Origin of the sequence: Haladaptatus sp. R4 (assembly GCF_001625445.1) — an archaeon.
Taxonomy (GTDB): Archaea; Halobacteriota; Halobacteria; order Halobacteriales; family Haladaptataceae; genus Haladaptatus.
The window spans coordinates 445328-499140 of record NZ_LWHG01000021.1 but is presented as its reverse complement, the minus strand read 5'-3'; the positions used below and the strand labels follow the sequence as shown (position 1 = coordinate 499140).

At 61.6% G+C, this 53813-nt stretch carries 63 protein-coding genes and 1 pseudogene (2 of these 64 running past the window's edge); 33 read left to right on the top strand and 31 right to left on the bottom strand.

Annotated features, from left to right (window positions below):
• Positions 1-1849, top strand: a pseudogene (locus A4G99_RS29835) (glycoside hydrolase family 15 protein) (it extends 22 nt beyond the left edge of the window).
• A 188-nt stretch (positions 1850-2037) separates the two neighbouring features.
• The gene (locus A4G99_RS12090) at positions 2038-2568 is read left to right on the top strand and encodes a 2'-5' RNA ligase family protein (protein ID WP_190303750.1); all 531 of its coding nucleotides are present in this window, start codon (positions 2038-2040) and stop codon (positions 2566-2568) included.
• Positions 2569-2593: 25 nt separating this feature from the next.
• Here the strand turns inward: A4G99_RS12090 and A4G99_RS12085 are convergent, their stop codons facing one another.
• Together A4G99_RS12085 and A4G99_RS12080 are read right to left on the bottom strand one after the other, a co-directional pair.
• Entirely contained in the window at positions 2594-3313 is a 720-nt protein-coding gene (locus A4G99_RS12085) for a hypothetical protein (RefSeq protein WP_066143843.1), read from the bottom strand.
• A 64-nt stretch (positions 3314-3377) separates the two neighbouring features.
• On the bottom strand, positions 3378-4013 hold the full coding sequence (locus tag A4G99_RS12080) for a DsbA family protein (RefSeq protein ID WP_066143840.1): 636 nt from the start codon (positions 4011-4013) through the stop codon (positions 3378-3380).
• Positions 4014-4122: 109 nt separating this feature from the next.
• Here A4G99_RS12080 and A4G99_RS12075 point away from each other — a divergent pair, with 109 nt between their 5' ends.
• From A4G99_RS12075 to A4G99_RS27220, 3 genes are read left to right on the top strand one after another with little or no spacing between them, the layout of a single operon-like run.
• Entirely contained in the window at positions 4123-4455 is a 333-nt protein-coding gene (locus A4G99_RS12075) for a hypothetical protein (protein WP_066143838.1), read from the top strand.
• Positions 4448-4960: a transcriptional regulator gene (locus A4G99_RS12070; protein WP_066143836.1), complete on the top strand. Its 513-nt coding sequence runs from the start codon at positions 4448-4450 to the stop codon at positions 4958-4960. Before A4G99_RS12075 ends, A4G99_RS12070 begins: the two co-directional genes overlap by 8 nt.
• Before the next feature lie 33 nt (positions 4961-4993).
• Positions 4994-5341, top strand: coding sequence for an NAD-binding protein (locus tag A4G99_RS27220; protein WP_223301847.1), 348 nt, complete (start codon positions 4994-4996; stop codon positions 5339-5341).
• An 83-nt stretch (positions 5342-5424) separates the two neighbouring features.
• Here A4G99_RS27220 and A4G99_RS27215 read toward each other — a convergent pair whose 3' ends face one another.
• Positions 5425-5652, bottom strand: coding sequence for a hypothetical protein (locus tag A4G99_RS27215; RefSeq protein ID WP_223301846.1), 228 nt, complete (start codon positions 5650-5652; stop codon positions 5425-5427).
• 110 nt (positions 5653-5762) lie between these two features.
• On the opposite strand from A4G99_RS27215, the gene A4G99_RS27210 reads away from it, so the two are divergent.
• Positions 5763-6188 (top strand): NAD(P)/FAD-dependent oxidoreductase, encoded by a 426-nt coding sequence (locus A4G99_RS27210; RefSeq protein WP_223301845.1) that lies wholly within the window; start codon positions 5763-5765, stop codon positions 6186-6188.
• Here A4G99_RS27210 and A4G99_RS12060 read toward each other — a convergent pair.
• The 4 genes from A4G99_RS12060 to A4G99_RS12045 all read right to left on the bottom strand — a co-directional run bounded on the left by A4G99_RS12060 (position 6163) and on the right by A4G99_RS12045 (position 9148).
• Positions 6163-7326, bottom strand: a complete 1164-nt coding sequence (locus A4G99_RS12060) for a VIT1/CCC1 family protein (RefSeq protein ID WP_066143833.1) — start codon at positions 7324-7326, stop codon at positions 6163-6165. The genes A4G99_RS27210 and A4G99_RS12060 overlap by 26 nt on opposite strands.
• A gap of 75 nt (positions 7327-7401) precedes the next feature.
• A complete protein-coding gene (locus A4G99_RS12055) occupies positions 7402-7584 on the bottom strand; it encodes a hypothetical protein (RefSeq protein ID WP_066143830.1) in 183 nt (60 codons plus the stop codon).
• A 67-nt stretch (positions 7585-7651) separates the two neighbouring features.
• On the bottom strand, positions 7652-8221 hold the full coding sequence (locus A4G99_RS12050) for a DoxX family protein (RefSeq protein WP_066143828.1): 570 nt from the start codon (positions 8219-8221) through the stop codon (positions 7652-7654).
• Between the two features lie 108 nt (positions 8222-8329).
• Complete coding sequence (locus A4G99_RS12045; protein WP_066145186.1) at positions 8330-9148, bottom strand: molybdopterin-synthase adenylyltransferase MoeB; 819 nt, start codon at positions 9146-9148, stop codon at positions 8330-8332.
• Between the two features lie 168 nt (positions 9149-9316).
• On the opposite strand from A4G99_RS12045, the gene A4G99_RS12040 reads away from it, so the two are divergent.
• Together A4G99_RS12040 and A4G99_RS12035 are read left to right on the top strand one after the other, a co-directional pair.
• Positions 9317-10126: a CPBP family intramembrane glutamic endopeptidase gene (locus A4G99_RS12040; RefSeq protein WP_066143825.1), complete on the top strand. Its 810-nt coding sequence runs from the start codon at positions 9317-9319 to the stop codon at positions 10124-10126.
• 151 nt (positions 10127-10277) lie between these two features.
• Complete coding sequence (locus A4G99_RS12035) at positions 10278-11294, top strand: NADP-dependent oxidoreductase (RefSeq protein ID WP_066143822.1); 1017 nt, start codon at positions 10278-10280, stop codon at positions 11292-11294.
• A 40-nt stretch (positions 11295-11334) separates the two neighbouring features.
• Here A4G99_RS12035 and A4G99_RS12030 read toward each other — a convergent pair whose 3' ends face one another.
• On the bottom strand, positions 11335-12366 hold the full coding sequence (locus tag A4G99_RS12030; RefSeq protein WP_066143820.1) for a hypothetical protein: 1032 nt from the start codon (positions 12364-12366) through the stop codon (positions 11335-11337).
• Between the two features lie 94 nt (positions 12367-12460).
• The gene (locus tag A4G99_RS12025; RefSeq protein ID WP_190303749.1) at positions 12461-13090 is read right to left on the bottom strand and encodes a helix-turn-helix domain-containing protein; all 630 of its coding nucleotides are present in this window, start codon (positions 13088-13090) and stop codon (positions 12461-12463) included.
• 172 nt (positions 13091-13262) lie between these two features.
• Here A4G99_RS12025 and A4G99_RS12020 point away from each other — a divergent pair, with 172 nt between their 5' ends.
• Both A4G99_RS12020 and A4G99_RS12015 read left to right on the top strand, forming a co-directional pair.
• Positions 13263-14123, top strand: a complete 861-nt coding sequence (locus A4G99_RS12020) for a hypothetical protein (RefSeq protein ID WP_066143815.1) — start codon at positions 13263-13265, stop codon at positions 14121-14123.
• On the top strand, positions 14123-15019 hold the full coding sequence (locus A4G99_RS12015) for an ABC transporter ATP-binding protein (protein ID WP_066143812.1): 897 nt from the start codon (positions 14123-14125) through the stop codon (positions 15017-15019). The genes A4G99_RS12020 and A4G99_RS12015 overlap by 1 nt, the downstream gene beginning before the upstream one ends.
• 34 nt (positions 15020-15053) lie before the next feature.
• Here the strand turns inward: A4G99_RS12015 and A4G99_RS12010 are convergent, their stop codons facing one another.
• The 4 genes from A4G99_RS12010 to A4G99_RS11995 form a co-directional block, all read right to left on the bottom strand.
• Entirely contained in the window at positions 15054-16268 is a 1215-nt protein-coding gene (locus A4G99_RS12010) for a S9 family peptidase (RefSeq protein ID WP_066143809.1), read from the bottom strand.
• Positions 16269-16392: 124 nt separating this feature from the next.
• On the bottom strand, positions 16393-17286 hold the full coding sequence (locus tag A4G99_RS12005; protein ID WP_066143805.1) for an SAM-dependent methyltransferase: 894 nt from the start codon (positions 17284-17286) through the stop codon (positions 16393-16395).
• Positions 17287-17496: 210 nt separating this feature from the next.
• Entirely contained in the window at positions 17497-18135 is a 639-nt protein-coding gene (locus A4G99_RS12000; RefSeq protein WP_082837799.1) for a TMEM175 family protein, read from the bottom strand.
• Between the two features lie 146 nt (positions 18136-18281).
• Complete coding sequence (locus A4G99_RS11995) at positions 18282-18872, bottom strand: 50S ribosomal protein L15e (protein WP_066143802.1); 591 nt, start codon at positions 18870-18872, stop codon at positions 18282-18284.
• 209 nt (positions 18873-19081) lie between these two features.
• On the opposite strand from A4G99_RS11995, the gene A4G99_RS11990 reads away from it, so the two are divergent.
• Both A4G99_RS11990 and A4G99_RS11985 read left to right on the top strand, forming a co-directional pair.
• Positions 19082-19783 (top strand): hypothetical protein, encoded by a 702-nt coding sequence (locus A4G99_RS11990; RefSeq protein WP_066143799.1) that lies wholly within the window; start codon positions 19082-19084, stop codon positions 19781-19783.
• Positions 19768-21903 carry a CHAT domain-containing protein gene (locus tag A4G99_RS11985; protein WP_223301844.1) on the top strand — a complete coding sequence of 712 codons (2136 nt, stop codon included), beginning with the start codon at positions 19768-19770 and terminating at the stop codon, positions 21901-21903. The genes A4G99_RS11990 and A4G99_RS11985 overlap by 16 nt, the downstream gene beginning before the upstream one ends.
• A 5-nt stretch (positions 21904-21908) precedes the next feature.
• On the opposite strand, the gene A4G99_RS28730 is transcribed toward A4G99_RS11985, so the two are convergent.
• Positions 21909-22043 (bottom strand): hypothetical protein, encoded by a 135-nt coding sequence (locus tag A4G99_RS28730; RefSeq protein ID WP_255359090.1) that lies wholly within the window; start codon positions 22041-22043, stop codon positions 21909-21911.
• Between the two features lie 212 nt (positions 22044-22255).
• Here A4G99_RS28730 and A4G99_RS24395 point away from each other — a divergent pair, with 212 nt between their 5' ends.
• Positions 22256-22408: a DUF1328 domain-containing protein gene (locus tag A4G99_RS24395; protein ID WP_082837798.1), complete on the top strand. Its 153-nt coding sequence runs from the start codon at positions 22256-22258 to the stop codon at positions 22406-22408.
• Here the strand turns inward: A4G99_RS24395 and A4G99_RS11980 are convergent.
• Positions 22391-23308 (bottom strand): serine/threonine-protein kinase RIO2, encoded by a 918-nt coding sequence (locus A4G99_RS11980; RefSeq protein WP_066143794.1) that lies wholly within the window; start codon positions 23306-23308, stop codon positions 22391-22393. The genes A4G99_RS24395 and A4G99_RS11980 overlap by 18 nt on opposite strands.
• A gap of 104 nt (positions 23309-23412) precedes the next feature.
• Between A4G99_RS11980 and A4G99_RS11975 the strand changes: the two genes are divergently transcribed.
• The 5 genes from A4G99_RS11975 to A4G99_RS11955 all read left to right on the top strand — a co-directional run bounded on the left by A4G99_RS11975 (position 23413) and on the right by A4G99_RS11955 (position 28610).
• A complete protein-coding gene (locus tag A4G99_RS11975) occupies positions 23413-24183 on the top strand; it encodes a methyltransferase domain-containing protein (RefSeq protein ID WP_066143791.1) in 771 nt (256 codons plus the stop codon).
• Between the two features lie 176 nt (positions 24184-24359).
• On the top strand, positions 24360-25691 hold the full coding sequence (locus tag A4G99_RS11970; RefSeq protein WP_066143789.1) for an ABC transporter substrate-binding protein: 1332 nt from the start codon (positions 24360-24362) through the stop codon (positions 25689-25691).
• 19 nt (positions 25692-25710) lie between these two features.
• A complete protein-coding gene (locus tag A4G99_RS11965) occupies positions 25711-26610 on the top strand; it encodes a carbohydrate ABC transporter permease (protein ID WP_066143786.1) in 900 nt (299 codons plus the stop codon).
• Positions 26607-27479 (top strand): carbohydrate ABC transporter permease, encoded by an 873-nt coding sequence (locus tag A4G99_RS11960; RefSeq protein ID WP_066143783.1) that lies wholly within the window; start codon positions 26607-26609, stop codon positions 27477-27479. Before A4G99_RS11965 ends, A4G99_RS11960 begins: the two co-directional genes overlap by 4 nt.
• Before the next feature lie 6 nt (positions 27480-27485).
• Positions 27486-28610 carry an ABC transporter ATP-binding protein gene (locus A4G99_RS11955; protein ID WP_066143780.1) on the top strand — a complete coding sequence of 375 codons (1125 nt, stop codon included), beginning with the start codon at positions 27486-27488 and terminating at the stop codon, positions 28608-28610.
• Between the two features lie 177 nt (positions 28611-28787).
• On the opposite strand, the gene A4G99_RS11950 is transcribed toward A4G99_RS11955, so the two are convergent.
• Entirely contained in the window at positions 28788-29201 is a 414-nt protein-coding gene (locus A4G99_RS11950; RefSeq protein WP_066143778.1) for a DUF5518 domain-containing protein, read from the bottom strand.
• A 144-nt stretch (positions 29202-29345) separates the two neighbouring features.
• Here A4G99_RS11950 and A4G99_RS25200 point away from each other — a divergent pair, with 144 nt between their 5' ends.
• Both A4G99_RS25200 and A4G99_RS24390 read left to right on the top strand, forming a co-directional pair.
• Entirely contained in the window at positions 29346-29612 is a 267-nt protein-coding gene (locus A4G99_RS25200) for a DUF202 domain-containing protein (protein WP_150123100.1), read from the top strand.
• Between the two features lie 91 nt (positions 29613-29703).
• On the top strand, positions 29704-30363 hold the full coding sequence (locus tag A4G99_RS24390) for an HdeD family acid-resistance protein (RefSeq protein ID WP_190303748.1): 660 nt from the start codon (positions 29704-29706) through the stop codon (positions 30361-30363).
• Between the two features lie 124 nt (positions 30364-30487).
• Here A4G99_RS24390 and A4G99_RS11935 read toward each other — a convergent pair whose 3' ends face one another.
• Together A4G99_RS11935 and A4G99_RS11930 are read right to left on the bottom strand one after the other, a co-directional pair.
• Complete coding sequence (locus tag A4G99_RS11935) at positions 30488-31438, bottom strand: MFS transporter (RefSeq protein WP_066143772.1); 951 nt, start codon at positions 31436-31438, stop codon at positions 30488-30490.
• Positions 31435-32148 carry an MFS transporter gene (locus tag A4G99_RS11930; RefSeq protein ID WP_150123098.1) on the bottom strand — a complete coding sequence of 238 codons (714 nt, stop codon included), beginning with the start codon at positions 32146-32148 and terminating at the stop codon, positions 31435-31437. Before A4G99_RS11930 ends, A4G99_RS11935 begins: the two co-directional genes overlap by 4 nt.
• 237 nt (positions 32149-32385) lie before the next feature.
• Between A4G99_RS11930 and A4G99_RS11925 the strand changes: the two genes are divergently transcribed.
• Positions 32386-33591 carry a cytochrome P450 gene (locus A4G99_RS11925; protein ID WP_066143764.1) on the top strand — a complete coding sequence of 402 codons (1206 nt, stop codon included), beginning with the start codon at positions 32386-32388 and terminating at the stop codon, positions 33589-33591.
• Between the two features lie 17 nt (positions 33592-33608).
• On the opposite strand, the gene A4G99_RS11920 is transcribed toward A4G99_RS11925, so the two are convergent.
• Together A4G99_RS11920 and A4G99_RS11915 are read right to left on the bottom strand one after the other, a co-directional pair.
• On the bottom strand, positions 33609-33926 hold the full coding sequence (locus A4G99_RS11920; protein ID WP_066143758.1) for a hypothetical protein: 318 nt from the start codon (positions 33924-33926) through the stop codon (positions 33609-33611).
• A gap of 1 nt (position 33927) precedes the next feature.
• A complete protein-coding gene (locus A4G99_RS11915) occupies positions 33928-35394 on the bottom strand; it encodes a sodium-dependent transporter (protein ID WP_066143755.1) in 1467 nt (488 codons plus the stop codon).
• Positions 35395-35706: 312 nt separating this feature from the next.
• Here A4G99_RS11915 and A4G99_RS11910 point away from each other — a divergent pair, with 312 nt between their 5' ends.
• Positions 35707-36507: a hypothetical protein gene (locus A4G99_RS11910; protein ID WP_066143752.1), complete on the top strand. Its 801-nt coding sequence runs from the start codon at positions 35707-35709 to the stop codon at positions 36505-36507.
• Here A4G99_RS11910 and A4G99_RS11905 read toward each other — a convergent pair whose 3' ends face one another.
• Together A4G99_RS11905 and A4G99_RS11900 are read right to left on the bottom strand one after the other, a co-directional pair.
• Positions 36508-37737: an ABC transporter substrate-binding protein gene (locus A4G99_RS11905; protein ID WP_066143749.1), complete on the bottom strand. Its 1230-nt coding sequence runs from the start codon at positions 37735-37737 to the stop codon at positions 36508-36510.
• An 89-nt stretch (positions 37738-37826) separates the two neighbouring features.
• Positions 37827-38312: a GNAT family N-acetyltransferase gene (locus A4G99_RS11900; RefSeq protein ID WP_066143747.1), complete on the bottom strand. Its 486-nt coding sequence runs from the start codon at positions 38310-38312 to the stop codon at positions 37827-37829.
• A 130-nt stretch (positions 38313-38442) separates the two neighbouring features.
• Between A4G99_RS11900 and A4G99_RS11895 the strand changes: the two genes are divergently transcribed.
• On the top strand, positions 38443-38931 hold the full coding sequence (locus A4G99_RS11895) for an Lrp/AsnC family transcriptional regulator (protein ID WP_066143744.1): 489 nt from the start codon (positions 38443-38445) through the stop codon (positions 38929-38931).
• The gene (locus A4G99_RS11890) at positions 38928-40067 is read left to right on the top strand and encodes a pyridoxal phosphate-dependent aminotransferase (protein WP_066143741.1); all 1140 of its coding nucleotides are present in this window, start codon (positions 38928-38930) and stop codon (positions 40065-40067) included. Before A4G99_RS11895 ends, A4G99_RS11890 begins: the two co-directional genes overlap by 4 nt.
• A gap of 26 nt (positions 40068-40093) precedes the next feature.
• Here the strand turns inward: A4G99_RS11890 and A4G99_RS11885 are convergent, their stop codons facing one another.
• Entirely contained in the window at positions 40094-40429 is a 336-nt protein-coding gene (locus A4G99_RS11885) for a cupin domain-containing protein (protein ID WP_066143738.1), read from the bottom strand.
• Positions 40430-40551: 122 nt separating this feature from the next.
• On the opposite strand from A4G99_RS11885, the gene A4G99_RS11880 reads away from it, so the two are divergent.
• Together A4G99_RS11880 and A4G99_RS11875 are read left to right on the top strand one after the other, a co-directional pair.
• Positions 40552-40902, top strand: coding sequence for a DsrE family protein (locus A4G99_RS11880; RefSeq protein ID WP_066145180.1), 351 nt, complete (start codon positions 40552-40554; stop codon positions 40900-40902).
• A 64-nt stretch (positions 40903-40966) separates the two neighbouring features.
• The gene (locus A4G99_RS11875) at positions 40967-41353 is read left to right on the top strand and encodes a VOC family protein (protein WP_066143735.1); all 387 of its coding nucleotides are present in this window, start codon (positions 40967-40969) and stop codon (positions 41351-41353) included.
• Here the strand turns inward: A4G99_RS11875 and A4G99_RS11870 are convergent, their stop codons facing one another.
• Entirely contained in the window at positions 41354-41767 is a 414-nt protein-coding gene (locus A4G99_RS11870; RefSeq protein WP_066143732.1) for a VOC family protein, read from the bottom strand.
• A gap of 50 nt (positions 41768-41817) precedes the next feature.
• On the bottom strand, positions 41818-43104 hold the full coding sequence (locus A4G99_RS11865; protein ID WP_066143729.1) for a TIGR00341 family protein: 1287 nt from the start codon (positions 43102-43104) through the stop codon (positions 41818-41820).
• Between the two features lie 220 nt (positions 43105-43324).
• On the opposite strand from A4G99_RS11865, the gene A4G99_RS11860 reads away from it, so the two are divergent.
• Positions 43325-43699 (top strand): hypothetical protein, encoded by a 375-nt coding sequence (locus A4G99_RS11860; protein WP_066143726.1) that lies wholly within the window; start codon positions 43325-43327, stop codon positions 43697-43699.
• Positions 43700-43763: 64 nt separating this feature from the next.
• The gene (locus tag A4G99_RS11855) at positions 43764-44573 is read left to right on the top strand and encodes a biotin/lipoate A/B protein ligase family protein (protein WP_066143721.1); all 810 of its coding nucleotides are present in this window, start codon (positions 43764-43766) and stop codon (positions 44571-44573) included.
• 94 nt (positions 44574-44667) lie between these two features.
• Here the strand turns inward: A4G99_RS11855 and A4G99_RS11850 are convergent, their stop codons facing one another.
• Both A4G99_RS11850 and A4G99_RS11845 read right to left on the bottom strand, forming a co-directional pair.
• Complete coding sequence (locus A4G99_RS11850) at positions 44668-45006, bottom strand: DUF6176 family protein (RefSeq protein WP_066143718.1); 339 nt, start codon at positions 45004-45006, stop codon at positions 44668-44670.
• Positions 45007-45160: 154 nt separating this feature from the next.
• Positions 45161-45691, bottom strand: a complete 531-nt coding sequence (locus tag A4G99_RS11845; protein ID WP_066145178.1) for a redoxin domain-containing protein — start codon at positions 45689-45691, stop codon at positions 45161-45163.
• Between the two features lie 116 nt (positions 45692-45807).
• Between A4G99_RS11845 and A4G99_RS11840 the strand changes: the two genes are divergently transcribed.
• Positions 45808-46677: a deoxyribonuclease IV gene (locus A4G99_RS11840; protein WP_066143715.1), complete on the top strand. Its 870-nt coding sequence runs from the start codon at positions 45808-45810 to the stop codon at positions 46675-46677.
• 456 nt (positions 46678-47133) lie between these two features.
• Positions 47134-47298, top strand: a complete 165-nt coding sequence (locus tag A4G99_RS25940) for a hypothetical protein (protein ID WP_190303747.1) — start codon at positions 47134-47136, stop codon at positions 47296-47298.
• Between the two features lie 228 nt (positions 47299-47526).
• On the opposite strand, the gene A4G99_RS11835 is transcribed toward A4G99_RS25940, so the two are convergent.
• Both A4G99_RS11835 and A4G99_RS11830 read right to left on the bottom strand, forming a co-directional pair.
• Positions 47527-47871, bottom strand: coding sequence for an AzlD domain-containing protein (locus A4G99_RS11835; protein WP_066143712.1), 345 nt, complete (start codon positions 47869-47871; stop codon positions 47527-47529).
• Positions 47872-48498 carry an AzlC family ABC transporter permease gene (locus A4G99_RS11830; RefSeq protein ID WP_190303771.1) on the bottom strand — a complete coding sequence of 209 codons (627 nt, stop codon included), beginning with the start codon at positions 48496-48498 and terminating at the stop codon, positions 47872-47874.
• A gap of 192 nt (positions 48499-48690) precedes the next feature.
• Here A4G99_RS11830 and A4G99_RS11825 point away from each other — a divergent pair, with 192 nt between their 5' ends.
• Positions 48691-49482, top strand: a complete 792-nt coding sequence (locus tag A4G99_RS11825; RefSeq protein WP_066143700.1) for a class I SAM-dependent methyltransferase — start codon at positions 48691-48693, stop codon at positions 49480-49482.
• 51 nt (positions 49483-49533) lie between these two features.
• Positions 49534-50625: an aminopeptidase gene (locus A4G99_RS11820; RefSeq protein WP_066143697.1), complete on the top strand. Its 1092-nt coding sequence runs from the start codon at positions 49534-49536 to the stop codon at positions 50623-50625.
• Between the two features lie 267 nt (positions 50626-50892).
• Here A4G99_RS11820 and A4G99_RS11815 read toward each other — a convergent pair whose 3' ends face one another.
• Complete coding sequence (locus A4G99_RS11815) at positions 50893-51540, bottom strand: hypothetical protein (protein ID WP_066143693.1); 648 nt, start codon at positions 51538-51540, stop codon at positions 50893-50895.
• A gap of 142 nt (positions 51541-51682) precedes the next feature.
• Between A4G99_RS11815 and A4G99_RS11810 the strand changes: the two genes are divergently transcribed.
• On the top strand, positions 51683-52828 hold the full coding sequence (locus A4G99_RS11810; RefSeq protein ID WP_066145176.1) for a rhodanese-like domain-containing protein: 1146 nt from the start codon (positions 51683-51685) through the stop codon (positions 52826-52828).
• A gap of 4 nt (positions 52829-52832) precedes the next feature.
• Here A4G99_RS11810 and A4G99_RS11805 read toward each other — a convergent pair whose 3' ends face one another.
• A protein-coding gene (locus tag A4G99_RS11805) for a PQQ-binding-like beta-propeller repeat protein (protein WP_066143688.1) crosses the window boundary here: on the bottom strand, positions 52833-53813 show its end. It continues 1122 nt past the right edge of the window; 981 of the gene's 2103 nt are visible here — the last part of the coding sequence; its start codon lies beyond the right edge, outside the window; the stop codon is at positions 52833-52835.

Genomic DNA, 53813 nt, shown 5'->3' with positions numbered 1-53813 from the left:
AGAGGTACGGAATTATCGGCAATCTGGAAACCTGCGCGCTGGTCAACGACGAAGGAGGTATCGAGTGGCTTCCCATGCCGCACGTCGAATCCCCGAGCGTGTTCGCCAGCATACTCGACGCCCAGAAAGGCGGACACTGGCGAATCCAGCCCATGCTCGCGTTCGAGTCGGAGCAGTCGTATCTCGATTCGACGAACGTGTTACGGACGACGTTCGAGACGAAATCCGGCCGGGTTCGGGTCACGGACTTCATGCCCGTCCGAAACGACGGTATGGAGCGGGCGGTGTACCGGAAAGTCGAAGGCATCGAGGGTGATGTCGAACTCGAACTGACGTTCAGCCCCCAACTCGACTACGCGCACGGCGAGACGGTGCTGACGTCCGAGGATGACGGCATACGGATCACGAGCGGGGACGACGGTGGGACCGACGACGATGGGGACGATGCGGATATTCCCGGGCACGACGACGACCACTTCGCGTTCCTCAGCGGAGAGGTCGACGTCGAACTGGATGGCGGAAGCGGTAGCGCGGTCTGGTCCGTCGGCGAGGACGAATCGACGTGGTTCGTCCTGGCGTTCAACGAGAAGAGCGTTGCGGACGCCGAGGACTGTAACGCGGAACTGAACCGCACGTCCGACTTCTGGCGCGACTGGGCACACGACTGCCCGGATGGCTGTGTGTTCGGCGAGGGCTCCCACGACCTCGCGTCCGGTCCGGATTGGTACTCAAACTGCTCACCCACCGCGAGACGGGAGCGATTTGTGCCGCGCCGACGACCTCGCTTCCCGAGAACGTCGGCGGCGTCCGAAACTGGGATTATCGCTACAACTGGATCCGCGATGCGGCGTTCACGATTCAGGCGCTGGCCAACCTCGGACACACCGACGAGGCCGAAGCGTACTTCGATTGGTTCCTCGGCCTCAGTCAGTCCGAGCATCCGACCAAAATACAACCACTGTACGGACTCCACGGCGACCCAGACCTATCGGAGAAGACGCTCGATTATCTCGCGGGGTATCGTGGTTCGACGCCGGTTCGCGTCGGTAACGGGGCCAAGGACCAGCGACAACTCGACGTCTTCGGTGAACTCCTCCTGGCGATATTCGAAACCTCAGACGGCGATGATTTCGACTCGGACGACTGGGAGGCGATTCGCCGTATCGTCGAGCACGTCTGTGACGTGTGGGACAAACCGGACGCCGGTATCTGGGAGGTTCGTGGCGGTCCGGACCAGTTCGTCCACTCCAAGGTGATGTGCTGGGTCGCGCTCGACCGCGGCCTGCGAATCGCCGACGAGTGGGGGTTCGACGCGCCCGCCGAAAAGTGGCAGGAGACGCGCGATATGATCCGTGGCGACGTGCTCGAACACGGCTACGACGACGAGGTCGGGAGCTTCACCCAAGCTTACGACACGGACGCGCTCGACGCGACGGCGTTGCTGATTCCCGTCGTCGGGTTTCTCCCGTTCGACGACGAGAAAGTACAGAACACCATCGACGCCATCCGCGACCGCCTCGAAACCGACGGCCTCGTGAAGCGCTACGATGCCGAGGACGGCCTCCCGGGTGAGGAAGGCGCGTTCGTCATCTGTTCGTTCTGGTTGGTGTCCGCGCTGGCACAGTCGGGACGCGTCGAGGAGGCCAGCGAGGTGTTCGAGTCGGTCTGCTCGTACGCGAGTCCGCTCGGCCTGCTCGCGGAGGAAATCGACCCCGAGACGGGTCGGCAGTTGGGCAACTACCCACAGGCGTTCAGCCACGTCGGACTGGTCAACTCCGCGCTGTACCTCGGCATGGCCGAGGACGAAAACGAACCCCACCCGAAGACGGTCGGAATGGAAGGCGGATAACGACGCTCAATCGAGGGTTTCCGTCGCGTTGTCCCACTATCCTATACGGCTCGGTAGGTGGAACGTTCGAGTTCGAACGGGAAACGAGGGGACGGAACCCCCCCATTGGTGCGAGCTATGATCGCTGCGTGAGTTGTCGCTCGGACTATCGTGGAAATATTCTTATAGCTATCTGAAAAGTACGAATCGTGGCTACAATAATCGGACCCACGCTCCCTGACCCGTATTTCAGCACCGTCGAATCGATTTGGGACGAGTTAGTGGCCGAATTCGGTATCGACAGGTATCCCAACCCGTTTCCGCACTTTACCTTGTACGCCCTGGGCGACGAGGTCGATATCGCGACCGTCGAGGCCGCCGTTGCGGAGGCCTCGGAGGAATATTCCCCGTTATCGGTTCACACGGACGGTATCGGCATCTTTCCCGGGAATCACGTCTGGCTCCCGGTCGCGAAATCCCCCCAGATCACGGCACTCCACGCCGACGTCGTTCGGGCGGTCGAGGATTTGGGAACCGCACCGGTGCCGTTTTACGAACCACAGAGATGGTTCCCGCACGTGGGCTTTGCACTCGGTCTCGACGACGAACGAACTCGTGACGTCGTCGGATTCCTGCTGGACTACGACTTCGAGTGGGATTTCACGGTTGACGATATCACGATTACTCGGCCACCGGCCGCGGGGGAAGAACACGAGGTAGTGGCGTCCGTCGACCTTTGAGAACCGTGGACGGCCGCCGGTAGAATCACACGTCCCGAAACGGACGGGCGTCGGCGAGGTCGAACAGGTGCAGTACGTCCTCCCGACTGTAGTGGTCCAGCAGTTCGTGGAGCGAGCGGAACGTCAGGGTCTCCGTCGCGCCGACCTCCGCGAGCGCGAGATACCGCTCGCCGAACACCGGGACGTCCTTGTTGATGACTTTCCCGAAGCCCCGGAACTTCTCGGGTCGCAGTTCGTCGAGGTCTACCCCGTGGTCGTACTCCTGCCAGTACGTGTCGTCAGGTTCCACGTCGACGTTCCGACAGGCGTCTTCGAGTCGCGTGTAGTCGCCGAAGGCGTCCCACGCCGGGCGGCGCAGGTCGACGTGCGTCAGTTCGGATTCGAGTAGGGAACGCAACCGCTCGGCCGCCCCCGTTTCTGCTCTCCCCGCGTCCGCCGATTCCGCGGCCTTCGCCCGTCCCACCAACTGCGGCACGTCGAACGTCTCCCCGCCGTAGGTGACGACTTCGGTTCCGTCCCGTCGGGCGAACCAGTCGAGCGTTCGCGCCACCAGGTCCAGTTCGCTGGCGGGCGTTTCTCCCTCCCGAAACAGCACCTCCGCTTCACGGTCGCCGTCCGGTGGTTCGTGACCGAGGGCGACCGCGAGTAGCTCGAAATATCTTGGATCGTCGAACTCCGGCGGTGTCTCGTACCATTCGAGCGTCGGACTCACCGTCTCGATGTCGAGTGCGAACCGTCCTGCCATCTACCGTTCACGAGGCCGGGCGGGACAGGTAAAACTGCTGTAATCGCGACGCGAGGAGGTTGGTTTATTCGACGCCGTCGACGAGTCGTTCGAGTTGCTCCGGCGGAACCGCGCCGCGTGCGGCGTATCCGTCGTAGACGAACGTCGGGACGCCCGTGATGCCACGCTGCTGTGCGTCCGTGAACAGTTCGTCGAGTTCCGCGCGGAGTTCGTCGTTCTCGGCCGCGTCCCGTATCTCGTCCCCGTCGAGTCCGACGTCCGATGCGAGGTCGGCGAGAATGGCAGTGTCCCCGATGTCGCGGCCGTCCTGCCAGAGCGCGGCGAAGATGGCCTCGTCGAAGTCGAGCCATCGGTCGGGGTGCTCGGTTTTGACGTAGTAGGAGGCGACCTGCGCGGGGAGCGAATCGACGTCGGTCGCGATCTCCTGTGCCATCTCGACCCCGTATTTCTCCTGCAACCGCCGCACGTTCTCCCGCGCCTGCTCGTAGTACTCGTCGCCCTTCCCGTCGTCCGCGGCCGTGTCGATGGTTCCGTCGGGGTTTCGCTTCCCGCTTCGGAGGTCGAACGGATGCCAATCGAGCGAGAGCGGTTCCTCCCGCGTCTCCCGATACCGTTCCAACGACCGCCGACCGAGATAGCAGAACGGACAGACGTAATCGGAGTAGACGACCAGTTCCTCGTTCGCGTGTGTTTCGCTCATGGCCGAACGTTGGGCGGTGAACCGCTAAAAGCGGATGGCCCCGGAAGCGGTTGCCCCTTCGTCCGTGAATCGAATCCCTCAGGTGTCTCGGGAACGAACTCGACGCCAGATGGTGCCGCTGTACCCGCTTCACGTCGTTACCCAAGGGGGGAGCGTCGCGCTCCACGTCGTGCTCGCAGTCGCGGGACTCGGGTCGGCGGCCATCTTTCTGCTGGCGCTCGCGGCATTTCGCCAACGACGTTCGCTTCCGTATCTGCTGATCGCGCTCGCGTTCGCGGCCCTCGCGGGCCGCGAACTCATCGGTGGGCTGACGATGGCGAACTACCTCACCGCGAACGCTCATCACCTGTTCGAACACGGATTGGACATCGTGATGATGCTCCTGCTCATCGGAGCGGTGTACTACGCCAGAACTGTGGAAAAAAGGAAATACGATGACTGAAACACGAACGCGGATACGCCGATGCGTCGAATCCCGTCCGGGAATTCACTTCAACGACCTCGTCCGGAAGGCCGACATCGCCCCCGGACAAGTCCAGTACCACCTTCGGGGATTGCTGACCGACGACAGACTCGTCAGCGAACAACTCTACGGGAAGACCCACTATTACGAACCGGAGTACGACGAGTGGGAGCGAGCGGCGCTCGCGCTGCTCCGCCGGGAAACGGCCCGTGACGTGCTCGTCTCGTTGCTGGAACGGGGTACTGCCCGCCCCGCGACGCTCGCCGACGACCTCGGAATCGCGCGCAGCACGCTCGAATGGCACGTCTCCCACCTCGAAGAACAGGACCTCGTCGAGAAGCGCCACGACGTGCGAAATCGCGTGACGCTCGCACCGACGCGGCCGGAGGAGACGGCCCGCCTGTTGACGGCCGTCACACCGTCGGTTCCCGAGCGGATGGTGGACCGATTCACCCGACTCGTGGACAGTTTGCTCGTCGAGTAGGTTTTTGCTCCCGGTCGTCGTATCCGCCACGGTATGCGATACCGGCGCGATATCGCCGTCGTCGGCGGTGCGGTCGGCGGCCTCGCGGCCGCCACCGCCTTCCGCCGACTCGGGCACGACGTGACCCTGTTCGAGCGCCAGCGCTACGACGAAAAGCGGGTCAACTGCGGCGAGGCGATGACCGCGGCGTCGAAAATCCCGCTGGAGAAGACGGCCGAAAACGGCTTTCTGAACCGCGTTCCCTCGTTCGAGATCTCGGTTCGTCGTGGAGCGGGAATCGTCGGCGGCGGTCGGTTTCCCGCCCGGGATGCCTACATCACGACCGAAATACGGTCGAGCGCAGGTGGGCGGAGTGGGTGGAAGACCACGGCGTCGAACTGAGAGCAAATCACGGCGTCAGCAAGGCGGAATTTCGTGAGTTGGCGGACGAGTACTACCTGGTGGTGGACGCCACGGGTCAGCCCTCACTCGCGAGCAAAGCCGACGGCACGACCGACGAGTATTCGGGACGGATGGTCGCGCTCAACGCCGACGTGACGGGCGATTTCTCGGCCGTGTATCCCCGTTCGCGCATCGTCTTCGAGGGCTACCTCGGCTACGGATGGCTGTTTCCGAAGACCGAGACGCGGGCCAACGTCGGCGTCGGGTGGCACGAACGCGACGTGCCGGACGACTACTTCGCGGCGCTTCACGACGCCTGTGACCGAAACGGCTGGCCGAAACCCACGCGAGACGAAACGAACGTCGCGATCATCCCGCGCGGCCGAGCCTCGACCCGGAACGGATTCGCCCCCGAGCGAACGTGGTCCGCGTCGGTGACGCCGCCGGAATCGCGAACCGCTTCACCGGAAAGGGAATCTCGCAGGCGATCCACTCGGCCACCCTGCTCGCGGAGTGTGTCGCGGCAGGGGAACTGGCCGAGTATCCCGACCGACTTCACCGCGGGATGCGGACCGAATACTTGCTCGCATCGCTCGCCACGACCGTGCTGGCGGAGGGACGATCCGACCTACTGGCCGACCTGCTCTCGGCCGCGTCGGGTATCGACATCGAGGACATCGACCGACACCCGTCGCGGGCGCTGGCCCGCTTGCTCTCGCATCCGTCGCTGGCGGCTCGGTTGCTGTCGATTCCCGCCGCACGGCGGTCGGTGTGGCGAGCGCTCCGCGACGAGTGGGAGTACGACGACGCGCTTCGTCAGATCACCCCGCAATCGTCACCCCGATGAGTCGCCCCACGCCGAAGGTCAGGAGGGCCGCCGCGAGTCCGATGAGCACCTGTCGCCCGCCCGAGTACCAGATACTTCGGCCGGTCAGGAGCGTGATTCCTGCCCCGATGGCGAACAGCGCAACCGCGCTGGCGAGCAGGCTGGCTCCGACTGCCGTGAGTCCGGTGAAGAGGGCGAACGGCGCGACCGGAACGATCGCACCGAGCGCGAACAGGACGAACGACGACCCCGCGGCCTCCCACGCGGACCCACCGAGTCCTTCGGGGTCGATGCCGAGTTCCTCCCGTGCCAGCGTGTCGAGCGCCGTCTCGCGGTCAGCGATGATCTGTGCGGCGAGTTCGTCCGCCTGTTCCTTCGACAACCCTTTCGCCCGATAGATCAGCGCGAGTTCGGCTTCCTCTTCCTCCGGTACTTCCGCGAGTTCGTCCGCCTCGACCGAAATCTGGCGCTGGTACAGTTCGCGCGAACTCGTCACGGAGAGCCACTCGCCCATCGCCATCGATCCGGCACCCGCCAGCAGCCCCGCGAGCCCCGTGATGAGAATCGAGTTCGCCGACAGCGCCGCTCCGGCGACGCCCATCACCAGACTCAGATTCGAGACGAGTCCGTCGTTCGCACCGAGCACGGCGGCGCGGAGGGCGTTCCCGCTGGTCGCCCGATGTCTGCCTTCGAGTCGCGCCAGCGTCCCGCCCTCCACGCCACCCGACGTATCCAGGTTCGCGAGGAGACGGGCGTGCGAGCGTTCGTCCTCCGCGAGCGATGGATCCGCGTCGGGTTGTAAGTGGTACTCCACGCCCCCGCCGATTTCGCTCCCGCGAACCGCCGGGAGGACGACGTTCGCGCCGAACCGCCGCGCCAACCACGAGAGGGTCCGTGCGCGACGACTCGGTGCGGGCAGACCGACGGGCTTGCCCGCCTCGTCTAACTTCGCCGCCCAGAAATCGGCGTGCTCCCCTTCGGTCTTCGCCAAATTCTCGTACAGTTCGGCGAGTTCGGGGTTCGATTCCCCCTCGGCCATCGCCCGGTACAGCGCCGCGCCGTCCACCTCGTCCTGCCAGTTGGCTCGCCAGCGTTCGACGTCGTCCAGGTCCACGTTGCTCGGGTCCGCGTCGTCCGAGTCTTCGTCCCCTGATTCCATAGTTGTTGTATCATCGCCATTCGGGAAAACAGTGCCGTGAAAATCGGGAAGTCGAGAACCAACAGGAGCGGGAAATCAGCCTTCGAGGACTTCCCGTTCCGAAAGCGTCGAAAGGGAGTTTCGAATATCGAGCAGGACGCTCAGAATACGAAGCAAGACTGCGGCGACGATTCCGAGGAGGAGGTTGCCGCTCACGACAACTGCCGCGAGAATTCCTACGAAGAGGACCACTTCGTACGGAGATAAGCTGTGTTCCATACGCCACCCTTGTGTCGCCTCGGTTGTATTTATTTCGTGTACGAAATCTGAGTCCCAGAAAAATAGCTCAGCCGAGGATGTACTGGAGGGCGGGGTACTTCTCGACCAGCGGTTCGCCGTCCACTTCGTAGCGTTCGATGCGCGCGTCCAGTCCGAGGATGTGGCCCGCCCCGAACGCCGCGACGGCGAGGAAGACGAGCATGTACGCGAAGTCGCCGTTGATGATTCCGTGTTCGACGGTCCAGTTGCCGAAGTAGAACATCAGCATCATGAACGCGCCGAAGAACGCCGCGAGGCGGACGAACGCGCCGACGATGAGGGCGAGACCGATGAACAGTTCACCCCACGGCACCGCGACGTTCACGAAGTCCACGAACCACGGCGTGGTGCCCATCCAGTGGAACACGCCGAGCATGGGGCTGGCCTTCGGAACCGCGTTCGTCAGGTACCCCGCCGCGCCGAACGACTCCGCCGCCGTGAGTTTCGCCCAGCCAGCGGCGAGGAACGCGGCCCCCATCATGAGACGGAGCGCCAACACGAACCAGGCACTCAGGCTGTGTGCCTGCCCGCGAACGGTCAGGCCGCCGATCTTGCTCTCGAACGTGTTTACTCCGGTGTTGAATTGCTTAGTTGCCATTGCAGTCACCTACGAATGTAGAGACGACCGCAGAGGAGATAAACTCATATTGCGGTTCTCATGGCATTAGAACGTGCTTGACGGTGTTTAGCACTCAAGGAGATGATGTCAGTTCGCCCGCACTGCACACGACGATTCGGTGTACTCGACCTCGTCGATGGAGTCGATGGGGTCGTCGCCGCAAACCGGACATTCGGGATTTCGTCGGAACTCGACCTCCTCGAAACTCATGTCCATCGCGTCGTAAAACAGCATCCGGCCGTCGAGGAGTTCGCCGGTACCCGTGATGGCTTTCACCGTCTCGGTCGCCTGAATACAGCCGACCGTTCCGGGGAGGACGCCGAGGACACCCGTCGTCGCACAGTCGGCGACCGCGTCTTCTGGGGGGGATTCCGGGAAGAGACAGCGATAACACGGCCCGTCTGTCGTGAACGTCGTCACCTGTCCCTCGAACTTGTAAATCGCGCCGTGGGAGAACGGGGTGTCCGTGAGGGTGCACACGTCGTTGACGAGGTAGCGCGTCCGAAAGTTGTCGCTGGCGTCCACGACGAAGTCGTACTCCGCGACGAGCGCGCGGGCGTTGTCGGGTTCGACGCGAACCTCGTGCGTTTCGACGGCGATGTCGGGGTTCAGACCGCGCACGAAGTCGGCCGCGCTCTCGACCTTCGGACGACCGACGTCGTCGTCCCCGTGAATCACCTGTCGCTGGAGGTTGCTCCGTTCCACGGCGTCGTCGTCCGCGATGCCGACGGTGCCGACACCGGCCGCCGCGAGGTATTCGATGGCCGGTGCGCCGAGACCGCCAGCGCCGATCACCAGAACCCGTGCGTCGAGGAGCGCCTGCTGTCCCTCCGACCCAACCTCGTCCATGATGATGTGCCGGGAGTAGCGGTCGAGTTGTGTCGCGTCAAGCGAGAGGCCGCTCATGGTTCGACGTAGTCGCATCGAGCTATAAATCCGTGGTTCGGCGAAATCACGAACCCGCGTCGGGTATTCCTTTTCGGGCACGAATGATCGATATTCGATATTTCAACCTACCGAGACCGTCCGTCGTCACTCGAATCCTTTTTCCCGCTCGGGTGCGCGGCGCCCGGTATGCAAACCCCCACAGCGAAACGGGCGCGGCAGAGTTCGTTCGTCAAAGGGGTCGTGGCGATGTTCGTACTCGGACTGCCCGGCGTCGTCGTCGTCGGCGTATCGCTGCTCGGGACGCTGCGTTCCCTCCCACAGTTCGCGGGAGCATCGACCCCCGCCCTGTTCCTCCTCATCGTCACCCAGCCCCTCCTGCTGCTCGCGCTCGCCTGCCTCGTCGGGACGGCTCTCGCACCGCGCACGAGGCTCAACTCGCACGTTCTCTATCGAATCGTCGGGAGAACTCAACCGCCGGTTCTGTTCGGCGAGGAACTCCCCGCCGCCGTCGGCGTCGGCGTCGGTGTCGCCGTCGTCGCCATCGCCCTCGACGGGCTATTCGCGGTCCTCGTACCCGGTCTCTCGCCCCTCGTCGTGAGACCGATGAGTGACCCGACCGTCTTCTCGGTCCTGGAAACCGTTTCCAATCGGTTCCTCTACGGCGGGATCACGGAGGAACTGTTCCTCCGGTACGGGTTCATGACGCTCGTCGTGTGGGGATGCTGGAAGCTCGCGGGCGGAAAACGGCCATCGTCCCGCGTCATGTGGACGGCAATCGGCATTACGGCGCTGGTGTTCGGTCTGGGCCATCTCCTCGCAATGGTCGCGTTCTCGTCGGTGGCCCCTGCCCTTCTCGTACAGATCGTTCTCGTCAATGCGGTCATCGGCGTCGGCTTGGGGTGGCTCTACTGGGGCGAGAGCCTCGAATCGGCGATGGTCGGCCACGTCTCGTTCGGCGTCGTCGTTCTTTTCGTCTCGCTCCTCCTCTCCCTGTAAAACCGTCGTTTCACACCGCTGTACGTTCGACCATCCGTGTTCAGCTACCCGTATGAAACACCGAGCCATACTTGATTTGAGCAATACCCGCATACCGGCAAGGGCGGCTTCCGCCACAGGTCCCTTATCCGTGTATCTTGTATTCTCCTGCATGGCGACGAATCGAAAATTCTTGCTGTCGCAGCGACCGACGGGAACGCCCGACGACGACACGTTCGAACTGGTCGAAGAGGACGTACCGGAACCCGGACCCGGCGAGGCGCTCGTCCGGACGCTGTATCTCTCCGTGGACCCTTACATGCGCGGACGGATGGACGCCGGGGAATCCTACGCCGAACCGTGGGATGTCGGCGAACCCTTAGAGGGCGGCGTCGTCGGCGAAGTCGTCGAATCCAACGGCACGGAGTTCGAGGAGGGTGACATCGTCACCGGAAACCTCGAATGGGCCGACTACGTCACCGCCCTCGGACCCGAACTCCAGCAGGTCAACCCCGATCTCGCACCCATCTCCACGTCGCTCGGCGTTCTCGGCATGCCCGGTCTGACGGGCTACTTCGGGACCCGCGAAGTGCTCCAACCCAGAGCGGGCGATACGGTCGTCGTGACCGGTGCGGCCGGAGCGGTCGGTTCCGTCGTCGGCCAAATCTCCAAACTCACCGGCGCGAAGGTCGTCGGTTTCGCCGGATCCGACGAGAAGGTCTCCTTCCTCGAAGACGACCTCGGCTTCGACGTGGGAATCAACTACAAGGACGTGGACGACTACGGCGAAGCGCTGGACGAGGCCGCACCCGAAGGCGTGGACCGCTACTTCGACAACGTCGGCGGCGAGATCACGGATTCCGTCTTCGCCCGACTCAACGTCGATGCGAGGGTCGCCGTCTGCGGCCAAATCGCGCTGTACAACGCCACCTCCATGCCCACCGGCCCGCGCAAACTGGGCAAACTCATCGAGACGCGTGCGACCGTCGAGGGCCTCCTCGTCGGCGACTTCGCGCCGCGCTTCGCGGAGGGCGCGAAACAACTCGGGCAGTGGATCTCCGAGGGGAAGATCGAGTACCGCGAGACGGTCACCGAGGGCTTGGAGAACGCCCCCAACGCCTTCCTCGGCCTCTTCGAGGGCGAGAACATCGGCAAGCAGTTGGTGAAGGTCGGCGAGCGAGAGGAATAAGGCACGGTCACGCCGTTTTCAACGGTCTGTTTTCGACGATCTATTTTCCCCGGTCCCACAGCGACCGCCCGGGCGTGTGCTGTGTCCACGTTTCGTCGTGGAACAGTCCCGGTTTGCGCCAGTTGAAACGGACGTTCTGGTGGACGTCGAAGGGGTACGAGAACGAATCGAGGTGGATCCGTGACCGGGTGGCGACGGTGAACGACTTCAGGGCGTCGTCGGTCCTCGGCTCGAAGCTGTGCGTTACCGACCCCCTTTTCGGTCGCTCAGTCTCGCTGATGGTGAGCGAATCGGTTTCCCCTGTGTCCGGTACCGTCGATTCGAGTTCCTCGCCGAATTCGGACACGACTTTGACTCGGTCGGCGTGGTAGCCCGCTTCGATGTCGTGTCCGGCGACTTCCCTCCCCGACTCGATGGTCGCCACGGTGTCCACGACGGCGTGCGTTGGCGAGCCATCGGGAACGGCGGTAGCACGCTTCCACCGGTCGAACGCGCCGACCTGAGTTCGTCCTCTGATCCGTGTCCTTCCCAACTCGGTTGCCGAACCGGCGCGTGAAATGCCGTTTACCGAAACGTCGGAATCGGGGGGATGGCCGGTCAGTATCTCGTTGATCGCCCACGGTACATCGTCGGGGAGTTCGATGTTCATGAACCGTTGGGTGTCGAGTCTCCCGTCCGCGGGAACGATGGCCGAGACGAGTTCGCCACTTCCCCACCCGTCACCGGGGAGTCCGTACCGCTTTCCCGTCGCTGCGCAGGTCCGCTGTGACTGCAACGGAGCGCCGTCTCCGACGAAGACGACTGGCGTCCCGATCGCCAGTGCTTGTGCAGCATCGTCTTCGCTCGCTTCTTTCGCCGGAAAGAGGACAATATCGGCGTCGGCCGGGTCGTCCTGCTCGTCCACTCCGTTGACATCCGGCAGTTCGACGCCGTCGGCGAGCGAAACGACGTGTCCGGAGAGATAGTCGGGTGGCGCGTCGGAGTCGGAACCGCTTCCTCGAAGCGCGCTACAGCCAGCGAGCGCGCTCACACCGACTGTCGCGAGGAACGTCCGACGAGAGGACGGATTCATTCGGTACTCTGTTTTTCTGATCGTTGGGTAAAACTATCTGTTTGATTGACTCATCGAATTTGCCCGACTTCGTCGATGCTATGCAAGTGGTCGTTCACGACGAATCGCGGACGAACGACGTGATGATTCGCCCCTCGGCGCGGTTCAACACGTCCCCTGCGGTCGAGCGATGCACGTCGAGCACATCCGCGAGATCCTCCAGCGTGCAGCTCCGTGGCGTCTCGTAGTAACCGTGTTCGACCGCCGTCTCGACCACGGTTTGCTGGCGCTCTGTCAGGATGGCCCCTGTCTCGTCGGACTGGGTGAGCGAGGCGACTTCGTACCGAACGTCCGCCTCCCGAAGCGCCGAGACGAACTCCTGTATGCGCTCCATCGAGGTGGTCATCTCCCCGTGTATCCAGCCGTTGCGGACGGTTAGCGCCGCGTGGGGGACGCTTCCGGACGAGATTCCTGCACGGTGGGGGGCTGGCAATGGGATTCTGATCCTGACGAAGACCGCCGTTTCGGCGTCGTGGATTATCTCGTACTCGATGACGTCGTCGTCGCCTTCGAAGTACGTGGTTACGTCCTCCCCTGGCAGGTCCGGCGCTTCGAGGAGGACGAAAACGGTCCCGTCATCGACCGGATGATTGCCCAGCATCCGAAACGTCGTGTTCGGATGGTCCCGCGACAGGCAGGCGACGGCTCCGATTTGAGGCTCCACTTTCGTGTGCACGGTCGGCATACCCGACCTCGGCATGGGACACGCATACCACTTATGAAGGTGGGGAGATATCGGAAAAAGGTATTTGCTCGTTCTCTTAGTAGCTACCCACGATGAACTCGGATTTGATTTCTCGATTCGATATCCTCCCTGCTAGTCGTTCGTTCCCGGTACGGTCAGGAGCGTGTCGCTGATGGCGTCGGTGAATTCCAGTTCCCCTGCCGTGCCACCATCGGGTGGACCGACCGCCGTTCCGTGGGGGAAGCAGACGCTCACGTTCGCCAAACTCACGATACGGGGGCAACTACAGAACCGACGGACGTTACTGTTCGCGCTCGCCTTTCCGGTGATCCTCTATCTGCTCGAATCGCGGATGTTCCTTACCGACACCGGTCCCGGATCGGTCGCCGTCGGAAAAGCCGTCATGGCCGTCGCGTTCGGGATATTCGCCGCGTTCTCAGTCGCGCTGATCGGTTTCGCACGACAGCTGAGCGAAGATATTTCGACCAAACGGTATCGCAAGCTCCGCTCGCTCCCGATTTCGCCCTCCGCGGACTTTGTCGGGCGATTTCTGGGATGTTACGTGGCTGCTGTCTTCACCGACGCGGTCGTCCTCGTCATCGCCGCACTCGACGGCGGTCGGTTCGACGCGTTCGGTCCCGTTTCGGTGCTCGTCGTCCTCGCTACGTTGTTCTCGTTCTGCTTGGTGGCAATGGCGGCCGCGACGGTCATCGCCATCCTCCTCACGGGCGATAGCGTCCCCCAGATTTCGAGTTTCCTGATGCTGATCGTGTTCTTCGTTACCGGATTCAACGGAATGAGCGTCTCGTTGCTCCCGCCGAACCTACAGGGTATCGTCAACTACGTCCCGAACTCACTCGCCGCACGCTTCCAGATGACGTACCTCGTTGGTGACGCGGCGAAGTTGTCCTCGACGCCGCTTCCAAAGGGTATCGAATACGTGGGACTGCTCGTCCTGTACACCGTTATCGGCGCGGCGGTTGCCACGGTGCTCGTTCGTCGTTTCATCTACGCCGGGGAGGTCGGTGAGTGATGACCGAAGCCGCCATTTCGGTTCGGGACCTGAAGAAGTCGTTCGACGGGGCAACCGTGCTCGACGGTATCGACCTCGATATTCCCGCCGGTGAGGTGACGCTCCTGATGGGCGAAAACGGGTCCGGAAAAACCATCCTGCTCTCGTGTCTCGCCGACGGTCTCCACCCGACGAGTGGGTCGATTTCAGTGTTCGGATCGTCCGCGGACGACGCCCGCTCGAACATGAACTTCATGCTTCAGGGTGGACTCCTGTTTTCGGAGCTCTCGGGGCGAGCGAACGGTGAGTTCTACGCGGACCTTCACCCGCACGGCACCGACGACTGGGAGAAAATCGCCGAGCGATTCGACATCGCGGACAGTCTCGATGACCCGGTCAACGACTACTCGGGCGGGATGGTTCGCAAACTCGAACTCGCCATCACGTTTGGTGTGGACGTTCCACTGTACCTCCTCGACGAACCGACGGCGGAACTCGACCTCTCAGCCATCGACCTCGTTCACGCACTCATCGAGGAACGGCGGCGCGACGGGCACACGATTGTTCTGTCGAGTCACACGCCGGCCGACATCCAAATCGCCGACCGAATCGCGTTCGTCCGGGATGGTAAAATAGCGGCGACTGGTTCCCCCGAAGACCTCCTGGAAACGGTGCCACGCGTCGCTCTCGCGCGAACGCGCACGGTGGCCGAAGCACTCCGCGAATACGTCGTCGAAGACCGGCTGTTCCAGAGCCACGAGGGGCGACGCGGCTTCATCGACGCCGAGACGGACGAAGCGACGCTGCCTGACGACGTTTCCATCGCCGAACCGTCGTGGACGGACCTGTTCAACTACTACGCACACATCGACGAATCGGCGGTTAAACATGCCAAAGCAGTCCCCCAACGCCGGTAGAAAATTTCCTCCTTCCCGATCTCACCGTTCGCAATCATCCTTTGTGTCCCACGACGCTGTCGAGCCAGTCGAACGTGCGTTGGTGATAGAGTTTGCGCCCGTGCATTTCGCAGTGGTCGCCAGCACCTTCGGCGGCCGTGAACCGTTGCAGTTCCTTCGGGCAGTCGAGGGCGTCGTACAACTCCCCGGCAGCGGCTGACAGCCGGTCGTTTTCAGCTTGGGTAACGAGCGTCGGACACCGGACTTGGCCAGCACGGTCTTCGAGCGTGTACTCCGCCGTCGCCCGAAGGTAGTCCATAACGGAATCGACACCGTGCACCCACAGACCGCGCTGCTCGATGGTCCACGTGAGTTCCGGTGACGCCTCGATGGCGTCGAACATCGGCTCCAATTCGTCCAAATCGACGTCGGGCAATCGGTCGGCCACGTCCTGCGGGACCCCGACGCCGACGGCCATCCCCTTCATCATTTCGAGCAGGTCCCATAGTCCCGGGTCGGCGATACACGCCGCCAGTCGATGCTCGCTCGCGGCCGCTCGCGGGGCGAGATACCCGCCGAAACTCCACCCGGTGAGTGCGATTCGCTCCGAATCGACCTCCGGACGGGAAACCGCGTAATCGACGACCGGCGTGACAACCTGTTCCCAATCCGGACGCATGGTGATTCCCTCCTCGATGAGCGGTCCTCCCTGTCCGGGCCCATCGAAGGTGAGACAGTTGTACCCGCGGCGGACGGCCGCGACGGCGTGGGCGAAGTGCATCTCCTGAATCGTCGAATCGTATCCGTTGGTGGCGATGACGGTCGGCCGAGGCGTGTCGGAGCCATCGACGCGGTAGAAGTAACCGGGAAGCGTCGTCCCCTCGTACGGGATTTCGACCGGTTCGACCGGCGGGTCGAACAGCGCGGCGGCGCTTCGAAACGCGTCCGTTTCCTTCTCGAACGCTTCGACGAGACGCTCGTCGGTGGGTGCGCCGTAGCGGAACGGATAGGCCGTTCGATAGTAGTTCGAAGCTCGGAGATACGCCTCCCGCGCGCTGACCGCGTGGCCACCGTCCTCACTTTCTCGGGCGATAGCGGCGACGCGGTCGGCGGTTTCGGTCCATTCGTCGTACCAACTCGTCCGGTCCCCGTCGGTGATTCGTTCGGCGGTCGTCAGACACTCGCCGAAATCAGCGCCGCCGTACACGGCGTGCAACAGCGCTCGTTCGGTCCATTCCTCGAACATGGAGTCGTCGAACTCGATCTTCATAGCTCCCCCCGAACCACTCGGTATAACAGGACGTGCGGGCGCATAACGTTGCGGGAGATACTGGGCGCGACGGGCGATACTGGGCGAGTGGATGGCCCGTAACGACCGAATAGCCCCTCTCGATTCACTCCTCGCGCGTCGCTTCGAAACAGTACTCGATGGGGTACACCGACAGGTTCGGCCGGTCGGGGAGGTACTGTGCTCGGAGGTGGCGCATCTGACTGAGCGCGGTGAGTTCGAAGCCGTGCTCGTCGAGTTCGTCCGAAAGCTTTCCCGACTCGACCACCCAGTGCCACGGTTCGCCGAGTCGGTCGAGGAACGTCGGGCTCCGGCTGGAGTTCGCGCTCCCCATCCAGTCGGGTCCGTCGGCCATCGCGTTCGGGTTGATCGCCGTCCCGACCAAGTGACTTCCCCCGCCGGTGTGCTCACGGACGGCATCGAACACCTCCCTCACTTCCGCTTCGGAGAGGTACATCAACAACCCTTCCGCGACGACCACCGTGGGCTCGTCCGGATCGTACTCCGTGTCGGCGTCGAGGGAACTCATCGGCGCTCGTTCGGTGAAATCCTCCGAGCAAAGGGTGAAGTTCGACCCCTGTTCGACGACGCGCCGCTTTACTCCCTGCGTCGCCGGGTGGTCTACCTCCCAAAATCGGACGTCCGGGTACTTCCGTCGAAGACGCGGGGCGAGCGTATCGAGCCCGGCACCGAGGACGACAATCTGAGAACAGTCGGAGAGGTTCGCCCGAACCGCGTCTTGGATCCACCGCTTTCGAAGGACCGTCTGGGCGATTACTCCCGGTGGAATCCGGGCGGCGAGTCGTCTGAGGACGAACTTCGGCAGTCGATGCAACAGCCGAGCAGCGGTCCCCGTCCACGTATCGAGGCTGCGGAAATAGCGGGACGTTTCCCTCCCGGCATCCGGCGGCAGCACTCCCTCCAACATCGGATGCACGCTGGAAAAGGCGACGTTGGCGGCGACGTACTGGGCCGTCTTGCTCGGTTGACCGTCCTTCATTTCCCGTTACAACCGAGCCGTGCACTATGAATGGTACAGATACCGGTCCAGTTGCGGGTGGACTGCGAACGAAAGCCGTTCGATCAGTCCGAACGCCGCCTACGAGTACGTTCGTGGTGATTTAATATCGCGATATCTGATTTATTCTCCCTCCCGTCGTCATCAGTGAATGCCGACTCGACCTCCGTGAGGCGCTCGAAATCCGCGTTTCTACCCGATCAATCGCTCCCGAATCGAGTCGGCGAAAAAGAGGAGGAACCACGAGTACATCGCCCACTGTGCGTTTACGAGCGCTATCAGCATCGACCCGGCGAAGACGGAGGCGGGGGTGAGGATGTCGTACGTCACCTCGCGCACCTTGTCGCTGTCGATAGTCGCGTCGAGCAGGTCCGACGTCCACGCGTATCGCCAGAGGACGGTGAGGGCGATGCTCGTCAGCGTGATGGTTCCGGCGTAAACGATGACGGGAATTCCTCCCGGAAAATCGCCGATCAACGAGGTGGAGAAGGGGATGAACGCGATGAACATGAGATAGATGATGTTCAACCAGAGGAGTTTCCTGTCGTAGCTTTCGACGTCCTCGAAGATGTCGTGATGAACGATCCAGTAGTTCCCGATGACGAGGAAGCTGATGACGTAGCTCAGGATGTCCGGCCACTCGTTCGACAGTTGACTCACCGCTACTGCTGTCGCCTCGGTCGATTTCGGTACCTCGATGTTCAGTATCAACAGCGTGATGGCGATGGCGAAGACGCCGTCGCTGAATCCCATGAGCCGAGCCATCCCTTCCGTCCGCGTTCGCAACTCGGTCTCCTCTTCCAAATCCGATTCTCCCTCCGAATCCCCCATTGCGTACGACGGACGACTGCCGACATGATAGTCCTTGAGATGGTTTCGGCGGTAAGCCGTCCCTAAGGCCGTCCATCGCGGAACCGGATGGCAGTCGCTCTTCGGCCGGTGAAAAATCGAAAAGGTGTGTGGAAACGTCGAACGCGTTACTTGCCGCGGCCTTTGCCGCTGTTGTTGCTCGGCCGGGTGTGTTCGGTACCCTTACCGCGCTGTTGGAGACCGCGGTTGCGCTGTCCTGCACTCGTGAGACCCCGGTGGGCACGGCCACGGTGGGAGTCGTCACAGATCCAGTTCAGGTCCTTGTCGTTCTGGATGGCGGGGTGCTCGGGATCCACGAGGATCACTTCGTGCCACTTCTGGCTTCCGTCCTCGCCGACCCAGTAGGAGTTGAGGACGCGGAGGTTCGGGTACTTCTTGCTGACCCGCTCCTCGGCGATGCGCTGGATGTTCTTGCGCCGACCGAGGCGGTTGACACCCTGGCGCTTGGAACGTCGTCCGGCCTTGTGGCGCTGTTTGCGCGCGCCACCCTTGCGGACACTTGCGCGTGCGACGACGATGCCTTGCTTGGCCTTGTAGCCGAGCGAGCGGGCGCGGTCGAGGCGGGTCGGGCGGTCGACTCGCTCGATGGCACCCTGTTTGCGCCAGTCCTGTTTTCGTTGCCACTGGAGTTCGGCGAGTTTGCCGTCGTCCGGGTCCTTCCACGCGTCTCGAATGTGGGAGTAGAAACTTTTTGCCATGGTCTATCACCACGGGCGTTGAGTGGTTCAGCGTGGCGACGATTCGACATCGAACCGGCCACGCCACATTCCGTCCTGCGGTCGCAGGTGCCCACTGGTGCCCGTCTTCCAGCGAGTTATCGATTGTTCCCGGTTGGCGGGTTTAAGGGCTTCGTCTCGTCGGTCGCAACCAGAGCAGTTTTATCAAATTACGTGGAAGACTATGTAAGATGAAAGGAGATCTGCCGTTATTCCGGGACAAGGAGGACGTGTATGCGTTTCGGGAACACCTCGAAGCGCTTCGGCAGAGCGGCAGTAACCTCCTCGTCACGGGTGAAGTATCTCAATGCGTGACCAACCGAGCGTCACGAACCCTCTTCGGCGACGATATGAACGACCGGAAGCGAGTCCTCGCGCTCACCGACGCGGGCATCGCGACCGCGGACGAGCATTTCCCGAAGACCGTCTCGTACGACGATCCCTCGGTGTGGCTCATCGACCGCGGCAACCGACGCCGCGCCATGCCAGAGGCCGCGTCGAGTTTCGGTGACGAACTCCCGCCGCTCGACGGCCACAACGGACTGCACGAACTCCGCGAGGAGATCGTGACCGCAATTGGGTTCTACGACGACAACGCCGGTGGTGTCTCCCCGGCGGAATTGCGGCTCTGTGTCGATTCGCTGAACTACCTCGTGGACGAGCATCGTCTCCCGGCAGTCAAGCGATTCCTGCGCTCCATCGGAGCCATCACCAAGGGCGTTCGCGGGATGGCCCACTACCACTTCCCCATGCCGGACGACGCCGACCTCGTCGCGAAGCTATCGCCGCTGTTCGACGCCCGAATCGAACTCCGCCAGAAGAACGGCGACGACCCTGACCACCGCTGGCACGTCCCGGAACTCGGCACGACGACCGCGTGGGTAGACCTCTGAGCGATATTCACTCAACAACCGTGGAACCACAGTTCACCCCATTGCTGGGAGACCCCGGCATCGAGATTTACGACCCAATCGAGAAAGTTCGGTTCGAACTACAGACGCCGCGCCCGGTCGAACCGACGCCAGCGGACGCCGACTCGTTTTACTATCCTATCGACTCGGCGGTGACCATCGAGACGGATGAAATCGTCTCGCCGGTGCTGGCGAGCGTTACTGTGTATTCTGGGGATGGTGAGTTCGTACGGAACTTCACACCGAACACTGATACTGAAACTCGCTATGATAAGGGGCGATGGTATCTACAAATAAATGGTGTCTCAATTGTCGTCTATCTCTCTGTTTCCTCTCCGGTCACCATTCGGACAGAACAGAAGTCAATCAGCTTCTCGTTCGCTGAAACATCTCATGTCCGGATTGGTGCACGATCATACCACGAATCACCGCAGGGGACGATTACCGTAAGCGGATCTGTTCAGGACACGATGCGTGCGCTCTCGACATTCGGATCCGCACTCAAAATGATGACACCCGACCGTGCCCATCCCACACTTCGAGGACATCCTCCTCTTATAGAACTCGGCGACGAATTTCACGTTCCGGATTCCATTTCGCGGCCAGATACGGACGTACGCCTTGAACTCCCATTGACGCACAGGAAGGTGTTTCCGGCGGCATCACTTGCGTACTATCTCGGCGCAGAAGTCGTTCCGACGAGTGGCACACCAAAGTTAGTTGCCGGTAATTTCGAGTATTCGTTGCTCTCCGATTGTACGTATGAGGAGACGATTCATCGCATTCTCAAGCAAATATTGTTCCTTGATTGTATTATTAATACTGATGGGATTATTCAATCGACCCTTCACGAACGGAATCAGGTAGAATCGCTACTAGATTTCGAATTTGCTGAAGTATATGAAAGCTCGCACACCGAACAGTTGGAAACGTACCTCTCGGTACCATACGATACCATCTCTGAGTACGTTCCAACGTGGCCGCTTACGACTGATTTGACGCCATTTAGCGAACATGCAGCGGTACTCCCGTTTCTTGCGTACGACCTCTCTTTGATTCGGAGCGCACCGGTCCGGTCCGTGGAACAGACGGTTTCGCAACCACAGATGCTCGACGACTTCTATCGAACAGGATTCTCACAACAAGAGCGAACTGCCGACACCGATATTTTTCGAGGGACGGGTAGTCAAGACAACACCGAGAAAATTGTCCATACCGATCCTGTAGAAACAACCGAGCATGCATGGATAGGTGACGGATTCCCATTGGGTGCCAATAAACTGACTGTTGACGCGCTGAAGCGGCGGTTTGAATATGCAGCACCAAATAAATCCAACATAAATATTCGTGTAGTATGCAACGAGAATAATATGTCCGGTGAAATAGTCGAGAAGATGTACGAGTTCCATGATCTAATTGACTGTGAAGTAAAAATATACCATAACCGAACTGTGTCTGAGATTCGTGATATTCTCGAAACGCCCGCGGATTTATTTCACTACATAGGTCATGTTGATAAGGATGGATTCCTCTGTGAAGATGGTAGTCTTGATGCATCGACACTCGATAACGTTGCAATAAAAGCTTTCTTTCTGAATGCTTGTTCCTCATACGAACAGGGAATGTCACTAATTGAGAAGGGGAGTATCGGTGGTGTAGTAACGTTGGCTGATGTTCCAAATACAACTGCTACCCGAGTCGGTCAAACATTTGCTGGACTGCTAAATGCCGGATTTTCTCTTCGAACTGCGTTATCAATTGCTCGTCGAGAAACTGTCTCTGGTTATCGGTATATTACATTAGGCAATGGGAGTAGTTCGTTAGTACAACCCGACGGGGGCGTTTCTTTATTATCATCCATCAAGACGACGGGCGAGAATTCATATAATGTAGAAATTATGACGTATCCTAATACCCTGTGTCGGCTTGGATCAACGTATGCGGTTAACGTCCTTGGAACCAGTTCTCGCACTCTCGTTTCAAATGGTGCCTCTTTCGAAAATATATCGCTTGAGAAACTAAAGAGCTACCTGAATATCGAATCAGAACCGATTATAATCGACGGTCAGATTCTCTGGCAAACTACGGAATATTTTGAATAGGTATTCTATGGTCCCTGAGATGCTCCGCCACCGCCTGCCAACACGGGCGCGGTCTGCATCATCAACAACGTCATCATGAACAAAACGCCGATCATTCGTGGGTGCTGTTCGAGGTATTTGGCGACTTCCTGTCGTGCCATATACACACAATATTTCCCACATATTATCAATTTATTCAATCTATTTTAACAAGAAAATAATTATTGGAAACCTCATCTCCTGTGATAAAATCCGGTTTCGGCCACAAATAACATCCCTACCTTGCTAATTCAGCCCAACATACCATATAATTAGCTGTCCAATGGATACCCATGTATCTTGCACACAGATACGTCAGCGGGGTGAGCCACTGATGGCGCTTCTGGCACTCGCGGTTGCGTTCGTCATTCTCGCCATCATCGCTGCCGTGCTCGGCGCGGGTGGTATCGCCGGTATGTCTATGAACATCGCCAAGTGGCTGGTAATCGTGTTCCTCGTACTGGCGGTGCTATCGTACGTCTTCTGAGTACGCGCGAACCGATTCGAACTCGTTTTTTTCGATGGCGTCCGCGACCGCCGATACGTCCACGTCGCTGACTAGCCGCGGGTACTTCCGCTCGAAGAACCCGACCACGTTCCGAACGTCGCGTTCGAGGAACTCCGCCGCGTTCTGGTGGTCGGTCGGGATGCCCTGAGGCCAGTCGAAGATGGTGATGCCCTCGCTGTTGACGAACACGTTGTACTCGCTCATGTCCGCGTGCACGTAGCCCGCTTGGTAGGCGTCGCTCACCTCGCGGAGCACGAGGTCCAGCACGGGGACGACCTGCGCGTCCTCGAACTTCGAGCGCGCGAGTTCGACGCCGTCTATCTTCTCCATGATGATCGCGTGGCGGTTGTGGTCGATGGGGCGCGGCACGCTCACGTCGGGGTACAGCGCTTCCAGGATGTCGTACTCCCGTTCGGCGGCCTTCCGGGCCGTGTAGAGCCACGAGACGTGCTCGTTGTCGGAGGTGTAATCGCGCTCCTTCATCACTTCGCGGAAGTTCGTGTACCCCTCGCGGTGGTACTTCAACGCGAGCGGCCGGAACGACTGTACCTCGTACACGTCGCTCTCCTTCCCGACGCCGAGCGGCGAGCCGACGCCCTGAATCGTCTCGCGTTCCGAAAACGTCCGGAGCGCGAGCGCGTCGTACCCCTCGAACGTCAGGGTGTAGCCCTCGTACTGAATGGTCTTGCGCTGGAGCAGTTCGCGGTCGAGACAGCGGTCGATTCGATACTCGACCTCCTCGGCAGTCAGCCGTGAAAAGTTTGGAATCTTCTCCTTTTGCACCCATTCGCTGAAGCGCATCCCCTGCTCGACGCCGGAGAGGAGATAGAAATCCTCCGGCTCCAACTCCGCCATCTCGGGTGCGACGTTCCGAACCATCGCGTTCGCCTACTCGTCCGGCGCGTAAGGGCGTTGCGCCACGGCTCGACGGGAACGGTCGATCGAAAACAACCTGTAAGTCGCCCGTACCGTTACTGACCATCATGGACGTGTACGATTCGGAGGCCGCCCGTCGTGAGGAGGCGGCCTATCGGACGCCCGGAGCCGTCGAACGTCGTCGTCGCGTGCGCGAGGTGCTCTCACCCGATACCGGCGACGTCGTTCTCTCGCTCGGGCCGGGTCCGGGGTTCGAACCCGCGGAGTTGGCGAACGACTACGATATCGAGTCCGTCATCGGCGTCGAACGGAGCCAAGCCATGCTCGCACTGGCGGCCGAGCGATGTGGGGCGGACGGCGACGTGAAACTACTGGAGGGTGAGGCGACGGAGCTTCCACTCGCCGACGAATCGGTCGATGTCGCGCTCTCCGTGCAGGTGTACGGCTACGTCGATGCCCTCGAAACGGCCCTCACGGAACTCGCTCGGGTCCTCCGTCCCGGTGGGTCGGCGGTCGTGTACGTGACTGACTGGGAGACCCTCGTCTGGCGCGTCGGCGACCCCGAACTCGCGGCGAAGGTGTCCCGAACCTGGAAGAGCCACTGCGTTCGACCGCGTCTCGGATCGGAGATGGCGACACCGCTTCGTGAAGCCGGTTTCCGCATCGAAACCGTCGAACCGTACACCATCTGCAACACGACGTTGGACGGAACGTTCGCCGGGCGATTAGTTCCGGAAGTACGCGATCACACCGCCGAACTGCTATCCCGAGACGCGGCCGACGCGTGGGAATGCTCCGTTCGAGCCCGGGAGCGCGCCGGACGGACGTTCTTCAGCCTCTCCGGGTCGTTGTATCACGTCTCGAAGAATGTCGAATGATTGATTGGACAGTCGCTGGTTCGGATGGTTCGACGCCCCGTTTTTCTCGGGATGTTCGAGAACGGAACCGTGACTATCCCATGCATCCTATCGGAATAGACGACTACGTATGATTATGTATTCTCCACATAGAGCTATTACAACGCCTTAAGTACGGTTGTTCGAATCGGCAGGTAATGACGAACGATTCCACTCGTCGAACGTTTCTCGCCACGAGCGCTGCGACCGGTGCAGTGACACTCGCCGGTTGTGCCGGTCAATTGACCGGTGGAAGCTCCACGACCACCATCAAGTTCTGGCACGCGATGGGTGGCGATACCGCGAAGCTGTTGAAACAGATGGGATCGGATTTCGAATCCGACCACGAAGATGTCTCCGTCGAGGTGACGTCGAAGGGAAGCTACCGCGAGACGTTGAATTCGACCCTCTCGGCGGTCAAAGCGAAAAAACCCCCGGCGGTCGCACAGATCTTCGACATCGGGACCGGCCTGGCACGAACCAGTGATGCGTTCGTCTCCGTCCAAGACATCATTCCGTCGGATAGTATCGACTACGACAACTTTCTGAACCCGGTTCTCAACTACTACCGTATCGGCGACACGCTCAATTCGATGCCGTTCAACTCCTCGAATCCGGTGCTGTACTACAACAAGGACGCCTTCGAGAAGGCCGGTCTCGACCCCGGGAATCCCCCGAAAACCTTCCAAGGGATCACGGATGCCTCCGCGAAGTTGATGGACTCGGGTGCGACGAAAAAGGGAATCACGTGGCCGAACCACGGCTGGTTCGTCGAGCAGTGGATGGCGGAGCAAAACCAACTGCTCGTCGACGAGAAGAACGGCCGTGCGGGTAACCCGACCGAGATCTATCTCGAAAGCGACGCGGCAAAGCGCATCTTCAACTGGTGGACCGACCTGTACGATCAGGGTGCATACCTCAATCCCGGTATCGAGGCATGGAGTGCCGCGAAACAGGCGTTCATCGCCGGAAAAGTCGGGATGCTTATCACCTCTACTTCGGGTATCTCCTCCACCACGGCGGGCGCGAAAGAAAACGGGTTCGAGATGGGAACCGGCTACTTGCCCGTCCCGGAGGGGAAGCGAGAGGGCGTCGTCATCGGCGGTGGTTCGCTCTGGGTCCCGAAGGGCCTCTCGGACGCCAAACAGAAGGCGGCGGCGGACTTCCTCGTGTGGCTCACGAAGCCCGAACAGCAAGTTCGATGGCACAAGAACACCGGTTACTTCCCGGTTCGAAAGGAAGCCGTCAGCCAGCTCCAAGACAACGGTTGGTTCGACCAAAATCCCAACTTCAAAACCGCGTTCGACCAGCTTCAGGCCACGAAGGACACGACGGCGACCCGTGGTGCACAGATGGCACCGTTCGCAAAAACCCGAACTATCGTCGAGAAGAGCTACGTGAGTATGATCCAGGGCACCGGCGTCGATAGCGCACTCGCCAGTGCGAAGAAGGACGTCGAATCGGAACTGGCCCGCTCGAACGGGAAGTAACTCTCGAACTCAGTATTTCATGTCCACCAAGGAATCCACGTATTCGAGCACCTGGCAGGCCTTCCTGTTGTTGCTGCCGACGATCGTCGTCCTCGTCGCGTTTCTGTACTACCCGTCGGTCGACACGATCCGTCTGAGTCTCTACAACACCGGTGTGCTGGGTATTCACAAGACGTTCGTCGGATTGGGTAACTTCGCCACCCTCCTCACCTCGCCCGAGTATCGACACAGCATGGAGATGACGGCTCTCTTCGCCGTCGTCGTCGTGGTCGGGACCCTCTCTATTTCGTTGTTCGTCTCGACGCTCCTCTACGAGGTGACGACCGGACAAGCGGCGTATCTCGTTGCCGCCATCTGGCCGTACGCGCTTCCGCCAGCGGTTGCAGGGACCGTTCTGCTCTTCCTGTTACACCCCTCGTTGGGCGTCATCACGTACTTCCTCGACGACCTGTTCGGCATCTCCCTCGATTGGTTCACGAACGGCTCGCTCGCGCTGATAGTCGTCGCAATCGCGGCCATCTGGAAGCAACTCGGCTACAACATCATCTTCATCCTGGCCGCGTTGAACAACGTTCCGGAGACGCTCAACGAGGCCGCGCGCCTCGACGGTGTTGGACGGTTCCAACTCGTCACCCGTGTCTACGTCCCGCTTATCTCGCCAACGCTTCTGTTCCTCGTCGTCATGGACACCATCTATGCCTTCTTCAGCACGTTCTCGCTGGTGGACCTGATGACCCACGGCGGCCCGAACGGAGCGACTAACTTCCTCATCTTCAAGCTCTACCGCGACGCCTTCGAGTTCTCGAACCCCGGACTCGCGTCCGCCGAGTCGGTCATCCTGTTCGCCATCGTCGGCGTGCTGACCTACGCCCAGTTGCGACTCTCCGATCGCTACGTCCAGTACGGAGGTAGCTCATGAGTACGGACTCGCTCGCCACGGATGGGCGAGTACGACGGCAGTCGTGGCAGGACGTGCTCCCGGACGACCTCTTCGTGCACGTCGCGCTCGTCGCCTCGACGCTCGTCATGGCGCTGCCCCTGTTGCTCGCGCTCCTGATGAGCACACAGACGACGACCCAAATATACCAGACGTCGAACCTCACTCCCGGTGGGCAGGCCGTCCACAACTACGTCGCCGCCATGACCGAGTACGGGATGGGTCGGTATCTGCTCAACTCGCTCGTCATGTCCCTCGTCATCGTCGTGGGCAAGGTGACCATCTCGCTGTTCGCGGCGCTGGCCATCGTCTACTACCGGTTCCGGTTCAAGCGGTTGGTGTTCATGTTCATCCTGTTCACGTTGATGCTCCCGGTCCCGGTGCGTATCCTCTCGCTATTCCAGTTCGTGGCGAACATCGGGTGGTCCGATTCGTTGCTCGCGTTGACCGCGCCGTACCTCGCCAGTGCGACGACCGTCTTCCTGCTTCGACAGCACTTCCGGTCCATTCCGGATTCGCTGATCGAAACCGCTCGCCTCGATGGGATCGGACCGCTCACCTTCCTGTTCCGTGTCCTCGTGCCGATGTCGAAGGGCATGATCGCCGGGGTGGCGGTCATCGAGTTTATCTACGCCTGGAATCAGTACCTCTGGCCGCTCACCATCATGAGCACGCAGCGAAAGCAGGTCGCGCAGGTTGGCGTCAAACTCCTGCAATCGGCCAGCGCCGCGGGACAGACCCAGTGGGGTCTCATCATGGCGGGTGCCGTAATCGCGCTCGTTCCTCCGCTCTTGGTCCTCCTCGTCCTGCACCGACCGCTCCTCCAAACGTTCGGTCTTCAACAAAAGTGATCAGTAATGACAACCATCTCACTAAATGATGTCGTCAAACGGTACGACGACGTAACGGCAGTCAACGGCATCGACCTCGAAGTGAACAACGGCGAGTTCCTCGTCGTCGTCGGACCGAGCGGGTGTGGAAAGTCCACGACACTCCGCATGCTCGCCGGACTCGAAACGATATCCGACGGAGCGATTCGGTTCGGCGACGCCGTGATCAACGGAATTCCCCCCAAGGATCGGAACGTGGCGATGGTGTTCCAGAACTACGCGCTCTACCCGCATATGACCGCGGAGCGTAACATGACCTTCGGGATGAATTCGTCGGGGTCGTACACGGACGACGAAATCGAGCGAGCGGTTGCCGATGCCGCCGACACCCTCGACATCGCCGACCTGCTCGACCGGAAGCCGGGCGAACTTTCCGGCGGTGAGCGACAGCGAGTCGCCATCGGTCGCACGCTCGTTCGAGACCCCGAAATCCTGCTCATGGACGAACCCCTGTCGAACCTCGACGCCAAACTTCGCGTCGAGATGCGTGCGGAACTCGCCGAGCTCCACGCCGAACTCGAACGTACCACCATCTACGTCACCCACGACCAGACGGAGGCGATGACGCTCGGCGACCGCGTCGCGGTCATGAACGACGGTCAAATCCAACAGGTCGACGAGCCACAGACGCTCTACGATTATCCCGTCAACCGGTTCGTCGCGGAGTTCGTCGGCAGTCCATCGATGAACGTCCTTCCCGCTCGCATCTCGGAGGACGACGGACGCCGGTTTGCCGAAGGCGACGGCTTCCGCATCCGGCTTCCCCGAGCGAACGGGAACATCGGCTCCGAGATAGACCACGCGCAGGTCGGTATCCGCCCCGAAGACCTTACGGTCGGTGAGGGGGTGGGAACCATCGACCTCTCGGTGAACGTTACGGAACCGCTCGGGGAGTCGCTGTTGCTCCGCGGGACCGTCGGCGGGAACGAACTCTCGGTCAAAGCGGATCCGCGTCGGGAGGTAACAGTCGGTGAAACGGTCGGTCTCACCGCCGACCCCGAACGCCTCCACCTATTCCATTCCGACACCGGAGCAGCGATCTATCACTCGTCGTCGGGTGCTCACGAGCGCCCCCCGACCCCTCACCCGTAAACTGTGTCATATCCGGCTGTAGTAGGGGTGCTTAACCGGAGGACGCCGACGAGACGTTGTTCAATCTAGCCGGGTCGTCGTATCCGATGTCGAAGAATGACGTGTCGTCGTCCCGGTCCCGTAACCGGACGAGTCCGTGCCGGTGGTCGAAAAAGCGATGCTCGTTCGGGAGCCGAATCAGCGCGTCGCGGGTTCGGCCGGTTTGACGCCCCGCTTCTGCCGGGAGCCCTTCAGCCACCCGCCGAGTGCACCCGCGATTCCGCTCGGAATGGCGAACAGGAGCGCGACGACGATGCCGGTGAGCAGGACGCCGGTTCCGGCGAGCACGCTTCCGACGGGCCCTGCGACGCTCCCGACGAGCGCGCCACCGACCGCGAGCAGTATCGCGCCGACGATACCGCCGAACGCACCGGCCAGCAGTCCGTTCCACGTTCCGTTTCCGATCCCCTCCCCCGCCATGTATCCCGCGATGAATCCCCCGATAATCCCCCCACCGATGGTCCCGACGACGGGTATGACAACCCCGCCAAACGTGCCGATGATGACCATGACGATGAACCCGAGTATCACCGCTCTCCAATTCGTTGCCATGGATTGGTGTAGGCTAGCTGAAGATATAGCCGAATCGCTCCTCTCCGGCGTGACAGTACCCGTAATACGGTAACGAACCGATGGGGATGTCGTAACGACCGTCCCGGGAACAGTGATTTGCTCGGCCGAGTCGTGTTCGGGTTCATGCCAACCGACTCGACCGACCCAACTGACGCAACCGACTCGACGGACGAAGGCCCGAAGAGTGGCGTCGCGGATGAACGAACGCGACTCGCGTGGACTCGGACGATACTCTCGTACGTCAGAACCGGATTCGCCTCGTTCATCTTCGGTATCGCCCTCATCCGTCTGTTCGCCGGACGTCTCATCGACTACGTCGGAATCGCCTTTCTCGGCGTGGGCGTCCTGTTCGTCCTCGGCGGTCTCTACTTGTTCGCCACGACTCGTTGAGTCTCCCTCGTTCGTCACCGGCCGACGAGTTCATCTACGGGACTACTCGTTTATGCCGCTGCCCGGCGTACGACCGGATGGAGGGGGAACAATGGGTGTCGAAATCCGAAATCAAGAGCCATCGCAAGACCGACCAGCGAGTTCCGCCGAGAGTCGGTGGGGTCTGCTTCTGGGCGTCGGGGTGTTACTGATCCTGTTGAGTATCGTCGCGGTCGTCGGTGCGGCACGGATACGCGCCGGACTGGGAAGTATCGCGTTCCTCGTTTCGTTCGCTACGCCGGTCGCCATCTCATCGCTGTTCGGCGTTCTCCTGTTGCTCGGCGGAACGGTGCTCACCGCGTCGGGATTCGGCGCGAGGGAGTGGTCGGGCAGTCGAGGAGTGATACTGCTCGCGGTCGTCTACACGGTTTTCGGGCTCGTGCTCCTCGTCAACCCGCTGGCGGGGGTCGCCTCGTTGACGGCCCTGTTGTTCGGATTCTTCCTGCTCGATGGACTCCTCGAAATCGGAATTGGGGTTCAAACTCGCCCTGAGGCGGGTTGGGTGTGGGTCGTTCTCAGCGGCGTCGTCGCACTGCTGGCCGCTGTCGTCGTCCTGCTCGTCCCTCCCGTCGGGTCGCTCGAACCGGTGAGCGTCGTTTTCGGCGTCAACCTCTTCGTGAGCGGTGTTTCCCTCGTCATCGTCGCGGTAGGACGACGGAGGGCGGCGCGCGAACGAACGCCGGTCCCGTCCCCCGGCACCGCGCGTCACTGATCGACCGGACCTCCGGTGCCGTTTTCGATTGCGATCACTGTTCGACCGCTATCACCGTTTGACCGCTATCACCGCTTTCGACTGCGAATTGATCAAAAGGCAGACGGGATCAATACATCCCCGTTCACTCTTCGTCTTCCTCCGAGCGACGCGTGTTCGGCAGGAACCCGGAGAGTATCAACTGCAGGAGGACGAACCCGACGACGAGAACCAGCGCGATCTGTACCGCATCGACGGCCGCGGTCTCGACGATTCGGTTCAACAGTCCCTGAACCGCTTTCGGAAGTCCCCCGGCCGCGGCGCTGTTCCCTGGCGAATTGAAGTTTTGCGCCGCATCTTCGAGCGACACGATGAGTCGGCTTCGCTCGGTTTGTGACACCTTGATGCCCGTGGAGTTCAGGACCTGATCCACGATGCCGCCGTACAGACTCGCCAGGAATATGCTCCCGACGACGGCGTTACCGAACCCCCGTCCGAACTCCTTTCCGGTTTCGAGGATACCGGATGCTTCACCGCCCTTCTCGTTGCCCGCCGCGGACAGCGACACGTTCGAGACGGGCGCTCGCATGAGACCGGCACCCGCCCCGAACACGGCCAACGGTGCCACCATCGATACGACCGACACGGTCGGCGATAGCACGGTGCCGAGCAGGAGCAGTCCCACGACGAACAGGACGACGCTGACCTGAATCATGCGCTTCGGCGAGAGGTACTTCTCCACCGTTCCGGACCCCAGCGAGACGAGTATCGCGGCGACGGCGAACGGCAGGAACGCGATGCCGATGGTCAACGGGTCGAACCCGACGGCCATCGCCAGAAACGTCGGCAGGACGAACCCGAACCCGGTTGTGACGATGCTGTAGATGGCGTAAATCGAAAGCCCCGTCACGTACACGCGGTTCGTGAACAGTTTCGGGCGGAACAGCACGGCTTCCCCGCGGGACAACCGTCGTCGCTCCCACTCGACGAGACCCCACAGCACCGTCAACCCGAACCCGAAGACGAACGGAACGATGGAGAGTCCGAACGGCGCAATCGTCACGCCACCGACGACGAACGGGCGAATCGGCGTCACCCACCCGTACTGCCCGCCAACAGGAAGCCGACGATGATGGCCCCGACGCTGAGAAACGAGAGGACGGTTCCACCCCAGTCGAACACGGCCTCCTCCTGCGTCTCGGTCTCACGAACCGTAAACAACAGCAGGAACGCCGCGAGCAGGCCGACGCTTTCGAGGCCGATGGCCAACCGCCACGTCGCGACCGTGGCCAGAAATCCCATCAGCAACGGTCCCACGGCCTGTGCCGACGCGGTGACCGCACCCCACACGCCGAACGCGGTCGCCCGCCGTTTCCCGTCGTAGGTGGCGAGAAGCAACGCGAGCGAGATGGGCGTCACCATGGTGTCGGCGAACGCCTTGATGACCGACCAACCGACGATGAATATCCCGAGTGACGGGCTCAACGCACCGATGAGCGTCCCGATCGAGAAGAGCACGATTCCGTACCTGATGATTCGCTTGTTGCCGTAGAGAACGCCGAGCGCAGCGCCGGTCAGCAACAGCGGTGCATCCACCACCGAGTAGATGGCCAGCGCGGCCTGCACGCCGCTCGCACCCGTCCGCAGGTCGGTGCTGATCGGTTCGATGGCCACGGGAATCATCGCCCCGTCGAGGCTGACGACGAACATGACGATGGTCACGACGACGAGCGTCCCCCACGTGTCGAGGAACGACCCGGTTTCCCCCTCCGCCTCCGTCCCCGTTTCCGCGGTTTCAGTCGACATCGCCCCCTCCGCGGTGAGCGATCTCGAACTGCCGTCGCTCACGTTTCCGGTCACTCGTGTCCATTAGTAATCCCCCCGAACGGGCGTACAACACTCACGGTATTAAATAATGTTAACAAATTTATTCTATGACGGCTGAATGACCGTTGATCTGTCGAAAATCCGGTTTGCGTTCTTTTATCCGGGGGACTCGTCACCACCAAAAAGCCTACAACTGATTGAATGATCGTTCAATCAATGGCATCCGATCAACCCGCGGCGGTCCTCCGCCCTCCGAAAGCGCTGCGCGACAGGGAACGACAAGTGGCACCGTTCGACTGGTACGAGAAGATGCGTCTCGAATCGCCCGTCCGGTACGACGACGACCGGAACATGTGGGACGTGTTCCGGTACGAGGACGTCGACCGCATCCTCTCGGATTACGAGACGTTTACGTCCAACGTACGCGACGCCACGGAGTCGCCGTTCGACGACGACCAGCAGGGGTTCAACCGGACGATGATCAACTCGGAACCGCCCGAACACGACCGACTTCGCGGCTTCGTGAACGAGCGGTTCAGGCCCGGAACGATACGCGAACTGCAACCCCGACTCGAAGAGCTGACCGACGAATTCCTGGACGGCATCGCGGACGAAGACCGGATCGACGTCGTCGGCGATTTCGCGTACCCGTTCCCCGTGACGGTCATCGCGGAACTGCTCGGCATCCCCGCCGACCGCCGGGACGAGTTCAAGGCGTGGTCGGACGCGCTCGTCGCCAGTCCGCGCGAGGAGACGAAAGCGGCGGTCGAAAAGAACCAACAGGAGCGCCAACGCGCCCGTCGGGAGATGGGCGAGTACTTCGGCGACCTGCTGGACGAACGATCCGACGGGGACGGCGACGACCTCGTGACGCTCGCCGCGACGAGCGACGAACTCGACCGGGAGGAGAAGGTCGGCTTCTGCATGCTGCTCCTCATCGCGGGCAATATCACGACGACGAACCTCATCACGAACGCGATTTGGTGTTTCCACGAACAGGGAACCATGGAAGCCGTTCGGTCCGGCGAGATCGACCGCAAAAAGGCCATCGAGGAGGTGCTTCGATACCGTTCGCCCGTCCAGTCGCTTCGCCGCGTCGCCGCCCGCGACGTCGAAGTCGGCGGTAAATCCATCGAGAAGGGCGACGTGATCTCGGCGTGGATCGCCTCGGCGAACCGCGACTCCGACGTGTTCGACGACCCCACCGAGTTCCGTCCCGAGCGGAGTCCGAACCGACACATCGCGTTCGGCAAGGGAATCCACTACTGTCTGGGCGCACCGCTCGCCCGCGTCGAGGCCGACATCGCCCTCAAGGCGCTGTTGGAACAGTTCGACACCATCGAGCCGACGGATGCGGCGAAAAAACCGGTTCCGAGTCAGGTTCTGTACGGACTCGAAAGCCTTCCGTGCCGCGTGGAATAAAAGGCGGAATTACCGCACTACAGCTTTTCGAGCGAGTCTATCTCGCTCCGATCCCAGTCGTAGAACGTCGTGTCGATTCGTCTGAGCGTCTCGACACACTCGTTGTATCGGTCACGGGCCTCGTCCGCGTGCTTGTCGCCGGGATTCGCCCGTATCCACTCCCGGAGTTCGGTCAGCGAGCGCGGCGAGTAGGTGTCGATTTCGCCCTGTTCGTCCAGCAGTTCGAGTTTCTCGTCCTCGTCGCGCAGGGAGCGAATCAGCGCCCACACCGCGGTTCCCCAGAGGACGACGATTGCGCCGAGCATGACGACCCACGTGATTAGCGAGAGTGCCATCTCAGTCACCCCCTTCTGCGGCAGTTTCCGGCGATTCACGCGAGCCTCCGCGGCCGCGAAGTGCGCCCATGATGAGGACGGAACCGACGAGGAGGACGGCCATCAGCACGACGCCACCTACCGTCTGGGCTAGCGATTTGCTCACGTTTGTCACGACGTATATGGCCATTATCAACACCATCACTATCGGGATGAGGTACTTGATGATGCCGACCCACCATCTGCCGACGTGAATGTCGGAGTTGCGGTTGAGCGCGACGACGCGCATGGGTTCGGCTTCGAGTTTCCAGCCAACGGTCAGGATGATGAGCAGGGTTGCGAGCGGCAGGCCCCAGTTCCCGAACATGAAGTCCATCGTGTTGAGGAAGTCCCCGGAATAGGCGCTCGGGAGGCTGAGCAGCCAAATGATACCGACGACGGCGAGCACGGTGCTCTTCCGACTCAACCTCGTCTCCTCGGAAATCGTCGTCACCGCGACTTCCGTGATGGCGAGTCCGGACGAGAACGTCGCGAACAGGAAGCCGACGAAGAACAGGATGGCCCATATCTGCCCGCCCGCCATGCCTCCGAACACTTTGGGGAGTACGACGAACGCCAGTTTGGAACCGCCGCTCGGTTCGAAACCGAACGCGAACACCGCCGGGAAGGTGGCGAAGATGGCGAGCAGTCCGACGCTCGTGTTGCCGATGGCGGTGAAGACGCCACCGCCGAGTGGCACGTCGTCGTTCTTGCTGAGGTAACTCCCGAAGGTGAGTGCGATACCCCAACCGAGTCCCGTGGAAAACAGCGCCTGTCCGAGCGCGGCGATCCACGTGGACGATTTACTGAGGTACTCCCATTTCGGGGTGAACGCGAACGCGAGTCCGTCCATCGCGCCGGGGAGCGTGAGTCCCTTGATTCCGATCGCGATGAGTGCGAGGACGAGGAACGGGATCATCCATTTGACGACGCGCTCGATGCCGTCCTTGATGCCGAACAGGAGCACACCCGCCGTCGCCGCCATCGCGATGGTGTCCATCCCGACGGTGAGCAACGGCGATCCGGAGAACGAATTCCAGAACGCCTCCGACGCGAAGCCTTGCGAGAAGGTCAACAGGAGCGAGTGGGCCGCGTAGTACAGCGTCCACCCGATGATGGGCGCGTAGTACGACATCAGCGCGATGTTCACGAGGACGACGACCAACCCGAGTCCTTCCGCCCGACCCGCGCCGAAGGCGGACTTGAACGCCCCGATGACGCCGCGATCCGTGTACGACCCGAACACCGTCTCGGCCATCAGGCCGGGGACGGCGATGAGGAACAGGAGGATGATGTACGCCACGAGAAACGCTCCACCCCCGTTCTCGCCGGTCGTGAACGGCATTCGCCATATGTTTCCCGCGCCGACCATCGCCCCGAGCATCGCCATGAGGAAGCCGAACCGACTCCCCCACTGCTCTCGTACTGTCCGTGCGCTAGCATCTGACATGGGTACGCCCATGCCAACGTCCGGCAGTCCCTTATATTGATACGGTCACGCCATGATGGTTTGCAGAATACGATAGAATGCCGGATATTCTCTCAGAATATTTGATTGTGGTCGCGCGGCTCCTGTAGAATACGGTTCCCGCTTCTCGACGACAGCGCGAACGGTTGCGGTCGAATCCACCAATAAATCGTATGGCACGATATGAAATGAGTTGGGGTCCCCCGTGGTCCTCGACGGTCATCGCCCGAAGACCCCCGTCTCGGGGGATGTTCCGGCGATACAGTGATGTGACTCCCGGCTGAACTGTTCTCAATGCCCTCCCCGTCACTCCACATCACGAACTTCGCCGACGAACGGTGTCGGTTCGACAGCTACTGGTCCCGGCTTCGCGAGTTGGACGTGCCGGTTCCGAAGACGACGTTCGTCGCCCTCGAAACGGACGAGGACGGGATTCACTGGGAGACGGACGATATCCTCGCGTTCATGGAGAGAAACGAGTACGACCGCGCGTTCGTCCGGACGCAGGTCAAGGCCGCGACGGTGCGGTTGCGCGACGGGTCGTTCATCTATCGCCGCGACCCGGAAGTCATCGACGACGTCGTCGAGTCGTTGCTCACCCAGAACCTCGAACAGGGGTGGCCGCACGGGGACGGGTTGGTCGTGCGCGAGTGGCTCGACTTCGACTTCTGCATCCATCCGAAGCACAACTGCCACCCGTCGGTTCGGTTCTTCGTGGAAGACGGTGAGGTTCTCGGCCACACGCCGATGACCGCCGAGCGGGCGACGAACGTCTGTGACGACACCTACGACTACCTCGAACCCGTAATCGCGGACGTGGACCTGTCGGCCCCGCGCCGGTACGCCGAGCGAATCGCGGACGCGTTCTCGGTGCCGTGGGGCGTCGATTTCATCATGGACACGACGGGGACGTGGTACTGTCCCGAACTCAACTTCGACGGCGTCTACTGGAACCGGGCGGAGGAGAAGTGGTGGAACATGTGCGGCCAGGGGGAGTTCGAGCCGTGGAGTCCGGTCGAGGTTCACTCGGCCGCGTTGTACGGGACGAAACCGGAGACGGAAAGAAGCGAGTCGGTGGGGGCGACCTGGTGGTAGCTATTTTCCGGTGACGATGTCGGCTAGCTTCGTGCGGTCGAACAGTCGTTCGTCCTCGGGAATCTCGGGGTACGGCTTCTTCTTCTCGTAGCCCGGCCACTCGCCGAACTGGTCCGGGTACAGTTGCTTTGCGGTCATCTCCAACTGGAAGAGGTTCATGATCGGCCCCTGATACCGCATTCCGGACGCGTAGAAGCGGTCGTTCTCGATGGCCGAGAGCTTCCCTCCGGCGGGGTGGTTCTGGATTTTCTTCTTCATGTCTTGGACGTAGTAGCCCGGCGAGACGCCCCAGAGGTGGAGGATGACGTCCGGGTCCACTTCGAGCATCGTCTCGTAGTCGACGGTGCCCCAGAGGCTGCCCCAGTCCTTCTCCGCGAAGGCGTCCTTCGCCGCGAGCGGGCGAGTGTCGGCCAGCCAGTAGCCGGGTTTGTTGAGGTGATAGGTGTAGAACTTCCCGTCGCTGTAGGTGACGCGGACGGCGGTCGGTCGCTCCGTTTTGGGCGGGAGCTTCTTTTCGATGGTCGAGATCACGCCGTCGTGCATCTTCTTGAGCGCGTCGTAGCGCTCCTTCTCCTGGAACACGTCCGCCACCTTGCCGAACACGTCCCAGAGGCCGTAGTACTGGTAGCCGTCGCGGTATCCTTTCGGCGGTTCGCCGTTCGTTCCGCTGTAGAAATTGCCGAACCACGGCCCGACGTTCTTCCCGACCTTTTCGATATCCGACTTCGACCAGTTCTTCTGGGTGGAGACGTAGGCGGGGTCGGCGAAGTGCACGTCGCTGTCGAGTTGGTAGAGTTTCTCCTCGTTCAGAGTGCTTCCCAAGGCGTTCGGCAAGTCCTTCCACTCGAAGGAGACGCCGTCGAGGCGGTCGTAGTACGTGTTCATCGTTTTGCCGGACATCTCCGGCACGTAGATGGCGTTGACCGCGTCGCCGTGGCCGAGCGCGACGGCCATGTCGGCGTACTGCGGGAAAATCACGAAGGCGCTTTTCGGGACACCATCGAACTCGACGTTCCCCATCGGCGACATCGAAACCGAGTACGGGCTACCGTCGTTCGAGGTCGTTTCCCCGGCGGTTGAGGACGTATTTCCGGTGTCCGAGGTATCCGTCTGTCCATTCGCCGATTTCGAGCCATCGTCACTGCACCCGGCGAGCAACCCGCCGACGACGAGCGCACCGCCGCCCCGGAGATAGTCGCGTCGGGACGGGTTCGGTGGTGTTCCAGACATACGTGTTTAGGCAGGCCTAAACACTGTTTATCCTTTTTGGTTTTCCCGACATCCCGTCACGTAGCTAACCCGAACAGTCTCGCGGACCGTTATTCCAACCGCTTTTCCATCACGACCACCGGGAGCGCGACGTCACGCCCGTCGTACCTCTTCGTGACCTCTTCCTCCTCCTCGGTCACGGGACGGTAGCCCATCCGCTCGTAGAACGCGACGGCGTTGTGCGACGACCACAGTTCGAGTCGGGGCAATCCGGCACCGCGAGCGTAGCCCTCCAGATGGGAGAGAACCGCCGACCCGACACCTCGTCGAGCGGCGTTCGGATGCACGTACACCGCCCGTACTTCGTCGTTTCCCGGGACGAGATGACCGTATCCGACCACCTCGTCCGCTTCCGCAACCGCGAGGTAGTGGCCCGATTCGTCGATGGGATAGCCCGCGGTCCCATCCTCTTTCTCGGCCCACGCCGCGACCTGCTCTTCGTCGTACGCGTCCGGGCCGAACGCGCGGATTGCCGCGACGTGAAGCGTCAGAATCTCGTCGGCGTCCTCCCGCGTCGCTTCTCGAACTCGCGTCATCCAGTTTCCGTTCCCCGACCACTGGCATCAATAACTCGATCAGGCAGAGACGACTGTCCTCCCGACTTACAATGGCAACACTTGTCACACACGACCAAACTACTTGTGCTCGCGTCTAGAACGGAATTCTATGGAACCGAAACGGGAACTACTCGAACTGCTGCTGTCGAACGCCCGCGAAAGCCCCACGGACCTCGCACGACAGACCGGGCTGTCGGAGTCGGAAGTCGAATCAGGGATCGAAAAACTCGAAGCGGACGGCGTCGTTCGCGGCTATCAAGCGGTCGTGGACTGGCACAACGTGGACGACGAACACGTCCAAGGGGAGGTCGAACTCAACGTCGAACTCGACCGGGAAACCGGCTACGAGGAGATCGCCCGCCGAATCGCCAAGTTCCCGCAGGTCGTCTCGCTCAGACTGGTCAGCGGCGACTACGACTTCGCGATCGACGTCGAGGGCGATTCGATGCACGACGTGTCGAACTTCGTCTCCGAGCAGATCGCACCCATCCCGGAGGTGACCCAGACGGTCACCCACTTCGTGATGGAGACGTACAAGGAACGCGGCATCGAGTTCGAGGACCGCGACGAGGACGACCGCCTCTCGATCTCGCCATGAAACCGGCCGACCGAGTTCAACGGGTTCCGCCGTCCGGCATCCGTCGGTTCTTCGAACTCGCCGAGGAGCGCGACGACGTGATCTCCTTGGGTGTCGGCGAACCGGACTTCTCCGCGCCGTGGGCCGCCCGAACCGCCGCCATCGACGCGCTGGAGCGCGGAAAAACGTCCTACACCGCGAACCGCGGCCGCCGGGACCTTCGGCGAGCCATCGCCGACCACGTCCGGCGCTACGACCACGAGTACGACCCGGACGAGGAAATCATCGTGACGGCGGGCGCGAGCGAAGCCATCGACGTGGCGATGCGCGCGCTGGTGAACCCCGGCGATACCGTGGCGGTCCACGAACCGTCGTACATCTCCTACGTCCCCGGCGTCGTCTTCGCGGGCGGCGAACCGCTGTCGGTCCCGACGCGGGCGGAGAACGGGTTCGCCCTGACGTACGACGACCTCGAACGCGCGGGCGCGGCCGACGCCGAGGCGCTGATGCTGTGTTATCCGAACAACCCGACCGGAGCGACGATGAGCCGCGACCAACTCGCGGAGGTCGCGGAGTTCGCCCGCGAGCACGACCTGTTCGTCCTCTCGGACGAGATTTACGCCGCGCTCACCTACGACGGCGACCACACCTCCATCGCCACGTTCCCCGGCATGCGCGAGCGAACCGTCGTCTTCAACGGGTTCTCGAAAGCCTACGCGATGACCGGGCTTCGGTTGGGCTACGCGCTCGCCCCGCCCGAAACCATCACGGCGATGAACCGGATTCACCAGTATTCGATGCTTTCGGCCCCCGTCACCGCACAGTACGCCGCGCTGGAGGCGCTTCGAAGTTGTGAGGACAGCGTGGTCGAGATGCACGACGAGTACAACCGTCGCCGCCGGTTCGTCCTCTCGCGGTTCGAGGAGATGGGTCTGGAGTGTTTCGAGGCCAGCGGCGCGTTCTACGCGTTCCCGGCTTGCGGCGGCGACGACGAGGAGTTCGCCGAGGAACTCCTCACGGAACAGGGCGTGGCCGTCGTCCCCGGAAGCGTGTTCGGCGACGGCGGCGCGGGCCACTTTCGCGCCTCCTACGCGACCGGCATGGCCGACCTGCGCGAGGCCATGAATCGAATCGAAACGTTCGTTCGCGGGCGATAGCGCGAAACGCGAACGAACAGCACTTTTTACCGCTCGCCGGGTTCGCTCTCGGGTTCCGGCGGCGCGGTGACGCAGACGACTTGTGACGGTTCGTCGCCGAGCACCTTCCACCCATGCGGCACGTCCGCTGGCGTGACGACGGTGTCGCCCGGTCCGGTTTCGTGTGCCTCTCCGTCCACGCTCCACTCCATCCGCCCCGCTCGGATGAAGATGATGTGTTCCTCGCCGTGCGTGTGTTCTTCCCGCTCGGTGCCGGGGTCGTGGTGGACGACGTGGACGTCACACCCGTCGAATCCCATTCGTTCGCCCGGGCTCTCCGGTGTGACGAACGGACTGTACTCCGGTGTCGATGAATCGCTCATATCTGTTCCCCCCAATGGGAGGAAGCCACCGACCATGTTAACAGTTGCCAGTATCATCCCGCTCCGAAACGGTCCGACGAATTCGTACTCCGGTTATGTCCCTCCGCGTTGCCCGCCCTGTGATGAAGACCGTTATCCACGTTTCCAGCCCCGACCCGAACGACCAGCGGGAAGCCGTCGCGAACACGCTGAACCTCGTGATGGACGAAAGCGTCTCCGCGCCGGACGACGACGTCGTCGTCCTCGCCAACGGTGCGGGCGTCCGGATGTTCGTCGAAGCGACGAGCGCACTGACGGAGTTGGTCGAAGAGATGAAAAATCGGGACGTCACCCTCCGCGCCTGCCGGAACGCACTCCGGGGAATGGGCACGACGGACGACGATTTGCTCCCTGGTGTCGAGGGCGTCCCGTCCGGGTCCGGCGAACTCGCCAGATTGCAGGCCGAGGGGTACGGCTACATCAAAGCGCCGTAGCGTTCACTTTCGGTCTACCCATTGCTCGGTCCTTTATATCCGCCCGCCGTTTCCCCGACTGAACATGATAACGGACATCGGACGGACGACGCTGCTGGTCGAAGCGTACGACGAGGCCATCGAGTTCTACACGGAGACGCTCGGGTTCGACGTGCTCTTCGACGACGAACTGGCGGACGGCTTTCGGGCCGTTCACGTTGGAGTCGCCGACCGAACTTCGGGAATTTGGTTGCTGAAGGCCGACGACGAGAGGGAGCGTGCGCTCGTCGGCAACCAAACCGGTCGAGAACCGACGTTCGTCTTCTACACGGATAACTGCCGGGAGACGTACGAATCGCTTCGGGGCCGCGTGACGTTTCTCGGAGAACCCCAAACGGGTGAAAGCGGAACCCACGTCCACTTCGAGGATCTGTACGGTAACAACATCGTTCTCGCCGAACTCCCCGACTGATCAGTTCGGTGCGACGAGTTCGACCTTGATCCGTTCGGGATCCTCGAAGTACACCGCGTAGTGGCCGTCGCCGCCCGCGAAGGGGTGGTCGTCCTCGTACAGGATCGGTACGTCTCGCGCCCGCAATTTTTCGGTCAGTTCGTCCACGTGGTCGCGCGATTCGGCGTGAAACGCGAGGTGGTTCAACCCCGGCCGACGGCGGTGGTACGGTTCGTCGAGAAATTCTTCGTCCCCCTGCACGAGGACGATGTACGTCCCGCCCCGTTTCCACGATTTGCCGCCGTCCCAGTTCTGATAGACGATGTAGCCGAGTTCGGAGAGCAACCACCCCCAGAACGACTCCGACGCGTGGAAATCGCTCGCGTACAGTTCGACGTGGTGTAGCAGTCCGGTTTGCGGGGGCTCGTTTGCCATGGACGAAGTCGTGGTGCCGTGACGAAATTTCTACTGACGAATTCATCGACTCAAGTCGACTCCTGCGATCGCACGAAGACGACCTCGACGGTCGTCTTCTGTCCCGTGCGCTGCGTTATTTTGCGGTCGATCTGCTGTGCGAGGTCGTTCGGCGGTTCCCCTTCAGGGTCGGTGACGATGCGAACGTGAGCGGGTTTCTCCTGATAGAAATCCAGCGGTCCGTAGGTGATCGTGGTGTCCACGAGTTGGTAGCCCGCGTACTCCGCGTTCGGGCCGACGAACATGTGTTGTATTTCGCCCTTCGCTTGCTCCTGATACACCGTGGTTCGGTTCGTCCCGTAGGTGACGAGACCCAGTCCGAGCGAGAGCACGGCGATGGCGACGAGGATGATCGCGATCCGCCAGAGAGTTCTCGACCGCGCTTGGCCGACCGACCGGGTTCGTTCGGGACGATAACCCGACACCCACAGCAACGCCAGCGCGGTGAGGTTTATCGACAGCAGGTTCACGAGGACGTTCACGGTCGCGCCCAGTGCGACACCGAAATCGAGCCACGCGATGCCGAGACCGACCGTCGCCGCCGGAGGAACGAGCGCGACGGCGATCATCACGCCGACGATGACCGATCCGGCACCGCGCATGAGGCTGATGACGCCCGCCGCTCCCGCGCCGAGCGCCAGCAGCAAGGAGAGGAAATTCGGCGTGAATCGCTCGGTAATCGCCGGGACGGTTCGGATGTCGAGACCGGGGGGGACGAGCACCGTCCCGCGGACGAGGAAGCCGAACAGAGCCGCACAGGCGATGGCGACCAGCAGGCCGGTTATCTGGTACTGTACGCCGCGCTCCGCCAGTTTCGGTTCGTCCACGACCGTCCCCACGCTGGCCGCCATCGCCGGACCCATCAGTGGTGCGATGACCATCGCGCCGATGATGACGGCCGACGAATCGAGGAGCAGGCCGGTCGCCGCGATGATAGTGCTGATGAACGTCATCGAGAAGAACGTCGAACTCTCGGGGGCCATCTCGGCCGCCCGCTCGCGGAGTTCCTCGCGGGCGATGTTGAACCCCGAGTAGCGTCGCTTGAGTTCGGCGATTCGCTTCGACACCACGGTTTCGGGTTGCAGGACGATGGTGAACGCGTCCTCCTCTACCCCCGCCATGCGTAGCTTTTCGAGAATCGGCTCGACGGCACTCGGCGGCACCGGAAACGTGACCAGCGCGGAGAACTCCGTCCGCCCGGTTTCGTCGAACACCGCGTAGTCCACCCCCTCCTCGTCCAACGCATCGAGAACCGCGTCTCGCTTACCGCGCGGAACGAGCACCTGTACAAGGCGCATGAACCTGTTACGACGCCGAAATATTTAGTTGGTTGTGTAGTTCTCACGTCCCGACGACACCGTGACGGCGACGCCGTTGACGAACGGACCGGTGACCTTCTGTCCGTGGTCGGTCATGCCGTTCCGTTTCGAATCGACCGACCGTAAACCAACGATTCCATTGGTCGGGCCGAAAACCGGTGGCCGTCATCGCTAACCGATTCCCGGTTGGGACGCTCGTATGGCGACCGAAACTCGTTCGTGGTTCGACCGTTCCACCGCGTTGGTGTCGCTCGATTACGTCGGTATCCTGCTGGCGGCGATTACCGGTGTGATTCACATCTACGAGGGGGTAGCGGACCTCGGCGAGGGTTTCATCGGGGTGTTGTTCATCCTCGCCGGACTCGGCTTTTTCGGGGCGATAGTCCTCCTCTGGCTGGGGTTCGATCGGGAAGTCCTGTATCCGGTCGGCATCGCATACACGGGCATTCAGTTCGCCGCCTACTTCGGTCTGCGGTGGCCGAACGTTTACGACCCGCTCGGACTCGCGGACAAACTGGTTCAACTCCTGCTCATCGTCGTGTTGTTCCTGCTGTGGCAGGGAGTGAGCGAGTAGCGGAGGATTTTCTTGCCGTCCGTCGTCCGTAACCGATTTCGTCCAGCCATGCGAACGTCGTAGCATGACGCTGGCGGATAGGGAGTGGCGACTCGTTCGAGAAGAATCGTGGGACGGACCGCTGAACATGGCGCTTGACGAAATCGCAGCCGAGACCGCCGCGAACGGCGGCCCGCGAACCCTTCGCGTGTATCGGTGGGATCCGAGTACCCTGTCACTCGGCTACCGCCAGGAACCCGAGACGGTCGATTGGGAGTTCTGCGAGGACGAAGGAATCACCGTCACGCGGCGGCCGACCGGCGGCGGCGGCATTTATCACGACAACTACGGCGACATCTCCTACTCAATCATCGCGCCCGCCGACGAACTGCCGGGGAACCTGATGGAGACCTACGAACTGCTCTGTGAACCGATCTTCGACGCGTTCGAGCGGATGGGCGTCGACGCGAGGTTTACCGAGGAGAAGCTTCCGGTCATCCACGAACCGGCGTGTTACCTTCGGGAACTCCACCCCGCCCACGACATCGTCGCTAACGGGCGCAAAATCAGCGGCAACGCTCAGTATCGGCGCAAGGACGCCGTCATCCAGCACGGTTCCCTGAAGTTCGCACTCGACGCGAAACGCCACCTCTCGACGTTTGCGAAACCCGAGACGACGGCGGCGCAGTTCCACGAACGCGTGACGACCATCAACGAGGAAGTCAGCATCGACCGCGCCGACGCCGTGACCGCCGTCGAGGAGGCGCTTCACGACTGGGCGGATGCACCCGACGGCGAGTGGACGGACGACGAAGTGGCCCGCGCACGCGAGCACGCGAAAGCGAAGTTCGAGAGCGAACCGTGGACACAGCGCCACGAGGACCCGACCGCGTGAGGTGAGTTGTAGACGAAGGCTTTCATCATCGTCGGCGCGTTGTAGCGCCGCCCGGTAGCGAAATAGGTTTAAACTTGCCACCAACGCTCGTCTATTACCGTAGTGAGGGGTTCGTAAAGTGACCAATTGTTTCGAGTTCCTCCCAGTCACCAGTCAGAGTTTCTCGGAGAGCCTTGTGATGTTCTTCGTCAATTTCGTACTCTTCTTTGTCACCGGCTTCATCCGCTGTTTCGAGGTTTTCCGCCTCCATGTAAATGTATAGAAATGAAGTGTCGTCTATAGTTTGGATAAAAGCAGTCTCCGTGTAGACACCTTCATGCTGAAGAGTTTCAATAACTTCAGGCTCACGCTCGTGCATTTCCTTGAACCACGCACGAAGCTGGTCTTCTTTCCCAGAAGCAATACGCGCACGAGCAATCATAACCTCGGACATGACAATAACTACTTAAAACACATATTAATTTTCTTCGTCAAGTATTTTGGTAGTTTTCAATCAGTAATCTCTATCCGTCAGAAATTCAAATTTGACTTACTGTGAACGAGGCCCACGCATACGGATCTCTGCCCGAAAACAGCAACTAGCGGGCTCAGAATCCGAACGTCTCGGGTTCCGTGCCGAACGAATCGACGATGGCCTCGTGAATTTCGCCGAGCGGCGGTTGTCCCAGCGTCGGGTCGATGGGATGGTCACTGACCCACGCGTACCGGACGACGCCGGATTGGTCGATGAGGAAGCACGAGCGTTTCGCCCGGTGGACGGTTTTGAAAACGCGGTATTTCACGCCGTATTCGCTTGCGACGTCGAGGTCGCTGTCGGTGTACAGCGGGAACTGGATGCCGAGGTAGTCGATGAACCGGCGGTGTGTCGCGGGACGGGATTTGCTCACGCCGACGACCTGTACCTCGCCGCCGCTCGCGAACCAGTCGTAATCGCGGAACGAACACCACTCCTCGATGCAGTCGGGCGTGAAGTCGTTCGGGTAAAACGAGAGGAGCACCGGCCCGTCCGAGAGAAGCGACGACAACTCGCGCTCCGACACCTCCCCGCTCGCTGTCACGAGCGGTGCGCTGAACTCGGGTGCGTCGTCCCCAACCGACAGGACACCTGATCCGGGCATACGGATTCCTTCCATCCGACCGAGTTAACGGTTCGGGTCGCGGAACTGTCGGTTTCGATACGGTTCCTCGCCGCCGCTTCGAAGTGCCTTTGACCCCCGAACGGGAGGCTGTGAGTATGCGAGTCGGCGCACACGTTTCCATGTCCAGTTCGAAGGTGACGAGCGACGAGACGAAACCACCCCACGGCAACATCGCGAACGCCGTCTGCCGCCAGGTCACGTTCGGCGGCAACTGCGGACAGATCTTTACCACGTCCCCGCAGGTCTGGCAGGACCCGGACCTCAGCGACGAGGAGGTCGAACTGTTCGTGAACGAAACCGACGAGAAACTCGACGGCCCGTGGGTCATCCACTCGTCGTACCTCGTCAACCTCTGCACGCCGAAGGACGACCTCCGGGCGAAATCCATCGCCAGCATGCAGACCGAAGTGGACGCCGCGGACGAACTCGGCATCGAATACGTCAACGTCCACCTCGGCGCACACACCGGCGCGGGCGTCGAAGGCGGCCTGAACAACGCCGCCAGCGCGCTGGACGAACTCGACATCCCGGACGGCGTCACCGTCCTCATCGAGAGCGACGCCGGAAGCGGCACCAAACTCGGCGGCGACTTCGAACACCTCGCCGCAGTGCTCGACAAGTCGGAGCAGGATTTGGACGTTTGTGTCGACACCGCCCACGCCTTCGCCGCGGGCTACGACCTCTCCACGAAGGAGGGCGTCGAGGAAACGGTCGAGGAGTTCGACGAAGTCGTCGGCCTCGAACACCTGAAATGCATCCACCTCAACGACTCGAAACACGAGTGTGGCACCAACAAGGACGAACACGCCCTCATCGGCGAGGGCTACATCGGCGAGGAGGGCATGTCCGCCATCATCAACCACCCCGAACTGGAGGACGTTCCGTTGGTGCTGGAGACGCCGACTGAAGACGGGAAAGGCTTCTCGTGGAACATCGCTCGCGTGAAAGAACTGCGCGACGAATAAGGCGACGAGTAACCCGTGGAGATGCGGTTTTTCTCGCCCAGCTATTTTTGCCAGGTCGTTCGCTACGAACTGCGTGTTTGGTTCTATCGTGACTTCAGCAACGAGATTGAGACCCCGAAAGCCCCCGCCCGTTCGCTCCGAATTGGTTTTGGTTGGTGTGCGATTGGAGTTGCTAGGAGGAAGACCGTCTCGAAAGCCCCCGCCCGCTCCCGGTCGCTCGCCGACATCTTTCCTTCACTCGCTCCTTCGTCGCTCGTTTCGTCAAGAGGGGTCGGTGAGACGCCCATGATAAACGCGAGCGGGCGCCCCTTTCAGTCCCACCCAGACAACGCTACCGCTCCGTCACCGCACCGCACCACACACCTCCCCAACCGATTCCTCCAGTCGCTAACGCTCCTTCCGTCATCCCTCGCACGAACCTTCTAAGACGGTTCAGCCGGACCGCTGGCGAACGTCTTGTCAGCGCGCGCCACCCGGTTGCACGGGGCGGTCGATACTGACCAACCGCACGGCGCGCGCGAGAAACGTGCGCGAGGGACGACGAGCGTCAGCGAGGAGTCGGTTGGGGAGGACGTGGCGCGGTGCGGCGGCGGAGCGGTAGCGTTGTCTGGGTGGGACTGAAAGGGGCTGTCCGTTCGCGCTTGCTGTAGTCGCTGTGCGGGCACTATCTACGCGGGCGTTGTGGAGAGCGTGGATATCCCGCACAGCGGCCGCGAACGGACAGGGGCTTTCGGGGTCGTCATCGGAGTCACTGCTGTCGCAGGAAACCCGACTCAAAATTAGTTGCGTAGCGAGCGGGCGGGGGTTTTCGAGGTCGTCTTCCCGGTAATCGACTCAGAATCCTCCCGTTCAGCCGAATACGTAGCTCAGGAGCCACAGCGCGCCCATCCCGGCGACGATGGTGGCGAAGATGTCTTCGGTGTACCACGCGACGGCGACGGCCAGTGCGCCCGCGAAGAGGCGCAGGTTGTCCGGTGAGAGCGCGAGCGACCCGTCCATGTAGACGAACTTGGGCAGGACGAGCGCCGAGAGGACTGCGGCGGGGACCAATCGGAGTGCGCGCTCGACGCCGTCGGGCACGTCGTCCAGTCGGCCGAACAGCGCGATGAACGACACGCGGATCAGGTACGTTCCGAGACCACCGACGAGGATGATGAGCCAGAGGCTCACATCACTCAGCCCCGTCGTCGCCATTCAGGCCACCTCCTCGGTCAGCAGTCCGGCACCGATACCGAAGAGCGCGCCGACGACGAGTCCGAGATCGAACGGGAGGCCGTTGGCCGCGATTGCGGTGATGCCGCCGACGATGGCGGCCACCAGCGTCGGCCGGTCGGTGACGGCCGGAACTAACACTGCGAGGAACACCAGCGGGACGGCGAACTCCAGATGCCATCCCGCTGGAATGCTCGCGCCGAGCAGGATACCGGCGACCGTCGAGAGCTGCCACACGGTCCACAGCGACAGCGCGACGCCGAGGTAGTACCACCGTCTGCTGGTGTGCTCGTCGTTCCGGAACTTCAACAGCGAGACGGCGTAGGCCTGGTCGGTCAGTGGATAGGCGAGCGCCGCCTTCCAACGCGCCGATTCGCGCTCGAAGTACGGCGCGATCGAGGCGCTGTACATCATCATCCGCAGGTTGACGACGAGGACGGTCAGGACGATGACGGCGATGGGTGCGTCCCGACCGATGAGTTCCGTCGCCGCGAGTTGTGACGCCCCGGCGAAGACGATGACCGACATCGCGATCGCGTGAATCGCCGGAATACCGACTTCGACCGCCGCGACACCCGTGACCATCCCGAACGGGATGATCCCGAGCATGATCGGTAAGGAGACGCGAACGCCGGAGAGAAAATCGTCACGGGTTGACACTGGTTACTCGTAGGTGATGGGGCTGGTATCAACGTTGGTATCGCGGTGATTCTCTTGTGTGATTCGTTCCCACGGCCGTTCGGCAACCCACCAACGAACCATCCCGTTTTTGACGCCGCCCGCGAAAATCCACCACAACACATGCGCGAGTTCTCCGCCGACTATCTCCGTCGAACACGGGAAGGGATGTGGGAATCCCGCGACGCGCTCGCGGACCTCGAACTCGACTCCCGGGAGCGGGTACTGGACGTCGGTTGTGGGACCGGCGAACTGGCCCGCGTCCTCGCGGACGAGACGCCGGGCGACGTCTTCGGGACGGACGCCGACCCGCGCCTCCTCTCGGTCGCACGGGAGTTCGTTCCCTGCGTCGCGGGCGACGCCTACCGGTTGCCCTTTCCCGACGACAGCTTCGATCTCGTGGTCTGTCAGGCGTTGCTCATCAACCTCCCCGAACCAGTTCGTGCGGTCCGCGAGTTCGCCCGCGTCTCCTCGGACCTCGTGGCGGCGATAGAACCCGACAACGCCGCCGTTTCCGTCGAATCGACGGTGCCGGAGGAGCGGTCCCTGTCCCGAACCGCTCGCGAGGCGTACGTCGCGGGAACGGCCACCGACATCACCCTCGGCGGGGAAGGGACCCGCGAACTGTTCCGAACGGCCGGTCTCCACGACTCTTCGACCCATCCGCACCACCACGCGAAGACGGTCGAACCGCCGTACTCGGAACGGGACATCGAAGCGGCAAAACGGAAGGCGACCGCGAGCGCGCTGACGGACCGACGGGACACGCTGGTCGGACCGCTTTCGACCGACGAGTACGACGACCTGCGCGCCGAGTGGCGGGAGATGGGGAGAGAGACCATCAGACAGATGGGTGGGGAGGAGTACCGGCGTGCGGAAGTCGTTCCCTTCTACGTGACGACCGCCCGCGTTTGAACCGCCTGTTTAAATTGAAACAGTTTTCAAGTTGACGGTTCTTCTCATCGTATGGACCCACGAATTCGAGAACATGCGGAAGTCATCGTCGATCATTCCGTGAGCATCGAGGAAGGTGACACCGTCGAGGTAATGGCACCGACGGTCGCCGAGGACCTCGTCGTCGCGCTGTACGAAAAACTCGGGGAACGTGGCGCGAAACCGTCGCTGTCGATGCGAAGCAAACGGGCGGACCGGGCGTTCCTCCGTTCCTGCGACGCGGACGATTTCGGTCTGCTCGACCACACGTTGGCGGCGATAGAGGAGACGGACGCCGTCATCATCATCAAAGGAGCGGAGAACACGGCGGAGACCAGCGACGTCCCGGCGGAGAAATCCGCCGCCAAGGCCCGCGCCAACGCGCCCATCCAACAGGAACGAATGGGCAAACGCTGGGTTGGCACGCAGTTCCCCGCCCCGGGAGAGGCCCAGTTGGCCGAGATGAGCACGGAAGCCTACGAGGCGTTCGTGTACAACGCGATAAACAAGGACTGGGACGAACAGCGCGAGTTCCAGGAGCAGATGGTCGAAATCCTCGACCCTGCCGACGAAGTACGCATCGTCTCCGGCGAGACGACCGACCTCACGATGTCGGTGAAGGGTATGAAAACCATCAACGACTTCGCCGAGAAGAACCTCCCCGGCGGCGAGGTGTTCACCGCGCCGATTCCCGACTCGGTCGAGGGCGAAGTACTGTTCGACAAACCCCTCGTCCGACAGGGACGGGAAATCGAAGGTGCGTGGCTCCGCTTCGAGAACGGCGAAGTCGTCGATTTCAGTGCCGACAAGAACGAAGAGGTCCTCGAAGGGACCCTCGACACCGACGAGGGCGCGCGCCGACTCGGCGAACTCGGTATCGGGATGAACCGCGATATCGACCAGTTCACCTACAACATGCTCTTCGACGAGAAGATGGGCGACACGATTCACCTCGCCATCGGGCAAGCCATCGGCGAGACGGTTCCCGAGGGGCAACCGTTCAACGAGAGCGCCACACACCTCGACATGATCGTCGATATGAGCGACGACTCGTACATCGAAGTGGATGGCGAAGTCGTTCAGCGAAACGGCGTCTTCCGATTCGAAGACGAGTTCGGGGAGTAGCGCCGCGAGGGATGCGAGGCGTACCGCGCCTCGAAAGACGAACGGCGAACGAGAACAGGCAAGAGCAACGCTCTTGCCGTGTGAGCCGTGAGTGACCGAGCGGGATGTTTTTGGTCCAGATTTTTGCGAGGAGTAGTACCGCGAGGGTTCATATACGATGCCGGGACCAGAACCGGCGTGACCTGAACCCGTATCGCGCGAGCGGTCGAGGCGGGTGTGTGGCGCTCCCTCGCGTGAGAACCTGCGTGCCGCCTGTTCGTACCTGTATTAGACGACATCGCCGCGAACCGTCGTTCCGTCCTGCCGACGGCGATAGGATTCGACGGCTTGCGCGGCTTTCCTCGTTTCCTCTTCATCCATGCCGAGCATCTCCAACGCGGCCGGGAGCGTCGGGAACGCGAACTCCCCCGCTCGCAACTTCCGGAACGCTTCTTCGCTTCGTTGTCCATCGACCCAGAGACAGACCCCGCGTGGATCGAGGATTTGCTCGTAGGCGTCCCGTGCCATCGCCCCACGTAAGCGTTGGGTGACGTTGTCCTCGAACCCCGAATTGCAGACTTCGAGGTGGACGGGGTCGTTCTCGGGGAGCAGATGGGCCGCGAGACACTTCTCGGGCGCGGTGTAGCCGTTCTCGCTCGCCCGAATCAGATCGGGATGCTCGTCTGCCCACGACGCACGGACCGTCTTTCCGACACCCTTCACGCCGTGTGATTCGACGAACTCATCCTCCCGGTCGGTATCGTCACCTCGAAGCAGGATGTCCTTCGTTACGTACACGTCCAGCCGGTCGATGGGGTCGAGGCCGAGGGCGATATCCCCGTAAACCCAAATCTCCCGCACGGGAACGGGCATTGTATCATTCTCGACCGTCTCGACGATTTCCTCGACGTGCTCTATCGCCGCGCTTCGCTCCATCGGTGTTCGGTTGGGGAGTGCCGTGGATAAGTCCGGTGGAACGAACGATGAAGCCGATAGGATACAATCGTCCGTCGAACTAATATTGTATTGTCGGCACAAGGCCAAACAATATTTCCCCGAGGAGGTTCAACCGTCGGACATGGTCGAATCGATATCCACCGCGGAGTTGGCGGACAGGCAGGATGCTGACGAGGACTTCGCCCTCATCGACACACGACCGGAGGAAAGCTTCGAATCGTGGCATATCACTGGGGCACGGAACTTCCCGTTCGGTCCCGACGAGTCGCTGTCGGAGGACGGCGCTTCGGAAGTCGAATCGATGCTCGACGGAAACGACGAGATCCTCACAATCTGTGCGAAGGGAATCTCGTCGGCACACTTCGTCGACGAACTCGAAGCACGCGGGTTCGAAAACGTGAAAGTCGTCACCGGCGGCATGGAGGAGTGGAGCGAGGTGTACGATCACGTCCCCATCGGAACGGACGGTGATGTAGAAATCGTACAAATACAGCGACGTGCGAAGGGATGTCTCGGTTACCTCGTCGGAAGCGAGGGGAAGGCGGCGGCTATCGACGTGAGCCGACACACCGACGAGTTCCGCGAAGCGGCCGACGACCGTGGATACGAAATCACTCACGTGTTCGACACCCACGTCCACGCCGACCACATCTCCGGCGGGCGCACGCTCGCCGACGAGCTCGGTGTCCCGTACCACCTCAGCGAACGCGCCCGCAAACGCGGCGTCGAATACGAGTACGACGCCCTCGACAGAAACGAGGTAGTTCAGGTCGGAAACGCCGATATCAAGACCGTTCCCACGCCCGGTCACACCTCCGAGATCACCAGCTATCTCGTCAACGACGAAGCCGTCATCACCGGGGACACCCTGTTCGTAGACTCCATCGGTCGCACGGAACTGGAGTTCGGCGACGAAGGCGCAGCAGAGGGCGCGAAGATGCAGTACGATTCCCTTCACAAGGTGTTGATGAGCGACCCTGACAGCGTCGTCGTCCTGCCGGGACACGTTACCGTCACCGAAGACGGACGTTTCGCTCACGGCAGCCCCGGCGAACCGATTCGGTCGACGGTCGGTAATGTCCGCCGAAACCTCGACGTACTTCAGTTGGACGAGGACGAATTCGTCTCCCGTCTTTCGGACGACGTGCCCGAAAAACCACCGAACTACGAAACGGTCATCGCCATCAACCGTGGCAAGGACGAACCCGAAGACGAAGACGAGGCGACGGAGCTCGAACTGGGACCGAACCGCTGTTCCGCGCCGTAAGACGCTATCTAAACGCGTAGATGCCGTCGCTCGTCGCGTAGACGCGTTCGTCGTCCACCGCGACGGACTCGACTTCGCCGCCGGTTTCGAACCGCCGTCGTTCCGCTCCGTCGCTTGCCGAGAGAGCGTACACTCGGCGGTCGCTGGCGCCGACGTACACCGTTTCGTCGCCGACAACCGGTTCACAGAGCGATCCGAACGGGAGGAATTTCGGGTGGAACGTCCACGAAACATCCCCGTCGTCGAGCGAAACCAGCCAGTCGCGACTATCGGTTCCGGTGCTCGTCACGTCACTCGTCACGGCGTAGAGACCGTCATCCGGGACGAGACTCGTCACTGTGTCTCCGTCTTCGAGGGTTACACGCCACAGTTCGGTTCCGTCGAAATCGTAGGCGACGACTTCGTTACAATCGGTACCGGTGTACACCGCATCGTCGACTGCGATGGCTCGCACGCCATTCCCGGCGGACCACTGCTCCCCGTCGGCATCGAGCGCGACGACTCGACCGTTCACGAGTGCAAATGCCGTTTCGTCGTGGGTAGCGACCGTATCGACCGACCCGAGTCCGCCGCAGTCGCCGGTACTCGTCCATGCGTGCACACCGGTCGTTGCGTCGAACGCGGTCACCCATCCGTCGCCGCCAACGACGACGCGGTCATCGGTGACGGCCGGAACGGTCGTGACTCCGCCGTCACATTCCGAACGCCACCGTTGGGTTCCGTCCGGTGAGTACGCGACGACCGCCGACCAATCCGTCTCGTACACCATCCCGTTCGCGGAAACCGGTGGCGTATCGCCTTCTTTGCGCCATCGTTTCTTTCCGGTCTCCGTGTCGAGCGCGCGCAGTGCGTCGTTCTGAAGGTAGACGCTCTCTCCGACGTCCATCGAACCGATCCCGTTCGCTCGCCAGTCGAGCCATTCGGGGTCCGCGACGGAGTAGAGAAAGCCCTCCCGGTCGGCGATGTATATCCCGTCGTCGATAGC

Excerpts from the sequence above, each read along its gene's own strand:
- A4G99_RS12085 (WP_066143843.1), bottom strand. The coding sequence starts at position 3,313 with ATGGCAGGACGGTTCGCACTCGACATCGAGACGGTGAGTCCGACGCTC.
- A4G99_RS12080 (WP_066143840.1), bottom strand. The coding sequence starts at position 4,013 with ATGAGCGAAACACACGCGAACGAGGAACTGGTCGTCTACTCCGATTAC.
- A4G99_RS12075 (WP_066143838.1), top strand. The coding sequence starts at position 4,123 with ATGGTGCCGCTGTACCCGCTTCACGTCGTTACCCAAGGGGGGAGCGTC.
- A4G99_RS12070 (WP_066143836.1), top strand. The coding sequence starts at position 4,448 with ATGACTGAAACACGAACGCGGATACGCCGATGCGTCGAATCCCGTCCG.
- A4G99_RS27220 (WP_223301847.1), top strand. The coding sequence starts at position 4,994 with ATGCGATACCGGCGCGATATCGCCGTCGTCGGCGGTGCGGTCGGCGGC.
- A4G99_RS12060 (WP_066143833.1), bottom strand. The coding sequence starts at position 7,326 with ATGGAATCAGGGGACGAAGACTCGGACGACGCGGACCCGAGCAACGTG.
- A4G99_RS12055 (WP_066143830.1), bottom strand. The coding sequence starts at position 7,584 with ATGGAACACAGCTTATCTCCGTACGAAGTGGTCCTCTTCGTAGGAATT.
- A4G99_RS12050 (WP_066143828.1), bottom strand. The coding sequence starts at position 8,221 with ATGGCAACTAAGCAATTCAACACCGGAGTAAACACGTTCGAGAGCAAG.
- A4G99_RS12045 (WP_066145186.1), bottom strand. The coding sequence starts at position 9,148 with ATGAGCGGCCTCTCGCTTGACGCGACACAACTCGACCGCTACTCCCGG.
- A4G99_RS12040 (WP_066143825.1), top strand. The coding sequence starts at position 9,317 with ATGCAAACCCCCACAGCGAAACGGGCGCGGCAGAGTTCGTTCGTCAAA.
- A4G99_RS12035 (WP_066143822.1), top strand. The coding sequence starts at position 10,278 with ATGGCGACGAATCGAAAATTCTTGCTGTCGCAGCGACCGACGGGAACG.
- A4G99_RS12030 (WP_066143820.1), bottom strand. The coding sequence starts at position 12,366 with ATGAATCCGTCCTCTCGTCGGACGTTCCTCGCGACAGTCGGTGTGAGC.
- A4G99_RS12025 (WP_190303749.1), bottom strand. The coding sequence starts at position 13,090 with ATGCCGACCGTGCACACGAAAGTGGAGCCTCAAATCGGAGCCGTCGCC.
- A4G99_RS12020 (WP_066143815.1), top strand. The coding sequence starts at position 13,263 with ATGGCGTCGGTGAATTCCAGTTCCCCTGCCGTGCCACCATCGGGTGGA.
- A4G99_RS12015 (WP_066143812.1), top strand. The coding sequence starts at position 14,123 with ATGACCGAAGCCGCCATTTCGGTTCGGGACCTGAAGAAGTCGTTCGAC.
- A4G99_RS12010 (WP_066143809.1), bottom strand. The coding sequence starts at position 16,268 with ATGAAGATCGAGTTCGACGACTCCATGTTCGAGGAATGGACCGAACGA.
- A4G99_RS12005 (WP_066143805.1), bottom strand. The coding sequence starts at position 17,286 with ATGAAGGACGGTCAACCGAGCAAGACGGCCCAGTACGTCGCCGCCAAC.
- A4G99_RS12000 (WP_082837799.1), bottom strand. The coding sequence starts at position 18,135 with ATGGGGGATTCGGAGGGAGAATCGGATTTGGAAGAGGAGACCGAGTTG.
- A4G99_RS11995 (WP_066143802.1), bottom strand. The coding sequence starts at position 18,872 with ATGGCAAAAAGTTTCTACTCCCACATTCGAGACGCGTGGAAGGACCCG.
- A4G99_RS11990 (WP_066143799.1), top strand. The coding sequence starts at position 19,082 with ATGAAAGGAGATCTGCCGTTATTCCGGGACAAGGAGGACGTGTATGCG.
- A4G99_RS28730 (WP_255359090.1), bottom strand. The coding sequence starts at position 22,043 with ATGGCACGACAGGAAGTCGCCAAATACCTCGAACAGCACCCACGAATG.
- A4G99_RS24395 (WP_082837798.1), top strand. The coding sequence starts at position 22,256 with ATGGCGCTTCTGGCACTCGCGGTTGCGTTCGTCATTCTCGCCATCATC.
- A4G99_RS11980 (WP_066143794.1), bottom strand. The coding sequence starts at position 23,308 with ATGGTTCGGAACGTCGCACCCGAGATGGCGGAGTTGGAGCCGGAGGAT.
- A4G99_RS11975 (WP_066143791.1), top strand. The coding sequence starts at position 23,413 with ATGGACGTGTACGATTCGGAGGCCGCCCGTCGTGAGGAGGCGGCCTAT.
- A4G99_RS11970 (WP_066143789.1), top strand. The coding sequence starts at position 24,360 with ATGACGAACGATTCCACTCGTCGAACGTTTCTCGCCACGAGCGCTGCG.
- A4G99_RS11965 (WP_066143786.1), top strand. The coding sequence starts at position 25,711 with ATGTCCACCAAGGAATCCACGTATTCGAGCACCTGGCAGGCCTTCCTG.
- A4G99_RS11960 (WP_066143783.1), top strand. The coding sequence starts at position 26,607 with ATGAGTACGGACTCGCTCGCCACGGATGGGCGAGTACGACGGCAGTCG.
- A4G99_RS11955 (WP_066143780.1), top strand. The coding sequence starts at position 27,486 with ATGACAACCATCTCACTAAATGATGTCGTCAAACGGTACGACGACGTA.
- A4G99_RS11950 (WP_066143778.1), bottom strand. The coding sequence starts at position 29,201 with ATGGCAACGAATTGGAGAGCGGTGATACTCGGGTTCATCGTCATGGTC.
- A4G99_RS25200 (WP_150123100.1), top strand. The coding sequence starts at position 29,346 with ATGCCAACCGACTCGACCGACCCAACTGACGCAACCGACTCGACGGAC.
- A4G99_RS24390 (WP_190303748.1), top strand. The coding sequence starts at position 29,704 with ATGGGTGTCGAAATCCGAAATCAAGAGCCATCGCAAGACCGACCAGCG.
- A4G99_RS11930 (WP_150123098.1), bottom strand. The coding sequence starts at position 32,148 with ATGTCGACTGAAACCGCGGAAACGGGGACGGAGGCGGAGGGGGAAACC.
- A4G99_RS11925 (WP_066143764.1), top strand. The coding sequence starts at position 32,386 with ATGGCATCCGATCAACCCGCGGCGGTCCTCCGCCCTCCGAAAGCGCTG.
- A4G99_RS11920 (WP_066143758.1), bottom strand. The coding sequence starts at position 33,926 with ATGGCACTCTCGCTAATCACGTGGGTCGTCATGCTCGGCGCAATCGTC.
- A4G99_RS11915 (WP_066143755.1), bottom strand. The coding sequence starts at position 35,394 with ATGTCAGATGCTAGCGCACGGACAGTACGAGAGCAGTGGGGGAGTCGG.
- A4G99_RS11910 (WP_066143752.1), top strand. The coding sequence starts at position 35,707 with ATGCCCTCCCCGTCACTCCACATCACGAACTTCGCCGACGAACGGTGT.
- A4G99_RS11905 (WP_066143749.1), bottom strand. The coding sequence starts at position 37,737 with ATGTCTGGAACACCACCGAACCCGTCCCGACGCGACTATCTCCGGGGC.
- A4G99_RS11900 (WP_066143747.1), bottom strand. The coding sequence starts at position 38,312 with ATGACGCGAGTTCGAGAAGCGACGCGGGAGGACGCCGACGAGATTCTG.
- A4G99_RS11895 (WP_066143744.1), top strand. The coding sequence starts at position 38,443 with ATGGAACCGAAACGGGAACTACTCGAACTGCTGCTGTCGAACGCCCGC.
- A4G99_RS11890 (WP_066143741.1), top strand. The coding sequence starts at position 38,928 with ATGAAACCGGCCGACCGAGTTCAACGGGTTCCGCCGTCCGGCATCCGT.
- A4G99_RS11885 (WP_066143738.1), bottom strand. The coding sequence starts at position 40,429 with ATGAGCGATTCATCGACACCGGAGTACAGTCCGTTCGTCACACCGGAG.
- A4G99_RS11880 (WP_066145180.1), top strand. The coding sequence starts at position 40,552 with ATGAAGACCGTTATCCACGTTTCCAGCCCCGACCCGAACGACCAGCGG.
- A4G99_RS11875 (WP_066143735.1), top strand. The coding sequence starts at position 40,967 with ATGATAACGGACATCGGACGGACGACGCTGCTGGTCGAAGCGTACGAC.
- A4G99_RS11870 (WP_066143732.1), bottom strand. The coding sequence starts at position 41,767 with ATGGCAAACGAGCCCCCGCAAACCGGACTGCTACACCACGTCGAACTG.
- A4G99_RS11865 (WP_066143729.1), bottom strand. The coding sequence starts at position 43,104 with ATGCGCCTTGTACAGGTGCTCGTTCCGCGCGGTAAGCGAGACGCGGTT.
- A4G99_RS11860 (WP_066143726.1), top strand. The coding sequence starts at position 43,325 with ATGGCGACCGAAACTCGTTCGTGGTTCGACCGTTCCACCGCGTTGGTG.
- A4G99_RS11855 (WP_066143721.1), top strand. The coding sequence starts at position 43,764 with ATGACGCTGGCGGATAGGGAGTGGCGACTCGTTCGAGAAGAATCGTGG.
- A4G99_RS11850 (WP_066143718.1), bottom strand. The coding sequence starts at position 45,006 with ATGTCCGAGGTTATGATTGCTCGTGCGCGTATTGCTTCTGGGAAAGAA.
- A4G99_RS11845 (WP_066145178.1), bottom strand. The coding sequence starts at position 45,691 with ATGCCCGGATCAGGTGTCCTGTCGGTTGGGGACGACGCACCCGAGTTC.
- A4G99_RS11840 (WP_066143715.1), top strand. The coding sequence starts at position 45,808 with ATGCGAGTCGGCGCACACGTTTCCATGTCCAGTTCGAAGGTGACGAGC.
- A4G99_RS11835 (WP_066143712.1), bottom strand. The coding sequence starts at position 47,871 with ATGGCGACGACGGGGCTGAGTGATGTGAGCCTCTGGCTCATCATCCTC.
- A4G99_RS11830 (WP_190303771.1), bottom strand. The coding sequence starts at position 48,498 with ATGCTCGGGATCATCCCGTTCGGGATGGTCACGGGTGTCGCGGCGGTC.
- A4G99_RS11825 (WP_066143700.1), top strand. The coding sequence starts at position 48,691 with ATGCGCGAGTTCTCCGCCGACTATCTCCGTCGAACACGGGAAGGGATG.
- A4G99_RS11820 (WP_066143697.1), top strand. The coding sequence starts at position 49,534 with ATGGACCCACGAATTCGAGAACATGCGGAAGTCATCGTCGATCATTCC.
- A4G99_RS11815 (WP_066143693.1), bottom strand. The coding sequence starts at position 51,540 with ATGGAGCGAAGCGCGGCGATAGAGCACGTCGAGGAAATCGTCGAGACG.
- A4G99_RS11810 (WP_066145176.1), top strand. The coding sequence starts at position 51,683 with ATGGTCGAATCGATATCCACCGCGGAGTTGGCGGACAGGCAGGATGCT.